The organism is Streptomyces sp. NPDC089915 (genome assembly GCF_040684675.1).
GTDB lineage: Bacteria > Actinomycetota > Actinomycetes > Streptomycetales > Streptomycetaceae > Streptomyces.
On the sequence record NZ_JBFBGN010000026.1, the window covers coordinates 1 to 54,958 of the forward strand.

56 protein-coding genes and 1 pseudogene (1 of these 57 cut by a window edge) are annotated in these 54,958 nt (G+C 74.7%); 35 read left to right on the forward strand and 22 right to left on the reverse strand.

Annotation, left to right across the window (positions count from 1 at the left end; translation table 11 throughout):
* Positions 1–191 precede the first annotated feature (191 nt).
* From AB0O29_RS11085 to hypE, 14 genes are all read left to right on the forward strand, one after another.
* Entirely contained in the window at positions 192–1,937 is a 1,746-nt protein-coding gene (locus AB0O29_RS11085) for an enoyl-CoA hydratase-related protein (protein ID WP_365149481.1), read from the forward strand.
* A 70-nt stretch (positions 1,938–2,007) separates the two neighbouring features.
* On the forward strand, positions 2,008–3,063 hold the full coding sequence (locus AB0O29_RS11090) for a hydrogenase expression protein HypE (RefSeq protein WP_365149484.1): 1,056 nt from the start codon (positions 2,008–2,010) through the stop codon (positions 3,061–3,063).
* A gap of 66 nt (positions 3,064–3,129) precedes the next feature.
* Positions 3,130–4,914, forward strand: coding sequence for a nickel-dependent hydrogenase large subunit (locus AB0O29_RS11095; protein ID WP_365149487.1), 1,785 nt, complete (start codon positions 3,130–3,132; stop codon positions 4,912–4,914).
* Positions 4,911–5,438 (forward strand): hypothetical protein, encoded by a 528-nt coding sequence (locus tag AB0O29_RS11100; RefSeq protein ID WP_365149490.1) that lies wholly within the window; start codon positions 4,911–4,913, stop codon positions 5,436–5,438. Before AB0O29_RS11095 ends, AB0O29_RS11100 begins: the two co-directional genes overlap by 4 nt.
* A complete protein-coding gene (locus tag AB0O29_RS11105; protein ID WP_365149493.1) occupies positions 5,435–6,070 on the forward strand; it encodes a DUF5947 family protein in 636 nt (211 codons plus the stop codon). Before AB0O29_RS11100 ends, AB0O29_RS11105 begins: the two co-directional genes overlap by 4 nt.
* On the forward strand, positions 6,067–6,762 hold the full coding sequence (locus AB0O29_RS11110; protein ID WP_365149496.1) for a DUF6084 family protein: 696 nt from the start codon (positions 6,067–6,069) through the stop codon (positions 6,760–6,762). The genes AB0O29_RS11105 and AB0O29_RS11110 overlap by 4 nt, the downstream gene beginning before the upstream one ends.
* A complete protein-coding gene (locus AB0O29_RS11115; protein WP_365149499.1) occupies positions 6,759–8,177 on the forward strand; it encodes a hypothetical protein in 1,419 nt (472 codons plus the stop codon). Before AB0O29_RS11110 ends, AB0O29_RS11115 begins: the two co-directional genes overlap by 4 nt.
* Positions 8,174–8,704, forward strand: coding sequence for a hydrogenase maturation protease (locus AB0O29_RS11120; protein ID WP_365149502.1), 531 nt, complete (start codon positions 8,174–8,176; stop codon positions 8,702–8,704). The genes AB0O29_RS11115 and AB0O29_RS11120 overlap by 4 nt, the downstream gene beginning before the upstream one ends.
* A gap of 217 nt (positions 8,705–8,921) precedes the next feature.
* A complete protein-coding gene (locus AB0O29_RS11125; protein WP_365149505.1) occupies positions 8,922–9,299 on the forward strand; it encodes a hydrogenase maturation nickel metallochaperone HypA in 378 nt (125 codons plus the stop codon).
* Positions 9,300–9,301: 2 nt separating this feature from the next.
* Positions 9,302–10,165 (forward strand): hydrogenase nickel incorporation protein HypB, encoded by an 864-nt coding sequence (hypB, locus tag AB0O29_RS11130; protein ID WP_365149508.1) that lies wholly within the window; start codon positions 9,302–9,304, stop codon positions 10,163–10,165.
* Positions 10,165–12,540 (forward strand): carbamoyltransferase HypF, encoded by a 2,376-nt coding sequence (gene hypF, locus AB0O29_RS11135; RefSeq protein ID WP_365149511.1) that lies wholly within the window; start codon positions 10,165–10,167, stop codon positions 12,538–12,540. The genes hypB and hypF overlap by 1 nt, the downstream gene beginning before the upstream one ends.
* Positions 12,509–12,802, forward strand: coding sequence for a HypC/HybG/HupF family hydrogenase formation chaperone (locus tag AB0O29_RS11140; RefSeq protein WP_365149514.1), 294 nt, complete (start codon positions 12,509–12,511; stop codon positions 12,800–12,802). The genes hypF and AB0O29_RS11140 overlap by 32 nt, the downstream gene beginning before the upstream one ends.
* Complete coding sequence (gene hypD, locus AB0O29_RS11145; protein WP_365149517.1) at positions 12,799–13,971, forward strand: hydrogenase formation protein HypD; 1,173 nt, start codon at positions 12,799–12,801, stop codon at positions 13,969–13,971. Before AB0O29_RS11140 ends, hypD begins: the two co-directional genes overlap by 4 nt.
* Complete coding sequence (gene hypE / locus AB0O29_RS11150; RefSeq protein ID WP_365149520.1) at positions 13,964–15,025, forward strand: hydrogenase expression/formation protein HypE; 1,062 nt, start codon at positions 13,964–13,966, stop codon at positions 15,023–15,025. The genes hypD and hypE overlap by 8 nt, the downstream gene beginning before the upstream one ends.
* Before the next feature lie 162 nt (positions 15,026–15,187).
* On the opposite strand, the gene AB0O29_RS11155 is transcribed toward hypE, so the two are convergent.
* Complete coding sequence (locus AB0O29_RS11155; RefSeq protein ID WP_365149523.1) at positions 15,188–15,778, reverse strand: RICIN domain-containing protein; 591 nt, start codon at positions 15,776–15,778, stop codon at positions 15,188–15,190.
* A 146-nt stretch (positions 15,779–15,924) separates the two neighbouring features.
* Between AB0O29_RS11155 and AB0O29_RS11160 the strand changes: the two genes are divergently transcribed.
* On the forward strand, positions 15,925–17,040 hold the full coding sequence (locus tag AB0O29_RS11160) for an ATP-binding protein (RefSeq protein WP_365149526.1): 1,116 nt from the start codon (positions 15,925–15,927) through the stop codon (positions 17,038–17,040).
* Positions 17,037–17,678: a response regulator gene (locus tag AB0O29_RS11165; protein ID WP_365149529.1), complete on the forward strand. Its 642-nt coding sequence runs from the start codon at positions 17,037–17,039 to the stop codon at positions 17,676–17,678. Before AB0O29_RS11160 ends, AB0O29_RS11165 begins: the two co-directional genes overlap by 4 nt.
* Before the next feature lie 2 nt (positions 17,679–17,680).
* Here AB0O29_RS11165 and AB0O29_RS11170 read toward each other — a convergent pair whose 3' ends face one another.
* From AB0O29_RS11170 to AB0O29_RS11180, 3 genes are all read right to left on the reverse strand, one after another.
* Entirely contained in the window at positions 17,681–18,463 is a 783-nt protein-coding gene (locus AB0O29_RS11170; RefSeq protein WP_365149532.1) for a 3-hydroxybutyrate dehydrogenase, read from the reverse strand.
* A gap of 96 nt (positions 18,464–18,559) precedes the next feature.
* Positions 18,560–18,727: a hypothetical protein gene (locus AB0O29_RS11175; protein ID WP_362067758.1), complete on the reverse strand. Its 168-nt coding sequence runs from the start codon at positions 18,725–18,727 to the stop codon at positions 18,560–18,562.
* A 131-nt stretch (positions 18,728–18,858) separates the two neighbouring features.
* A complete protein-coding gene (locus tag AB0O29_RS11180; protein WP_365149535.1) occupies positions 18,859–20,442 on the reverse strand; it encodes an alpha/beta hydrolase in 1,584 nt (527 codons plus the stop codon).
* A gap of 163 nt (positions 20,443–20,605) precedes the next feature.
* Here AB0O29_RS11180 and AB0O29_RS11185 point away from each other — a divergent pair, with 163 nt between their 5' ends.
* Both AB0O29_RS11185 and AB0O29_RS11190 read left to right on the forward strand, forming a co-directional pair.
* Entirely contained in the window at positions 20,606–21,130 is a 525-nt protein-coding gene (locus tag AB0O29_RS11185) for a GNAT family N-acetyltransferase (RefSeq protein ID WP_365149538.1), read from the forward strand.
* A 101-nt stretch (positions 21,131–21,231) separates the two neighbouring features.
* Entirely contained in the window at positions 21,232–21,924 is a 693-nt protein-coding gene (locus AB0O29_RS11190) for a phosphatase PAP2 family protein (RefSeq protein ID WP_365149541.1), read from the forward strand.
* A 22-nt stretch (positions 21,925–21,946) separates the two neighbouring features.
* Here AB0O29_RS11190 and AB0O29_RS11195 read toward each other — a convergent pair whose 3' ends face one another.
* Entirely contained in the window at positions 21,947–23,215 is a 1,269-nt protein-coding gene (locus AB0O29_RS11195) for a serine hydrolase domain-containing protein (RefSeq protein ID WP_365149544.1), read from the reverse strand.
* A gap of 430 nt (positions 23,216–23,645) precedes the next feature.
* On the opposite strand from AB0O29_RS11195, the pseudogene AB0O29_RS11200 reads away from it, so the two are divergent.
* Both AB0O29_RS11200 and AB0O29_RS11205 read left to right on the forward strand, forming a co-directional pair.
* Positions 23,646–24,401: pseudogene (locus AB0O29_RS11200) on the forward strand (PP2C family protein-serine/threonine phosphatase); the annotation flags it as partial.
* A gap of 346 nt (positions 24,402–24,747) precedes the next feature.
* Entirely contained in the window at positions 24,748–25,719 is a 972-nt protein-coding gene (locus tag AB0O29_RS11205; protein WP_365149547.1) for an MASE1 domain-containing protein, read from the forward strand.
* Here AB0O29_RS11205 and AB0O29_RS11210 read toward each other — a convergent pair.
* Positions 25,716–26,015, reverse strand: coding sequence for a hypothetical protein (locus AB0O29_RS11210; protein ID WP_365149550.1), 300 nt, complete (start codon positions 26,013–26,015; stop codon positions 25,716–25,718). The two genes, AB0O29_RS11205 and AB0O29_RS11210, sit on opposite strands and share 4 nt — an antisense overlap.
* A 129-nt stretch (positions 26,016–26,144) precedes the next feature.
* Between AB0O29_RS11210 and AB0O29_RS11215 the strand changes: the two genes are divergently transcribed.
* Positions 26,145–26,603, forward strand: a complete 459-nt coding sequence (locus AB0O29_RS11215) for a MarR family winged helix-turn-helix transcriptional regulator (protein WP_365149553.1) — start codon at positions 26,145–26,147, stop codon at positions 26,601–26,603.
* A 39-nt stretch (positions 26,604–26,642) separates the two neighbouring features.
* Here AB0O29_RS11215 and AB0O29_RS11220 read toward each other — a convergent pair whose 3' ends face one another.
* Entirely contained in the window at positions 26,643–27,641 is a 999-nt protein-coding gene (locus AB0O29_RS11220; RefSeq protein ID WP_365149556.1) for a zinc-dependent alcohol dehydrogenase family protein, read from the reverse strand.
* A gap of 141 nt (positions 27,642–27,782) precedes the next feature.
* On the opposite strand from AB0O29_RS11220, the gene AB0O29_RS11225 reads away from it, so the two are divergent.
* From AB0O29_RS11225 to AB0O29_RS11235, 3 genes are all read left to right on the forward strand, one after another.
* A complete protein-coding gene (locus AB0O29_RS11225) occupies positions 27,783–28,127 on the forward strand; it encodes a helix-turn-helix domain-containing protein (protein WP_365149559.1) in 345 nt (114 codons plus the stop codon).
* Between the two features lie 144 nt (positions 28,128–28,271).
* Positions 28,272–28,673, forward strand: a complete 402-nt coding sequence (locus tag AB0O29_RS11230) for a ribonuclease domain-containing protein (protein WP_365149562.1) — start codon at positions 28,272–28,274, stop codon at positions 28,671–28,673.
* Between the two features lie 156 nt (positions 28,674–28,829).
* Positions 28,830–30,038: a cytochrome P450 gene (locus AB0O29_RS11235; RefSeq protein WP_365149564.1), complete on the forward strand. Its 1,209-nt coding sequence runs from the start codon at positions 28,830–28,832 to the stop codon at positions 30,036–30,038.
* 40 nt (positions 30,039–30,078) lie between these two features.
* On the opposite strand, the gene AB0O29_RS11240 is transcribed toward AB0O29_RS11235, so the two are convergent.
* The 3 genes from AB0O29_RS11240 to AB0O29_RS11250 all read right to left on the reverse strand — a co-directional run bounded on the left by AB0O29_RS11240 (position 30,079) and on the right by AB0O29_RS11250 (position 32,233).
* The gene (locus tag AB0O29_RS11240; RefSeq protein ID WP_365149567.1) at positions 30,079–30,504 is read right to left on the reverse strand and encodes a DUF5133 domain-containing protein; all 426 of its coding nucleotides are present in this window, start codon (positions 30,502–30,504) and stop codon (positions 30,079–30,081) included.
* A 242-nt stretch (positions 30,505–30,746) separates the two neighbouring features.
* Positions 30,747–31,520: a maleylpyruvate isomerase family mycothiol-dependent enzyme gene (locus AB0O29_RS11245; RefSeq protein WP_365149570.1), complete on the reverse strand. Its 774-nt coding sequence runs from the start codon at positions 31,518–31,520 to the stop codon at positions 30,747–30,749.
* 47 nt (positions 31,521–31,567) lie between these two features.
* Positions 31,568–32,233, reverse strand: coding sequence for a TetR/AcrR family transcriptional regulator (locus AB0O29_RS11250; protein WP_365149572.1), 666 nt, complete (start codon positions 32,231–32,233; stop codon positions 31,568–31,570).
* Between the two features lie 138 nt (positions 32,234–32,371).
* Here AB0O29_RS11250 and AB0O29_RS11255 point away from each other — a divergent pair, with 138 nt between their 5' ends.
* Positions 32,372–33,787, forward strand: coding sequence for an amidase (locus tag AB0O29_RS11255; protein ID WP_365149575.1), 1,416 nt, complete (start codon positions 32,372–32,374; stop codon positions 33,785–33,787).
* Here the strand turns inward: AB0O29_RS11255 and AB0O29_RS11260 are convergent.
* Positions 33,784–35,082, reverse strand: coding sequence for a cytochrome P450 (locus AB0O29_RS11260; RefSeq protein ID WP_365149578.1), 1,299 nt, complete (start codon positions 35,080–35,082; stop codon positions 33,784–33,786). The two genes, AB0O29_RS11255 and AB0O29_RS11260, sit on opposite strands and share 4 nt — an antisense overlap.
* A gap of 198 nt (positions 35,083–35,280) precedes the next feature.
* Positions 35,281–36,243, reverse strand: coding sequence for an SMP-30/gluconolactonase/LRE family protein (locus tag AB0O29_RS11265; RefSeq protein WP_365149581.1), 963 nt, complete (start codon positions 36,241–36,243; stop codon positions 35,281–35,283).
* A 202-nt stretch (positions 36,244–36,445) separates the two neighbouring features.
* On the opposite strand from AB0O29_RS11265, the gene AB0O29_RS11270 reads away from it, so the two are divergent.
* Entirely contained in the window at positions 36,446–37,153 is a 708-nt protein-coding gene (locus AB0O29_RS11270) for a hypothetical protein (RefSeq protein WP_365149584.1), read from the forward strand.
* A gap of 10 nt (positions 37,154–37,163) precedes the next feature.
* Here AB0O29_RS11270 and AB0O29_RS11275 read toward each other — a convergent pair whose 3' ends face one another.
* On the reverse strand, positions 37,164–37,955 hold the full coding sequence (locus AB0O29_RS11275) for a DUF4232 domain-containing protein (protein WP_365149587.1): 792 nt from the start codon (positions 37,953–37,955) through the stop codon (positions 37,164–37,166).
* Between the two features lie 179 nt (positions 37,956–38,134).
* Positions 38,135–38,593: a response regulator transcription factor gene (locus AB0O29_RS11280; protein WP_365149590.1), complete on the reverse strand. Its 459-nt coding sequence runs from the start codon at positions 38,591–38,593 to the stop codon at positions 38,135–38,137.
* A gap of 386 nt (positions 38,594–38,979) precedes the next feature.
* Here AB0O29_RS11280 and AB0O29_RS11285 point away from each other — a divergent pair, with 386 nt between their 5' ends.
* Both AB0O29_RS11285 and AB0O29_RS11290 read left to right on the forward strand, forming a co-directional pair.
* Positions 38,980–39,690: a tRNA-dependent cyclodipeptide synthase gene (locus tag AB0O29_RS11285; protein WP_365149593.1), complete on the forward strand. Its 711-nt coding sequence runs from the start codon at positions 38,980–38,982 to the stop codon at positions 39,688–39,690.
* On the forward strand, positions 39,687–40,868 hold the full coding sequence (locus AB0O29_RS11290) for a cytochrome P450 (RefSeq protein WP_365149595.1): 1,182 nt from the start codon (positions 39,687–39,689) through the stop codon (positions 40,866–40,868). Before AB0O29_RS11285 ends, AB0O29_RS11290 begins: the two co-directional genes overlap by 4 nt.
* 71 nt (positions 40,869–40,939) lie before the next feature.
* Here the strand turns inward: AB0O29_RS11290 and AB0O29_RS11295 are convergent, their stop codons facing one another.
* Positions 40,940–41,353: a rodlin gene (locus AB0O29_RS11295; RefSeq protein ID WP_365149598.1), complete on the reverse strand. Its 414-nt coding sequence runs from the start codon at positions 41,351–41,353 to the stop codon at positions 40,940–40,942.
* Between the two features lie 182 nt (positions 41,354–41,535).
* On the opposite strand from AB0O29_RS11295, the gene AB0O29_RS11300 reads away from it, so the two are divergent.
* Together AB0O29_RS11300 and AB0O29_RS11305 are read left to right on the forward strand one after the other, a co-directional pair.
* Entirely contained in the window at positions 41,536–42,528 is a 993-nt protein-coding gene (locus AB0O29_RS11300; RefSeq protein WP_365149601.1) for a helix-turn-helix domain-containing protein, read from the forward strand.
* Positions 42,529–42,636: 108 nt separating this feature from the next.
* Positions 42,637–43,284 carry a cysteine hydrolase family protein gene (locus AB0O29_RS11305; protein ID WP_365149604.1) on the forward strand — a complete coding sequence of 216 codons (648 nt, stop codon included), beginning with the start codon at positions 42,637–42,639 and terminating at the stop codon, positions 43,282–43,284.
* A gap of 80 nt (positions 43,285–43,364) precedes the next feature.
* On the opposite strand, the gene AB0O29_RS11310 is transcribed toward AB0O29_RS11305, so the two are convergent.
* Positions 43,365–44,699 carry an MFS transporter gene (locus tag AB0O29_RS11310; RefSeq protein WP_365149606.1) on the reverse strand — a complete coding sequence of 445 codons (1,335 nt, stop codon included), beginning with the start codon at positions 44,697–44,699 and terminating at the stop codon, positions 43,365–43,367.
* A gap of 294 nt (positions 44,700–44,993) precedes the next feature.
* Here AB0O29_RS11310 and AB0O29_RS11315 point away from each other — a divergent pair, with 294 nt between their 5' ends.
* Complete coding sequence (locus AB0O29_RS11315) at positions 44,994–45,596, forward strand: CAP domain-containing protein (protein WP_365149609.1); 603 nt, start codon at positions 44,994–44,996, stop codon at positions 45,594–45,596.
* A gap of 108 nt (positions 45,597–45,704) precedes the next feature.
* Complete coding sequence (locus tag AB0O29_RS11320) at positions 45,705–46,181, forward strand: hypothetical protein (protein ID WP_365149612.1); 477 nt, start codon at positions 45,705–45,707, stop codon at positions 46,179–46,181.
* 15 nt (positions 46,182–46,196) lie between these two features.
* On the opposite strand, the gene AB0O29_RS11325 is transcribed toward AB0O29_RS11320, so the two are convergent.
* The 3 genes from AB0O29_RS11325 to AB0O29_RS11335 form a co-directional block, all read right to left on the reverse strand.
* A complete protein-coding gene (locus AB0O29_RS11325; RefSeq protein ID WP_365149615.1) occupies positions 46,197–47,036 on the reverse strand; it encodes a dienelactone hydrolase family protein in 840 nt (279 codons plus the stop codon).
* Between the two features lie 80 nt (positions 47,037–47,116).
* Complete coding sequence (locus AB0O29_RS11330; protein WP_365149618.1) at positions 47,117–48,523, reverse strand: hypothetical protein; 1,407 nt, start codon at positions 48,521–48,523, stop codon at positions 47,117–47,119.
* A gap of 166 nt (positions 48,524–48,689) precedes the next feature.
* Complete coding sequence (locus tag AB0O29_RS11335) at positions 48,690–49,355, reverse strand: intradiol ring-cleavage dioxygenase (RefSeq protein WP_365149621.1); 666 nt, start codon at positions 49,353–49,355, stop codon at positions 48,690–48,692.
* A gap of 185 nt (positions 49,356–49,540) precedes the next feature.
* On the opposite strand from AB0O29_RS11335, the gene AB0O29_RS11340 reads away from it, so the two are divergent.
* Together AB0O29_RS11340 and AB0O29_RS11345 are read left to right on the forward strand one after the other, a co-directional pair.
* The gene (locus AB0O29_RS11340; RefSeq protein ID WP_365149624.1) at positions 49,541–50,182 is read left to right on the forward strand and encodes a TetR/AcrR family transcriptional regulator; all 642 of its coding nucleotides are present in this window, start codon (positions 49,541–49,543) and stop codon (positions 50,180–50,182) included.
* On the forward strand, positions 50,179–51,561 hold the full coding sequence (locus tag AB0O29_RS11345; RefSeq protein ID WP_365149627.1) for a carotenoid oxygenase family protein: 1,383 nt from the start codon (positions 50,179–50,181) through the stop codon (positions 51,559–51,561). The genes AB0O29_RS11340 and AB0O29_RS11345 overlap by 4 nt, the downstream gene beginning before the upstream one ends.
* An 11-nt stretch (positions 51,562–51,572) precedes the next feature.
* On the opposite strand, the gene AB0O29_RS11350 is transcribed toward AB0O29_RS11345, so the two are convergent.
* Complete coding sequence (locus tag AB0O29_RS11350) at positions 51,573–52,004, reverse strand: nucleoside deaminase (RefSeq protein ID WP_365149630.1); 432 nt, start codon at positions 52,002–52,004, stop codon at positions 51,573–51,575.
* On the reverse strand, positions 52,001–52,867 hold the full coding sequence (locus tag AB0O29_RS11355; RefSeq protein ID WP_365149633.1) for an LLM class flavin-dependent oxidoreductase: 867 nt from the start codon (positions 52,865–52,867) through the stop codon (positions 52,001–52,003). The genes AB0O29_RS11350 and AB0O29_RS11355 overlap by 4 nt, the downstream gene beginning before the upstream one ends.
* A gap of 94 nt (positions 52,868–52,961) precedes the next feature.
* Between AB0O29_RS11355 and AB0O29_RS11360 the strand changes: the two genes are divergently transcribed.
* Positions 52,962–53,441 (forward strand): Lrp/AsnC family transcriptional regulator, encoded by a 480-nt coding sequence (locus AB0O29_RS11360; RefSeq protein ID WP_365149636.1) that lies wholly within the window; start codon positions 52,962–52,964, stop codon positions 53,439–53,441.
* A gap of 70 nt (positions 53,442–53,511) precedes the next feature.
* Here AB0O29_RS11360 and AB0O29_RS11365 read toward each other — a convergent pair whose 3' ends face one another.
* A protein-coding gene (locus AB0O29_RS11365) for a tetratricopeptide repeat protein (RefSeq protein WP_365149639.1) crosses the window boundary here: on the reverse strand, positions 53,512–54,958 show its 3' portion. Its footprint extends 1,601 nt past the window's final position; 1,447 of the gene's 3,048 nt are visible here — the last part of the coding sequence; its start codon lies off the right edge, out of view; the stop codon is at positions 53,512–53,514.

Genomic DNA, 54,958 nt, shown 5'->3' on the forward strand with positions numbered 1-54,958 from the left:
GCGCCCGGGGGCCACGCGGCCGAGTGGCCCCCGGGCGCGGCCGCTTTCGGGTGACTCCGCCGCCCGCCTGCGCCGCCGGTCCCGGCCGTCCGCGCCACGATCTCAGGCGGCCGGTCATGACCCGGTCACGAGCCAGCCGATCGGACCGGGCGCCGCCGCGCCCCGGCCCCGGGAACCCCGGGAGATCCCACGTGCACGTCCTCCTCCTCGCGAGCGCGTTCAACAGCCTCACCCAGCGGGTCCACGCCGAGCTGCGCGACCACGGCCACAGCGTGGCCGTCGAACTCGCCCTCCCGCACCGCCCCCTCGCCGAGACCGTGCGCCGCCACGCGCCCGACCTCGTCCTCGCGCCGATGCTGCGCACCGCGATCCCCGAAGAGGTCTGGTCCGCCCACCCCTGTCTGATCGTCCACCCGGGCCCGGTCGGCGACCGGGGGCCCGCCTCCCTCGACCGGGCCGTCCAGGAGGGCCGCGCCCGCTGGGGTGTGACCGTCCTCCAGGCCGAGGCCGAGATGGACGCCGGCCCCGTCTGGGCCACCGCCGGGTGCGCCGTCCCCGCCGTCGGCAAGAGCGACCTCTACCGGGGCGAGATCGCCGACGCCGCCCTGGAGGCCGTCCTGCTGGCCGTGGCCCGCTTCGCCTCCGGGACGTACGCCCCGCAGCGCCAGCACACCGGCCACGCCCGGCCGGCCCTGCGCCAGGAGGACCGCCGCATCGACTGGGAGACCGACCCCACCGAACGGGTCCTGCGGCTGCTGCGCGCCGCCGACAGCCGGCCCGGCGTACGCGACGTGCTGCTCGGCGCGGACTGGTACCTGCACGGCGGCCACCCCGAGGACCGGCTCCGCGGCCGCCCCGGCGACCTGCTGGCGACCCGCTCCGGCGCCGTCTGCCGCGCCACCCGCGACGGGGCCGTCTGGATCCCGGAACTGCGGGCCCGCCACGAGCCCGGCAGCCCGCCCGCCCCCCGCCTCCCGGCCGTTCTCGCCCTCGGCGACCGGCTGCCCCCGCTGCCCGAACACCCCGCGCCCCTCCACACCGCCTCCCCCCACCGCACCTGGTCCGACATCGCCTACCGGGAGGAGGGGCAGGCCGGGTTCCTCTCGTTCTCCTTCCCCGGCGGGGCGATGGACACCGACCGCTGCCGGCGCCTGCTCACGGCCTACCGGGCCGCCCTCACCCGCCCGACCTCGGTCCTCGTCCTCGGCGGCGGCCGCGACTTCTTCTCCAACGGCATCCACCTCGGCGTCATCGAGGCCGCCGCCGACCCGGCCGCCGAGTCCTGGGCCAACATCAACGCCATGGACGACCTGGTCGAGGCCGTCCTGACCACCACCGACCGGCTCACCGTCGCCGCCCTCGGCGGGAACGCCGCCGCCGGCGGGGCCATGCTCGCCCTCGCCGCCGACGAGGTCTGGTGCCGCTCCGGCGCGGTCCTCAACCCCCACTACCGCCTGATGGGCCTGTACGGCTCCGAGTACTGGACGTACACCCTGCCCGGCCGTGTCGGCGAGGCGGCCGCCGCCCGGCTCACCGGGGACGCCCTGCCGCTGAGCGCCGCCGCGGCCCTGGGCCTTGGCCTGTCCGACCGGACGGTCGCCTGCCCGCCCGACGCCTTCGCCGACGAGACGGCCCGCCTCGCGGCCCGGCTGGCCGCCCTGCCCGCCACCCCCGCGCGGATCGCCGCGAAGAAGGCCCGCCGCGAACGGGACGAGGCGCTGCGCCCGCTGGCCTCCTACCGGGAGGCCGAGCTGGAGCGGATGAAGCGCACCTTCGACGACCCGCGGGCCCCCTACCACGCCCTGCGCCGGGCCTTCGTCCGCAAGGAGCCCGCCCGGGAGACCCCGCCCCACCTCACCCGCCGCACCGGCCCGGCCGCCGCCGGCGTCACTGGACCGGCCGTACAGGACAGCGCACGCCCGCCGGGCCCCTGCTAGCAAGGAAGAGGTGCGGTCCGCCCGCCCCCTCCCCACCTCCCCCCAGCATCCCCTCCCGAGGAGGCCCCGCATGGATGCAGCAACGCCGGACCCGGCCGAGGAACCGACGGTCCACATCCTCTGGATCAACGCCGGACTGAGCTGTGACGGCGACTCGGTCTCCCTCACCGCGGCGATGCAGCCGAGCATCGAGGAGATCGTCACGGGCGTCCTGCCCGGCCTGCCCAAGGTCGCCGTGCACTGGCCCCTGATCGACTTCGAATGCGGCCCCGTCGGCGGCGCCGACACCTTCGTCGAATGGTTCTTCAAGGGCGAGCGCGGCGAGATCGACCCCTTCGTGCTCGTCGTCGAGGGATCCATCCCCAACGAGTCGATCAAGCCCGAGGGCTACTGGTGCGGGTTCGGCGACGACCCCCGCACCGGCCAGCCGATCACCACCAGCGAGTGGATCGACCGCCTCGCCCCCAAGGCGCTCGCCGTGGTCGCCATCGGCACCTGCGCCACGTACGGCGGCATCCACGCCATGGAGGGCAACCCGACCGGCGCCATGGGCGTGCCCGACTACCTCGGCTGGGACTGGACATCGAAGGCCGGCATCCCCATCGTCTGCGTCCCGGGCTGCCCCATCCAGCCCGACAACTTCTCCGAGACCCTGACCTACCTGCTCTACCAGGCGGCGGGCTCGGCCCCGATGATCCCCCTGGACGACAAGCTGCGCCCCACCTGGCTGTTCGGGAACACCGTCCACGAGGGCTGCGACCGCGCCGGGTACTACGAGCAGGGCCAGTTCGCCCAGACCTACGACTCCCCGCAGTGCCTGGTCCGGCTCGGCTGCTGGGGCCCCGTCGTCAAGTGCAACGTTCCCAAGCGCGGCTGGATCAACGGCGTCGGCGGCTGCCCCAACGTCGGCGGCATCTGCATCGCCTGCACCATGCCGGGCTTCCCCGACAAGTTCATGCCGTTCATGGACGCGCCCCCCGGCTCCCACGTGTCGGCGAAGACCAGCGGGGCGTACGGGGCCGTGATCCGGCGGCTGCGCGCGGTCACCCTGCACACCGTCGACCAGGAGCCCAAGTGGCGGCACGCCGGCGGGAAGCTCACCACGGGCTACCGACCGCCCTGGTGAGCGGACCCGTCATCCCGACCGATCCCACCCCCACCCCGTAGCGAACGAAGGGTCACGGCACAGACGATGGCACCGAAGACGAACGCGGCCGGAGACGGCAGCGGCCTGGTCGAGATGGCCTGGGATCCGATCACCCGGATCGTGGGCAGCCTCGGCATCCACACGAAGATCGACTTCAAGCAGAAGCGCGTCGCCGAGTGCTACAGCACCTCGTCGGTCTTCCGCGGCTACAGCGTCTTCATGCGCGGCAAGGACCCCCGCGACGCGCACTTCATCACCAGCCGCATCTGCGGCATCTGCGGGGACAACCACGCCACCTGCTCCGTCTACGCGCAGAACATGGCCTACGGGGTGAAGCCGCCCCACCTCGCCGAGTGGATCATCAACCTCGGCGAGTCGGCGGAGTACATGTTCGACCACAACATCTTCCAGGAGAACCTGGTCGGGGTCGACTACTGCGAGAAGATGGTCCGCGAGACCAACCCCGGAGTCCTCGAACTCGCCGAGCGCACCGAGGCCCCGCACGCCGGCGACCACGGCTACCGCACCATCGCCGACATCATGCGCTCCCTCAACCCCATCGAGGGCGAGTTCTACCGCGAGGCCCTCCAGGTCAGCCGGTACACGCGCGAGATGTTCTGCCTGATGGAGGGCCGCCACGTGCACCCCTCCACCCTCTACCCGGGCGGCGTCGGCACCATCGCCTCCGTCCAGCTCTTCACCGACTACATGAGCCGCCTCATGCGGTACTGCGAGTTCATGAAGAAGGTCGTCCCGCTCCACGACGACCTGTTCGACTTCTTCTACGAGGCCCTCCCCGGCTACGAGGAGGTCGGCCGCCGGCGCGTGCTGCTGGGCTGCTGGGGAGCCCTCAACGACCCCGAGCACTGCGACTTCACGTACGCCAACATGACCGACTGGGGACGGAAGATGTTCGTCACCCCGGGCGTCGTCGTCGACGGCAAACTGGTCACCAACGACCTCACCGAGATCAACCTCGGCATCCGCATCCTCCTCGGCAGCTCCTACTACGACGACTGGGAGGGCCGCGAGCAGTTCGTCACCCACGACCCGCTCGGCAACCCCGTCGACCCCCGCCACCCCTGGAACCAGCACACCATCCCCGCCCCGCAGAAGCGGAACTTCGACGACAAGTACAGCTGGGTGATGTCCCCCCGCTGGTTCGACGGCAAGGACCACCTGCCGCTCGACACCGGCGGCGGCCCCATCGCCCGCCTGTGGTCCACCGCCCTGTCCGGGCTCGTCGACGTCGGCTACGTCAAGGCCACCGGCCACAGCGTGGTCATCACCCTGCCGCGCACCATGACCAAGCCGGAGACCACCTTCGAGTGGCGGATCCCGAAGTGGTCCAACGCGCTGGAGCGCAACCGCGCCCGCACCTACTTCCAGGCGTACGCGGCCGGCATCGCCCTGCACTGCGCCGAGAAGGGCCTGGCCGAGGTCCGCGCCGGACGCACCCAGACCTGGGAGAAGTTCGAGGTCCCCGACGAGTCCATCGGCTGCGGCTTCACCGAGGCCGTCCGCGGCGTCCTCTCCCACCACATGGTGATCCGCGACGGGAAGATCGCCAACTACCACCCGTACCCGCCCACCCCGTGGAACGCCAGCACCCGCGACACCTTCGGCACGCCCGGGCCGTACGAGGACGCCGTGCAGAACACCCCGATCTTCGAGGAGAACACCCCGGAGAACTTCAAGGGCATCGACATCATGCGCGCCGTGCGCAGCTTCGACCCCTGCCTGCCCTGCGGGGTCCACATGTACGTCGGCGGCGGCAAGACCGTGAAGACCCTGCACGTGCCCACCGGCCTGAGCGGACTCGGCGGATGAGCGCCGCCGCCGACGCCCGGCGGGCGGGCGCGCGCGTCGAGGAGGTCCTCGACCGGCTGGCCGGCTCCGGCGACCGCGCCGCCTGCGCCGCCGCCGAGGAACTCGTCCGCGTCCTCATGGAGTTCTACGGAGCCGGCCTCGCCCGGATCACCGAGCGCCTCGGCGCCGGGGCGGTCGCACCGCTCCTGGACGACGACCTCGTGGCGAGCCTGCTCACCCTGCACGGCCTGCACCCCGAAGACCTCCCCACGCGCATCGGACGGGCCCTGCGCGCCGCGGACGTCCCCGTGGAGCGCCTCGGCTTCGACGAGTCCACCGGCCTCCTGCGGCTGCGCGCCCTGCCCGCCGAGGCCGCCGGCTGCGGCTGCGGAACCGGCTCCGCCGACGCCGCCCGCGCGGCCCTGGAGGACGCCCTGGCCTGCTTCGCCCCGGAGGTGACCGGCGTCGACCTGGAGACGGCCGCGCCCCCGGCGCCCCTGCTCCAGATCGGCACCCGCCCCCACACCCCGGCCCGGGTGCCGTGACGGGCCCCCGCCCGCAGGGGCTGCGCCGGTTCACCGGCCCCCGCCCGCCCCGCCCCGAACACTGCGAACTGTGCGGGACGCCCGTCCCCCCGGACGGCCACCGCCACCTCGTGGAGACCGAGAAGCGGGCCCTGGTGTGCGCCTGCACCGCCTGCGCCCTGCTGTTCGACGGGCCGGCCGCCCGCACGGGCCGCTACCGCGCCGTCCCCGACCGCTACCTCAGCGACCCCGCCCACCGGCTCGACGCCGCCGCCTGGGAGCGGCTGCGCATCCCCGTCGGCGTGGCCTTCCTCTTCCGCAACGCCGCCCTCGGCCGGCTGGTCGCCCTCTACCCCAGCCCGGCCGGCGCCACCGAGAGCGAACTCGACCCGGACACCTGGCAGTCCGTACTCGGCGCCGGACGGCTCGCGGCACTCCTCGAACCCGACGTGGAGGCCCTCCTGCTGCACCACACGCCCGGCCGCACCACCTGCCACCTCGTCCCCATCGACCTCTGCTACGAACTGGTCGGACGGATGCGGCTGCTGTGGCGCGGCTTCGACGGCGGCGCCGAGGCCCGGGCCGCCCTCGACGCCCTCTTCGCGCACGTCGAGGCCCGCGCCAAGATCCTCGCGGAGGCCGGCCCCTCATGACGGACCTCACCTTCACCTGCACCGGGGTGCGCGCCGACCCCTACGCCGCCGGACCCACCCTGGTCCTGCGGCTGCGGATCACCGCCCCGCCCGGCACCCGGGTCCACGCCCTCGCCCTGCGCTGCCAGATCCGCATCGAACCGGCCGCCCGGCGCGGCTACGGCCCCGACGAGGCCGAGGCCCTCGCCGACCTGTTCGGCGACCGCTCCCGCTGGGGGAGCACCCTGCGGCCGGTGCAGTTCGCCCACGTCGGCCTGACGGTGCCCGGGTTCACCGGCGAGACCGAGACCGACCTCGTCATCCCCTGCACCTACGACATGGACGTCGCCTCCACCCGTTACTTCAACGCCCTGCGCGACGGCGAGGTCCCACTGCTGCTGCTCTTCTCCGGCACCGCCTTCACCGGAGCCGGCGGCTTCCACGTCGAACCCGTGCCCTGGGACCGCGAGGCCACCTGCCGGATGCCGGTCGCCGTCTGGCACGAGATGGTCGAACAGCACTTCCCCGGCTGCGGATGGCTGCGGCTGCCCCGCGACACCATGGCCGAACTGCTCGCCTTCCGTTCCCGCCACGCCCTCGCCTCCTGGGAGACCACCCTGCGCGCCCTGCTGGACGCCGCCGAACCCGCGCCGCCCCCGCTCCCGCTGCCGGGGGCCCCGGCGCCCCGCGTCACCGAGAGGGCGGCCCCGTGACCACGACCGCCCCCGCCGCCGCCGGCGCCGACCGCGCCGGACGGCGCTTCGCCGCCGCCCGCCAGGTGGCGGACGCCGTCCTCTTCGAGGGCTACGTCCTCTACCCCTACCGGGCCTCCGCAGCCAAGAACCGGATGCGCTGGCAGTTCGGCGTCCTCGTCCCGCCCGCCTGGGCCCCCGCCCAGGGCGAACACAGCCTCCAGCGCACCGAGATCCTGATGGAACCGCGCGGCGCCGCGACCCTCTCCCTCGAACTGCGCTTCCTGCACGCCCAGCGGCGCACCGTCCAACAGGCCCGCGAAGACGGCACGTTCGCCGAGGTCGCCGAACTCCACCTGCCCGACCGGGTCCTGGTCCCCTGGGACGAGGGCACCGAGGAACGGGTCGAACTGCGCGTCGCCGTACCCGAACTGACGCACAAGGAGATCGTCCTCCCCTTCCGCCGCCCCGCCCGCGAGGAGACCGAACCGGTCCTCGACGAGCAGGGCCGGACCATCGGCCGCCTGCTGCGGCGCACCGAGGAGGTCGAAGGAATCGTACGGCTGCACGCCGAGGAACCGGACGGCCCCTACCGGGTCCTGAAACTCACCGCCGTCGTCGAGAACACCAGCCCCTGGACCCCGCAGGCCTCCGGCGCCGCCCGAGAGGAGGCCCTGCCCCGCTCCCTCGTCGCCGCCCACCTCCTGCTGGGACTCAGCCCCGGCTCCTTCCTGTCCATGACCGACCCGCCCGAATGGGCCCGGCCCGCCGTCGCCGGCTGCGCCAACCTCCACACCTGGCCGGTCCTGGCCGGCGAGGACGGCCGCGCCGACGTGGTCCTCTCCTCCCCGATCATCCTGGAGGACCACCCCGCCATCGCCCCCGAGAGCGCCGGGGCCATGTACGACGCCACCGAGATCGACGAGATCCTCGCCCTGCGCACCGCCGCCCTGACCGACGCGGAGAAGCGCGAGGCGCGCGGAACGGACCCGCGCGCGGCCGCCGTCGTCGACCTCGCCGACACCCTGCCGCCCGAGGTGCTGGAACGGCTGCACGGAGCGGTGCGCTCCCTGCGCGCGGCCACCGCCGGGGACACCCCCGAAGAGCCCCCGCCGGACACCCTGTTCACCCCCGGGGAGCCGTGGTGGGACCCGGCCTCGGCGGCGCTGCCCGGGCCCGTGAGCGTCCTCGTCGACGGCACGCCCGTCGGCCCCGGCAGCCGGGTGCTGCTGCGCCCGGGGCTGCGCCGCACCGACGCCCAGGACCTCTTCCTCCAGGGCCGCGCCGCCCGCGTCGAGGAGGTCCTGCACGACGTCGACGGGGGAGTCCACCTCGCCGTCACCGTGGAGGGCGACCCGGGCGCCGACATCCGCCGCGAACAGGGCCGGTTCCTGTACTTCCAGCCCGACGAGGTCACCGCCCTGGAGGAGGCGTGAGCGGCCGCGTGCTGGTCGCCGGCATCGGCAACGTCTTCCTCGGCGACGACGGCTTCGGAGTCGAGGCGGTACGGGCCCTGTCCGCGCACCCCCTGCCCGGCCACGTGGAGGCCGCCGACTTCGGCGTGCGCGGGGTCCACCTCGCCTACCAGCTCCTCGACGGCTACGACACCCTCGTCCTGGTCGACGCCACCGAACGCGGCGGCGCCCCCGGCACCCTGTACCTGATCGAGGCCACCGGCGCCGCCCCGGCGGGCGGCGGCCGCCCCGTACTCGACGGCCACCACATGTCCCCCGACGCGGTCCTCGGACTGCTGGGCACCCTGTGCGCCGGCACCGGCTCCACCCCGCCCCGGCACATCTACGTCGTCGGGTGCGAACCGGCCTGCGTGGAGGAGGGCCTCGGGCTGAGCGCCCCCGTCGCGGCCGCCGTGCCCGAAGCCGTGCTGATGCTCCTTGACCTCCTGCGGGCCGGGGCGGCGGAGCCCGGAACGGACGCAGGCGACCGGTGCGAACTCGCGAACTGAGGAGAACCCCATGAAGAAGGCCCTCGTCTGCGGAGCCGCGGCCCTGGCCCTGGCCGCCGTACTCGCGCAGGCCCTCCCCGACATCAAGCGCTACCTGCGGATCCGCCGTATGTGACCCGCGCGTCCGAACGGAGTACGGGGCGGGCGGCGCGTCGGCGCGCCCGCCTCCGCCGTCCCCGCCCGGCCGCTGTAATGAGGCCCGGCAGGACGGAGTCCGATGCACGAGATGTCGATCGCCATGGCCGTCGTGGACCAGGTGACGGAGGCGGCGCAGGCCGGAGCGGCACGCTCCGTCAGCCGCGTGGAGCTGGAGATCGGGGAACTGGCCGGCGTCGTCCCCGACGCGCTGGCGTTCTCCTTCGAACTCGCCCGCACCGCGACCCCCCTCGACGGCGCCGAGCTCGTCACCCACAGCGTGGCGGCCCGCGCCCGCTGCGGGTCCTGCGCGGGGGAGTGGGCCGTCGGCATGCCCCCCGACCTGTGCTGTCCCGGCTGCGGGCAGGCGACCGCCGTGGAGCTCCTGTCGGGGCGCGAGCTGCGGATCCTCCGCGTGGTCTGGGACGACGCCCTCGAACCGATCCCCGAGGAGGCCTGACCGTGTGCCGAGAGGTCGAACTGCGCCAAGCGGTGCTCGCCAAGAACGACGGGGCCGCTCAGGCCCTGCGCAGCGAACTCGCCGCCCGGGGAACGGCGGTGGTCAACCTGCTCTCCAGCCCCGGCAGCGGCAAGACGGCCCTGCTGGAACGCGAACTGACGCTCGCCCGCGCGCGCGGCGTGTCCGTCGCCGCCCTCACCGCCGACCTGGCGACGGAGAACGACGCGACCCGGCTGGCCCGTTCGGGCGCCCCGGTCAAGCAGGTCCTCACCGACGGACTGTGCCACCTCGAAGCCGGCATGCTGGGACGCCACCTGGACGGCTGGCTCCCGCCCGACACCCGCATCCTGTTCGTCGAGAACGTCGGCAACCTGGTCTGCCCGGCCTCCTACGACCTCGGCGAGTCCCTGCGCGTGGTCCTGGCCTCGGTGACCGAGGGCGAGGACAAGCCCCTGAAGTACCCGACCGCCTTCGGGCTGGCCCAGCTGGTGGTCATCACCAAGACCGACATCGCGGAGGCCGTCGAGTTCGACGAGGAGACCTTCCGCGCCAACGTCCGCAGGGTCAACCCCGGGGTGCGGATCCTGCGCACCTCCTCCCGTTCGACCGAGGGGACGGGCCTCCTGCTCGACCACGCCATGGCCGTCGCCGGCGGCACCCGCGCCCACACCCCCGTGATGTCCCGGCAGCCCCGGGCCCCCCACACCCACGAGCACGAGCACGGTCACGACCACGCGCCCGCGGGGCCCCCGGCGGCGGTCGACGGCCCGGCGGCGGACGGCCCCGCCGGACCCCCGCCCCCGGCCCCGGTCCACCCGCACCGGCACCCCCACCCGGCCCCCGCCACCACGGCCGGGCCGCACTGATGGAGGCCGCGGAACGCCGCCGCGTCACCGTCCGGGGGGTGGTCCAGGGCGTCGGGTTCCGCCCGTACGTGTACACCCGCGCCACCAACCTCGGCCTCGCCGGCCACGTCACCAACACCCCCGAAGGCGTGGTCGCCGAGGTCGAGGGCCCCCCGTCGGCGGTGGCGGCGTTCTGCGAGCGGCTGGCGGCCGACGCCCCGCCGCTGGCCGTCGTCGACACCGTCGACCACCGCACGGTCCCCCTCGCGGGCGGCGCCGGCTTCACCATCGTCGCCTCCCGCACCGGCGGCCCGCCCCGCACCCTGGTCTCCCCGGACACCGCCACCTGCGCCGACTGCCTCGCCGAACTCGCGGACCCGGCCGACCGCCGCCACCGCCACCCCTTCATCACCTGCACCCACTGCGGACCCCGCTTCACCATCGTCACCGGGCTGCCCTACGACCGGGCCCACACCACCATGGCCCGCTTCCCGATGTGCCCCGACTGCGCCCGCGAGTACGCCGACCCGGCCGACCGCCGCTTCCACGCCCAGCCCGTCGCCTGCCCCGCCTGCGGCCCCCGGCTCCGGCTCCTCACCGGCGCCCCGCCCCGCGAGACGGCCTGCGCCGACCCCGTCGCGGAGGCCCGCGCGCTGCTGGCCGGCGGGGCCGTTCTCGCGGTGAAGGGGCTCGGCGGCTACCACCTCGCCTGCGACGCCGGCAACGCCCGCGCCGTGGCCGCGCTGCGCGCCCGCAAGGAACGCGGGGACAAGCCCTTCGCCCTGATGGCCCGCGACCTGGAGGACGTCGAACGCCTCGCCGTGCTCGGCCCCGAGGAGCGGGAGCTGCTCACCGGAGCGGTCCGCCCGGTGGTCCTGCTGCGCCGCCGCGCCGCCACCGCCCCCGGCCTCGCCGACGCCGTCGCCCCCGGCAGCCCCGACCTCGGCGTGATGCTCCCGTACACCCCCGTCCACCACCTGCTGCTCGGCCTGCCCGGCGACCCCCCGGGCCCCCGCCTGCTCGTCATGACCAGCGGGAACCTCTCCGGGGAGCCGATCGTCACCGACGACGCCGAGGCCCTGGAACGCCTCGCCGGCATCGCCGACGCCTGGCTCACCCACGACCGGCCCATCCACGTCCCCTGCGACGACTCCGTCGTACGGGTCTGCGACGGCCTGCCCCTGCTCCTGCGGCGCTCCCGCGGCTACGCCCCGCTGCCGATCGCCCTGCCCCTGCCGGTCCCCGCCGCCCTCGCCGCGGGGGGCGACCTCAAGAACGCCTTCTGCCTCGGCGAAGGCCACCGCGCCTGGCCGTCCGCGCACATCGGCGACATGGACGACCTCGCCACCCAGGAGGCCTTCGGCCACGCGCAGCGCCAGCTGTCGGCCCTCACCGGGGTCGCCCCCGCCCTGCTCGCCGCCGACCGCCACCCCGGCTACCGCTCCGGCCGCTGGGCCCGCGAGCACGCGGCGGGCCGCCCGCTGGTACCCGTACAGCACCACCACGCGCACATCGCCTCCGCGCTCGCCGAACACGGCCACGACGGGACCCGCCGGGTCATCGGCGTCGCCTTCGACGGCACCGGCTACGGGGACGACGGCGCGGTGTGGGGCGGGGAGGTCCTCCTCGCCGACTACGCCGGCTACACCCGCTTCGCCCACCTCGCCTACGTGCCGCTGCCCGGCGGGGACGCCGCCGTGCGCCGCCCGTACCGCATGGCCCTGTCCCACCTGCGCGCCGCGGGCCTCGCCCGGACCCCGGACCTGCCCTGCACCGCCGCCTGCCCGCCGGACGAACTGCGCGTCCTGGAGACCCAGCTGGAACGCGGGCTGAACTGCGTCCCCACCTCCAGCATGGGCCGGCTCTTCGACGCCGTCTCCTCCCTGGCCGGGGTCCGCCAGCACGCCGGGTACGAGGCCCAGGCCGCCGTCGAACTGGAGGCCGCCGCCCTCCAGGCACCCCCGGACCACCGCGCGTACGCCTTCGGCCTGCGGACGCCCGCCGCCGGTGCCCCGGGCCCGGTCGTCGCCGACCCTGCGCCCCTGCTGGCCGCGGCGGTGGCCGACGTGCGCGCGGGCACCCCCCGCCCGCTGATCGCCGCCCGCTTCCACGCGGCCGTAGCCGCCCTGGTCGCCGACCTGTGCCTGCTCGCCCGCGCCGCCCACGGCCTGGACACCGTCGCCCTGACCGGCGGGGTCTTCTGCAACACCCTCCTCTCCTCCGCCTGCGCCCGGACGCTGCGCGCGCGGGGGTTCACCGTCCTGCGCCAGCACCGGGTACCGCCCAACGACGGCGGACTGGCGCTCGGCCAGCTCATGGTGGCGGCCGCCACCCCAACGGAACATCCATCACGAGGAGGGGCCCATGTGCCTGGCGGTACCCGGCAGAGTGCTTGAGATCGGGGAGAAGGACGGCACCCGCATGGCCACCGTCGACTTCGGCGGCGTCCGCAAGGAGGTGTGCCTGGAGTACCTCCCGGACCTCCGGGTGGGCGAGTACGCCATCGTGCACGTGGGCTTCGCCCTCCAGCGGCTCGACGAGGAGTCGGCCCGCAAGACCCTCGACCTCTTCGCCGAACTCGGCATGCTCCAGGAGGAGTTCGGCGACCCCTGGGAGCAGGCCGAGCGGTTCGGCGACGAGACGGAGGCGCGGCGGTGAAGTACATCGACGAGTTCCAGGACCCCGCGCTCGCCCGCAGGCTCCTCGACGACATCCACTCCACGGTGACCCGCCCCTGGGCGCTGATGGAGGTCTGCGGCGGCCAGACCCACACCATCATCCGGCACGGCATCGACCAACTCCTGCCCGAGCAGGTCGAGTTGATCCACGGCCCCGGCTGCCCGGTGTGCGTCACCCCGCTGGAGGTCATCGACAAGGCCCTGGAGATCGCCTCCCGGCCCGGCGTGATCTTCTGCTCCTTCGGCGACATGCTCCGCGTCCCGGGCACCGGCCGCGACCTCTTCCAGGTGCGCGGCGAGGGCGGCGACGTACGGGTGGTGTACTCGCCCCTGGACGCCCTGCGGATCGCCCGGCAGAACCCGGACCGCGAGGTGGTCTTCTTCGGCATCGGCTTCGAGACCACCGCCCCGCCCAACGCCATGACGGTCCACCAGGCCCGCAAGCTCGGCATCACCAACTTCAGCCTGCTCGTCTCCCACGTCCGCGTCCCCCCGGCCATCGAGGCGATCATGCGCTCGCCCAGCTGCCGGGTGCAGGGCTTCCTCGCCGCCGGGCACGTGTGCAGCGTCATGGGCACCGCCGAGTACCCGGAGCTGGCCGCCCGCCACCGGGTCCCCATCGTCGTGACCGGCTTCGAACCCCTGGACATCCTCGAAGGCGTACGACGGGCCGTACGGCAGCTGGAACGCGGCGAGCACACCGTGGAGAACGCCTACGCGCGCGCCGTCCGCCCCGAGGGCAACCCGGCCGCCCTCGCCATGCTCGCCGACGTCTTCGAGGTCACCGACCGGGCCTGGCGCGGCATCGGTGTCATCCCCGACAGCGGCTGGCGGCTCTCCGAGCGCTACCGGGAGTACGACGCCGAACACCGCTTCTCCGTCACCGGCATCACCACCCGCGAGCCGGCCGCCTGCCGCAGCGGGGAGGTGCTCCAGGGGCTGATCAAACCGAACGAGTGCGAGGCCTTCGGCACCCTGTGCACCCCGCGCAACCCGCTGGGCGCCACCATGGTCTCCAGCGAGGGCGCCTGCGCCGCGTACTACCTCTACCGGCGCCTGGAACTGAGGCCCGCGGACGCCCGGCCCGCCACCACCCCGGCCCAGCCCACCGACCCGACCGCCCCGCTGGAGGCGAGCCCCGTTGCCTGAGACCGCACTCGACGTCACGGGCTGGACCTGCCCCGCCCCCCTGCGCGACCGGCCCCGCGTGGTCATGGGCCACGGCGGCGGCGGAGCCCTCTCCGCCGAGCTGGTCCAGCACCTGTTCGCCCCGGCGTTCGGCGGCGAGGCCCTCGCCCAGCTCGGCGACTCCGCCGCCCTGCGCCTCGGCGGGGTCCGGCTGGCCTTCTCCACCGACTCCTACGTGGTGCGGCCGCTGTTCTTCCCGGGCGGCAGCATCGGCACCCTGGCGGTCAACGGCACGGTCAACGACCTGGCCATGAGCGGCGCGGCCGCCGCCTACCTGTCCTGCGGGTTCATCCTCGAAGAGGGCGTCGAGATGGCCGCCGTCGCCCGGATCGCCGAGGACATGGGCGCCGCCGCGCGGGCCGCCGGCGTGGAGGTGGCCACCGGCGACACCAAGGTGGTCGAGGCCGGCCACGGGGACGGCGTCTACCTCAACACCGCCGGGATCGGGCTGATCCCGGACGGGGTCGACCTGCGCCCGCAGCGCGTGGTCCCCGGCGACGTCGTCATCGTCAGCGGGGAGATCGGCCTGCACGGGGTGGCCATCATGAGCGTCCGGGAGGGCCTGGAGTTCGGCGTGGACGTCGAGAGCGACTGCGCGGCCCTGGGCGGCCTCGTCCGGTCCATGCTCGCGGTCACCCCCGACCTGCACGTCCTGCGCGATCCCACCCGGGGCGGGCTCGCCGCCGCCCTGAACGAGATCGCGGCCGCCTCCGGGACCGGCGTCGTCCTGCACGAGGGACGCGTCCCGGTCCCGCCGGCCGTGGCCAACGCCTGCGCGATCCTGGGGCTGGACCCGCTCTACGTGGCCAACGAGGGCAAACTCGTCGCCTTCGTCCCCCGCGAGCACGCCGACGCCGTCCTCGACGCCATGCGCGCCCACCCGCTCGGCCGCGGCGCGGCGGTCATCGGCGAGGCCGTCGAGGCCCACCCGGGCCTGGTCGTGGCCCGCACCGGCCTCGGCGGCACCCGCGTGGTCGACCTGCCGCTGGGGGAGCAGCTGCCCCGCATCTGCTGACCGGCCCCGCCGCCCGCGAAGCCGGGACGGCGGCGGCGCGGCACGGCGGGGCCTGAACCCGCCGTGCCGCACCGCCGCCTCACGCGGCCCCCGCCGCGCCCGCCCGGTCCGCCGGAAGGCCCCCGTCGGGCCCCGGACCGGGCCGCTGCGACCGGACCGGTCTCAGCCGATCTGGTCGTAGTTGTAATAGCGGTCGAACTCCGGTGCCCAGACCTCCGGCCACGGCGTGGTCGTGCTGCCGCAGGCGCCGAGCACCACGGGGGAGCGCCGCCCGGTGTCCCGGATGCACTGCCCGGTGCTCGCCTCGACGAGCTCCCAGCGGTTCGGGTACTGCGGGGTGCCCCGGTAGTTCCAGGTGAAGGTGGAGCAGCCCCAGCCGTTCCGCAGGTTCAGCGGGGTTCCCGGAGCCGTGCTCCCGCCCTGCGTGCCCAGGCAGTAGACGCCGAAGGCGCCGACGGTGAAGTTGTCCCCGCCCACGCGCTGGAAGCTGAACAGCTGGTGCAGCGCGTCCTTGCAGTCGAAGGTCTGGATGACCTTGCCGTCCGAGGGCGCGCCGCCGCCCTGGATGTCCAGGCACTTCCAGCTGACGGCCGCGTGCAGCTTGTAGACGGCCGCGTTGCGGAAACTCGTGGTGTAGACGATGGAGGGGTTCTCCGCCGCCTGGGCCGAGGACACCGGTACCACCAGGGCGAGCAGTCCCACCAGGGCGGCCACGACTCCGTGCCTGCCGAGGCGGGTTGACTTTCGAGCCACGCGTTCTCTCCTGTCCGAGGACGGCCTTGACCCGACGAAGCTAGCGAGATCAACTGAGTACCCGGAACCCACCCGTTCAGGGGGGTGTGTTCACGGCGGAGGCAGTGGTGGGTGGGGGCTCGGGGCTTCAGCGCGCGCGGCGGTTCATGATGCTGGCCACGGGGCTGTACCGGGCGAGCCACCTCAGCGCCGGCCTCGTCTCCGTGGCCCGCCACACGCCCGGATCGGCCGCCGCCTGGGCCGTCCTCGCCACCGCCGCCGCCCTCAGCCTGCTGCTGTACGGGACCGCGCACGCCCGGGGCCGGATGGACCGCCGCTGGGTGTGGTCCGACGTCCTCGTGACGGGCTGCGTCCTGCCGTGGCTGGCGCTCCGGGCGATCGGCGCCCAGGCCGTGGAGCAGAGCGGCTGGCTGCTGTTGCTGGGCGGCTCGGCGAGCTCGGCCGCCGCCGTGGGGCTCGGCCTGCGCGGGGCCGGCGCCTGCGTCCTGCTGCTGCTCGCCACCTCGCTGGCGCTGCACCTGGCCGTGGCAGGCTCCCGCTCGGCGGAACTCCTCGGCCACGTCAACGCGGTGCTCTCCTCCGCCGCCATGGCCTGGGTGTTCTGGTGGTACCTGCGCCGCCAGGGCGCCCTGCTGGACGCCGCCCGCGAACAGGCCGTCGCCGCCGAGGCACGGCGGGTGCGCCAGGCCGAGCGGATGGCCCACCACGCCGCCCTGCACGACACCGTGCTGGCCACCCTGACCACCATCGCCGCCGGACGCGTGGACGCCAACGCCGCCCCCGTACGGGAGCGCTGCGCCCGCGAGGCCGCCTACCTGCGCCGCCTCATCCAGCGGGACGAGGCCCCGCACCCGGCGGACGGACCCGCCGCCGGAACGGCGGCCGCGGGCGCGGCGCTGGAGGCGGCCGTCCGCTCCGCCGAATGCCTGGGGCTCACGGTCACCGCCCAGTACCACCGGCTCCCGGCCGTGCCCCGGGACGTCGCCGACGCGCTGGCGGCCGCCGTCGGCGAGGCCCTGAACAACGTACGGGGCCACGCCGGAACCGGACGCGCCTTCCTCACCGCCGTCGGACGGGGCCGGGGCGTGGCGGTGACGGTCGTCGACCGGGGCGCGGGCTTCGACCCGGCGGCCGCGGCCCGCTCGGGCGGGACCGGCCTGCCGCGCTCGGTCCACGCGCGGATGACCCGGATCGGCGGGGCCGCCGTGGTGGAGAGCGCCCCCGGCGAGGGGACCCGGGTCGAACTGCGCTGGCCGGCGTGATCACCGTCGCCGCGGTCGACGACGACCGGATGCTGCTGGACGGGCTGCGCTCCTGGCTGGCCGGGGCCGAGGGGCTGCGCCTCGTCGCGGCCGTGCCGACGGTCGACGCGCTGCTGGCGCGGCCGGACCCCCTGGCGGCCGACGTGGTCCTGCTCGACCTGGTGCTGGGGGACGGCTCCGCCCCGGAGCGCAACGTCCGCCGCGTCCGCGCGTCCGGCAGCCGGGTCCTGGTGATCAGCACGGTGGCCGACCGCACCCGGATCCTGGCGGCGGTGGCCGCCGGAGCGGACGGCTACCTCACCAAGGACCACGATCTGGAGACCCTGGCGGCGGCCGTCGCGACCGTGGCCTCGGGCGCGACGGCGCACTCGCCCGAACTGGCCTTCGCCTGGGTCCACGACACCTGCCCGGACCGGCCCCGGCTGGCCCCCCGGGAGCGTCAGGTGCTGGTCGACTACGCGTCCGGGCTGACCCTCAAGGCGACCGCCCGGCGGGCCGGGATCAGCGCGCACACCGCCAAGTACTACCTGGACCGGGTCAAGGAGAAGTACCAGGAGGCCGGGCGGCCCGCGTACACCAAGACCGACCTGGCGCGCCGGGTCCGTGAGGACGCCCTCGACACCGGCCCGGACGCCTGAGGTCAGGCGGCGGTCCAGCCGCCGTCCATCGGCAGCGAGGCGCCGGTGACGTGCCCGGTGTGCGGGCCGCACAGCCACAGGGCGACCGCGGCGACCTCCTCGGGCTCGATCAGCCGCTTGATCGCCGAGCCGCGCAGCAGCACCTCCTCGACCACCCGCTCGGCGGGGATGCCGTGGGCCTCGGCCTGGGCGGCGATCTGCCGTTCCACCAGCGGGGTGCGGACGTAGCCGGGGTTCACGCAGTTGCTGGTCACCCCGTGCGGGGCGCCCTCCAGGGCGGTGACCTTGCTGAGGCCCTCCAGCGCGTGCTTGGCGGCCACGTACCCGGACTTGAAGGCGCTGGCCCGCAGCCCGTGCACGCTGGAGATGTTGACCACCCGCCCCCACCCGCGCCCGTACATGTGGGGCAGCGTCCGGCGCAGCAGCAGGAACGGGGCGTGCACCATCACCCGCTGGAGCAGCTCGAACCGCTCGGGCGGGAAGTCCTCGATGGCCGCGACGTGCTGCAGCCCCGCGCTGTTGACCAGGACGTCCACGGCGGACGGCAGGGAGTCGACGGCCGAGGGGTCGGCGAGGTCGGCGGTGTGGGCCCTGCCGCCGATCCGCGCGGCGACGGCCTCCGCCGCCTCCGCGTCCACGTCCACGACGTGGACGAAGGCCCCGGCACCGGCCAGGGCCTCGGCGCAGGCGCGCCCGATGCCGCTGCCGCCTCCGGTCACCAGGGCGACCCGGCCCGCGACGCCTGAAGGTCCGCCGGAAGGTCCGCTCGAAGATCCGCTCGTCATGGTCCGAACGTTAGGGACCGGCGCCGCCGCTGCCGATGTGTGCCGCCCCCACAGTCCGGTCTCCGCCGGTGGCGGGGACCGCCACCGGGCACCCCGCTACGAGGTGCGCCAGCCCGGCAGACCGCCGGACGGGGGACGGCCGGCCATCACCTGTGCCAGGTGGTGCAGGATCTCCTCCGCCTCGCGGCGGACCTGACCCGGGACATCGCCGCGCTCGCGTACGAGCCGGTCGTAGATCGGCGCTTCACTGCTGGTGCTGCTCACTTAGGACGTCGCTCCCCTGAAGCCGGCACCGGCGGCCGGGCGGCACAAGTGTAGGTGGCGGAATCCCGGCACCCGAACACAGGTCGGTACGGGTGCCGGGGCAAAGGCCCAAGCAGGGGGCAAAGCGGAATTCAGGAACAGGTGGTCCCGTCGGCGGGGGCGCTCCCGTCGAGGAGGAACCCGTCGACCGCCTTGGTCGCACAGGCGTTGCTCCCGTAGACCCCGTGCCCCTCGCCCTCGACCGTCAGGTTCACGCCGACGCCGCGCCCGAGCGCGTCGGCCATCCGCTTCGCGCCCTCGACCGGGGTCGCCGGGTCGCCGGTGTTGCCGACGACGAGGATCGGGGCCGCGCCCTCGGCGGCCACCTGCGGCTTGTCGGCCGTACCCCGTACGGGCCACTCGGTGCAGGCGAGCAGGCCCTTGGCCATGGACGGGCCGAAGACCGGGGAGGCCGCGAGGAAGGCGGGCTCCTGGGCGCGCATCTCCTCCACGGTGTAGCGGCGGTTGGTGTCGGCGCAGCCGATCGCGGTGTGGGCGGCGTCGGTGTTGTCGTAACGGCCGTCCTGGCCGCGCCCGCCGTAGGCGTCCGCGATGGCGAGCAGGTTGTTCCCGGTGCCGCGCAGGCGCAGCTCGGCGAGGCTCTGGACGAGGTAGTCCCAGGTCTCCTTGTCGTAGAGGGCGGCGGCGATGCCGGTGAGCGCCTGGTCGGAGCCGAGCTTGCGGCCGCTGCGGGTGGCGGCCGGCTCGGTCTCCAGCTTCTTCAGCAGCTCGGCGATCCTGCGGTCGCCCTCCTCGTCGCTCCCGCCGGTGGGGCAGTTCGCGGCGTACTTGTCGCGGCAGAACTCCATGGCGTGCTCCAGCGCCCGCTGGAAGCCCTTGGCCTGGCCGAGGCCGGCCTGGAGCTCGTCCGAGGTGGGGTCGACCACGGCGTCGAAGACGGTCCGGCCGACGTTCTTCGGGAACAGGTGGGCGTAGACGCCGCCCAGCTGGGTGCCGTAGGAGATGCCGAAGTAGTTCAGCTTCGGGTCGCCGAGCACCTGGCGCATCAGGTCCATGTCGCGCGCGGTGTCGGCCGTCGAGACGTGGGGGAGGACCTTGGCCGAGTTCTTCTCGCAGGCCCGGGTGTACGTGCGGACGGGCGCGAGGGGGTCGGCGCCGGAGGGGCCGGGCCCCTCGTCCAGCGCCTTGTCGTCCAGGCAGAGCACCGGGGAGGTGGCCCCCACGCCGCGCGGGTCGAAGCTGACCAGGTCGTAGGAGGCGCCCAGCTTCTCGTAGTCCTTCGCCGCGTGCGGGAGCGTCCGGACCCCGGAGGCCCCCGGGCCGCCGAAGTTGTACACCAGCGAGCCGAGGCGCTTGCCCGCGTCGGTGGCCTTCCGGCGGATCAGCGCCACGTCCAGGGTCTCGCCGTCGGGCTTGGCGTAGTCCAGCGGCGCCTTCATCGTCGCGCACTCCCAGGCCCCGCCGGGGGCCTTCCCGCCGCCCTGCGCCGCCGAGGGCGCGGGGCAGGGGGCCCAGTCCGGCTTCTGCCCGGTCAGGGCGGCGGGCAGTGCGGCGGGCGGGGCCGGGGCGGGCGCGGCGGGGGCGCTCGCCGGGGCCGGGGACTTCAGCGCCGCCGGAGCCCCGCCGCCGTCACAGGCCGCCAGGACGGGGACCGCCAGCAGGGTGGCGGCGGCGAGGACCGCCGTCCGCGCGGGGCGGCGTACGGGGTGGGGCATGGCGGAGCTCCTGGTGGCGCGGGCGGCATCGTGCCGTCGGGTAAACGGATGGCAAACTATCCGATCGCTCTCCGGCCGGTTCCGCCGGGGTGGGCGGAGAGGGCCGCGGGGGCGGCGCGCGTGGAGCTGAATACTCCGATGATCGGACTGTTACGGTCGGGGTATGCCCGCACTGATCACCCCCTCCCCGCACCTGCACGCCTCCTGGCTCGACGCACAGGCGGAATGGGGGGCCGACGCCCACATGGACGGCGCCGGACTGGGCGCCGACGACGACGTGGAGACCCCCGAGGGCTTCGCCGCCTGGACCGAGCGCCTGCGCCGCCAGGCCGACCGCACGGCCCCGGTCGAACAGGGCCGCGTCCACGCCACCTACTGGTGGATCGCCGAGGGCGACACCTACCTGGGCGCCATCGACCTGCGGCACTACCTCAACGCCTTCCTCCTCGACGCCGGCGGCCACATCGGCTACAGCGTCCGCCCCTCGGCGCGCCGGCGCGGCCTGGCCGGCTGGGCGCTGGGCGAGGTCCTGCACGAGGCCCGGCTGCTGGGCATGGACCGGGTCCTGCTGACCTGCGACCCCGGCAACGAGGCCTCGGAGCGCACGATCGAGCGGGCCGGGGGCGTGCTGGAGGACGTACGGGAGACCCTGATCGGCCCCAAGCGCCGCTACTGGATCGGCCTCTGACGGGGGCTCGCCCCCCTCGGCCCCACCCGTCACGGCTACAGTGCGGGGAACCCCGTACCCCGGGGAGGCCCAGCCCCGCCCGGACCGTGAGAGGCAGTCGTATGGCCGCACCCGTCTCCGACCGGCTGCGGCCGGAGCGCCGGCGGCGCTCCGGCCCCGCCGCCCGGGTGGCCCTGGCCGCCGCGGCCGGGTTCGCGCTGCTGGCGCTGTGGACGGTCCTGGCGCCGACCGGGCCGCTGCCCTTCGACACCGGCCCGCTCGCCTGGTCCGTCGGACACCGGCCCGCCGCCGCGCTGACCGTGGCCCGGGCGGTCACCGACACCGGCACGGGGGTCCCGCCGTACGCCCTGGTCGTCCTCGCGGGCCTGTACGCCGGCCGCACGGCCCGGGAGCGGCTCACGACCGCCGCCGGGCTCGCGCTGTGCCTCGGCGCCGGTCAGCTGGTGCGGCGCGGGCTGATGTACTCCTTCGCCCGGCCCCGGCCCCCGGCCGCCGACTGGGCGCTCCACGCCGACAACTGGTCCTTCCCGTCCGGCCACGCCACCACGGGGGCCCTGACCGCCGGACTGCTGCTCACGGCCCTCGCCCTGCGCCATGCGGGGCGCCCGCCCCGGACCGCCGCCGCGTTGGTCCTCGGCTGGGGCGCGGCGGTGGGCCTGAGCCGTGTCTACCTCGGCGTGCACTGGCTCTCCGACGTGTTCGCCGGCTGGCTCCTGGCGACGGCCTGGCTGGCCCTCGCCGTCCTCACGGCCCGCCGGTACCTCGGCCGGTACCTGCGCCGGGGACCGGCCTAGACCGGCCCCCGGCGCAGGGACGTCAGCGGACGTCGCGCTCGGGCAGGTCCACCTCGGCCGGGGCCGGGGCGAAGCCGCGGGCCTTGGCGGCGGCGGCCGGCTTCTTGCCGCAGAACGCGCCCTCGAGGGTCGCGCCGAGGGCCGTGTTCGCGGCGCCCCGGTTCGAGGTGTTCGCCATGGCCGTCATGCTGCGCTTGCCGTCGCGGGTGGTGAACGCGTACGTGTAGAAGCCCTGGACCGTACCCGTGTGCCCGTACACCGAGGTGCCGCAGGACAGGTCGTAGCGGCGCAGGCCCAGGCCGTAGAAGCGGGTCTTGGCGGCGTCGGTCGGGGTCATGACCAGCATCTCGTCCAGCAGCTTGGGCGCGACCAGCTTGCCCCCCACCAGCGCGGACATGAAGGTGCTGAGGTCCGCCGGGCTGGAGATCATCGCACCGGCCGACTGCGCCCAGGACACCGTCTGCTCGGTGGAGTCGACCAGCGGGGCGCCGTCCTCGTCCGGGGTGAGGTAGCCGTGCGTGTGGAGCCCGGCGATCTGCGTGCCGGGGTGCACGTACGAGGTGTCGCGCAGCTTCAGCGGCTTGATGATGCGGCGGTCGTACTCCTTGGCCACCGGGTTCCCGGTGGCCTTCTCGATCAGCATGCCGACGACCACGAAGTTGGTGTTCGAGTACTGGTAGGAGACCCCGGGCTCGGTCGTCCTCGGCTCGGCGAGCGAGAGGTTCACCAGCTCCTGGTAGCTGAACACCTTGTTGCGGACGGCCTCGAAGCCGGGGACGGTCTTGTCGAACATGGCGTTCGTGTAGTCCGACAGGCCGCTGCGGTGGGTCAGCAGGTGGCGCACCGTGATCCGGTCGTCGGGCAGCAGACCCGGCAGGTAGCGGTTGACCGGGACGTCCAGCTCGATCTTCTTCTCGTTGACCAGCTGGAGCAGCACGACGGTCGAGAACGTCTTGGTGACGCTGCCGATCCGGAACCGGGCCCGGGTGTCGATGGCCGCGCCCGTGACCTTGTCGCCCACGCCCTCGGTCGCGCTCAGCGCGCGGCCGCCCTCGGTGATCCGGGCCAGCGCGCCCGGGGCGCCGGCGGCGAGGGTGTTGCGGAGCGCCTGGTCGACGGCCTCCATGTCCGGCGCCGGCAGCGCGGGACCCGCGGTGCGCAGGGACTCGGCGGTCGGGGCGGTCGCGGCCTGGGCGGCGGTGGCGGGCGCCACGCCGGCGACCACGGCGAGCAGGGCGGCGCTCACGGCCAGACGGCGGTTCAGGGGGCGGCGGTTCGCGGACAGGGGCACGTTGCTCCTCGGCAGGGTGGGTGCGGTTCCCGGGGACCCCGGGCGTGGAGCCGGGGTGATCACGACCCTACCCACGCCGCCGCGGCCGCCTGAGGTTCCGTCACGGCCCGGATGGCTGAAAGTCGTTGTCCCATCGCACGAGGGCCTCGGTATGGAATGCACCGTTCCGGGCGGAGTGTCCGGCGGGTGCGCGAGGGACGTCCGCCGGGGCCGGGGCCCGGGCCCCGGCTCGGTCCTCGGCTCGGGCCCCGCGCAGGACCGGGCGGCCGGGCCGGGTGCCGGTCGCGCCGGGCGGCCCGAGCCCAGCCGAAATATGATGTGCCCGGGTCTTTCGCACGGCGGGAGCAGAGAGGCAGATGAACGCACCCCGGAGTGGTCGGTGACCCCGCGCCGGCGGCCCCCTCGGCCGGACAGCGCCGATCTGCTGACCATGCTGGGGCGGCTCACCGCCCAGGCGCGGGAGGGCGCCCAGCTGCACCACGCCAGGGTGGAGCTGGCCGAGGCCCTCCAGCGCGAGATGCTGCCCGCCGCCCTCCCCGTCCTGCCGGGACTGCGGACCGCGGCCCGCTACGCCCCCGCCCAGCACGGCCTGGACATCGGCGGCGACTGGTACGACGGCTTCCCGCTGCCCGAGGGCGCCCTCGCCTTCTCCATCGGCGACGTCCAGGGGCACGACGTCGCGGCCGCCGCCTTCATGGGACAGGTCCGGGTCTGCCTGCGCGCCGTCGCGGCCGTGGTCTCGGACCCGGGGGAGGTGCTGGGCCGGGCGAACGACGTACTGCTCTCCCTGGACAGCGAGCTGTTCGCGACGTGCACGCTGCTGCGCTTCGACCCGTACACCGGCGAGCTCCAGGGCGCCCGGGCCGGCCACGTCCCGTCCGTCTGGGCCACCGTCGACGGCCGCCACGGGATCGCCGAGGACGCCGGAGGCCCCCCGCTGGGCCTGGTCCCCGGGGCGGGGTACGCGGTCACCCGGCGGCGGCTGACGGCGGCGGGCTCGATCGTGCTGCTGACCGACGGGGTGGTGGAGGGGCCGTCGTTCCCGATCGAGGCGGGGCTGGAGCGGGTGTCCCGGATCGTCCGCGAGTCGGCGGGCGGGGACCCGGACGAACTGGCCGCCGAGGTGATGAAGGTGGCCGACTCGACCGGCCACGCGGACGACGCGGCGGTCCTGGTCCTCAGCCACGACGGCCCCGGCGGCGGCCCGCCCCCTGCGGGGGCCGATGGTGAGCCCGGCCCTGACGGCCCCGGGGGCGACGGTGGGCCCGGCCCCGCCGGCCCCGCGACCCGCCTTGGCCCTGACGGCCCCGGCGGCGACCCCGGCCCCGAGGGCGCGGACGCCCGCGGTCCCGAGGCCACCGGCGCCGGCGGCGCGCCGCCGGACTGACCGGCGGCCCGGCGCCGCGCCCCCGCTTCGCGCGGCCCGGTCCTGCGCGTCCTGGCGCCGGGTTCCGGCCCCGCGTCAGGGCGGCCGGACCTCGTGCTCGGGCGTGTCACGGGCGGCCGGGGCGGCCGGCCTGTTGTCTGATGCTGTGGTGCGCACCCTGGAATGGCGCCGTTCGTGCGCAGCGCTCCTGCCCGTCCTCGGCGTGGCCGCCGTCTACTACGCGACCGGCCGGCTCGGCCTGCTGCGTCAGGTGGTGGTCGCCGGCGCGGTCGTCACGCCCCTGTGGCCGCCCACCGGGATCGCCGTCGCCGCCCTCCTCTGGTTCGGCCTGCGCGTCTGGCCGGGAATCGCCCTCGGCACCTACCTCGCGATCGAGGGGATCTCCGCGTTCCGCCCCGCCGACCTGGGCATCGTGGCCGGCAACGTGCTGGCGCCGGTGTGCGCCCTGCTGCTCCTGCGCGCGGCCGGATTCCGCCCCGAGCTGGACCGGCTCCGCGACGGGCTGGCGCTGGTCTTCCTCGGCGGGCTGGTCCCGATGCTGATCAGCGCGACCGCCGGGGCCTGGACGCTGGTGCTCACGGGGAACCTGCCGATGGAGAGCTTCTGGCCGACCTGGTCGGCCTGGTGGGCCGGGGACGCCATGGGGGTACTGCTGGTGACCCCGCTGCTGCTGGCGCTGCGCGGCGCCGGGCTGCCCCGCGACCCGTACCGGATGGCCGAGGCGGCGGCCATGATGGCAGCGACCGCCGCCGCCACCGTCCTCGCCACGCACAGCACCCTGTCCCTGCTGTTCCTGGTCTTCCCGCTGATCATCTGGGCCGCGGTGCGCTTCCAGCTGGCCGGGGCGGCGCCGTGCGCCCTGCTGGTGTCCGTGCTGTCGATCTGGGCGGCGACCGACCACGTCGGCCCCTTCACCGGCCGCAGCCTGCTGGAGCTCATGGTGAACCTCCAGGCCCTCAACGGCGCGGCGGCGCTGACGGGCCTCCTGCTGGCGGCCCTGGTCACCGAGCAGAACAACGTCCGCCTGAAGATCGAGGAGGCCTGCGAGGAACTCGCCGAGGTGGTGGCCCAGCTCTCCCCGGGCGGCCACGGCGAGAGCCCGCGCGGGCGGTTCTAGCCGGTCCGGCCGACAGGGCGGCGCCGCCGGGGCGCCCGGTGGGTGCGGGCCTGGCAGACCCACCAGGTGACGGTGCCCGCCAGCCCGCAGAGCCACCAGACGAGGACGGCCGGGGCCGCCGCGTAGGAGGGCCACAGCAGCCATCCGAGGGCCCAGCCGGTGCCGATCACCACCAGCGGCGGGGCGAGCGCGTACGCCCACCCCGGCGCGCGGCGCACCATCCGTACGGCCAGCCGCCCGAAGGCGAAGGCGGCCAGCGCGAAGGCGTTCAGCAGGAGCAGCGGCAGGAGCCCCATGGCGTCGCCTCCGGTTCGGGAACGGGACGAACATACGCGACCGCCCCCGGCCCGCACGGACAGGGGTACTGCACAGCTCCTTGACTACTCAAGCTTTTCCCATATCCTTGAGGAGTCAAGGAGGTAACAATGAGTAATGCGCTGGACGTGTCCCTGCGCCTGGTGAAGGCCCAGACCGCCCTGGTGCGGAAGTTCGACTCCCGTCTGGGTTCCCTGTTCGGGGTGAGCCTGGCCGATTTCCTGGTGCTGCTGCACCTGGGGCGGGCCGAGGGCGGCCGGATGCGGCGGGTGGACCTCGCCGGGGCGCTCGGGCTCACGGCCTCGGGCGTGACCCGGGGGCTGGCGCCGCTGGAGCGGATCGGCCTCATCGTCCGCGAGGCCGACGCCCGTGACGCCCGCGTGGCGTACGCGGCCCTCACGGACACCGGCCGCGAGCGCCTGGCCGACATCCTCAAGGCCGCCGAACAGGTCGCGGCCGACGTCTTCGCGGCCCCGGAATGGGCCGGCGACGACATCGAGGACCTGGCCGCCCTGCTCACCCGCCTGGGCGGCACGGGCCTCCCGGAAGACCCCGCCGCCACCCCCTGACCCCGGCGGGGCCGCCCGGACGGGGCGGCCCCGCCGGGCTCAGTGGCGTACGGCGACGACGATCTTCCCCACCCGGGTGCCCGCCTCCATGTAGCGGTGCGCGTCGGCGATCTCGTCGAGGCCGAAGACCCGGTCCACGGCCGGCTCGAACGAACCGTCGCGCAGCCCCGAGGTGATGAACGCCTCCGCGCGGCGCAGCCGCCCGGGATCGGTGGTGATCTCCTGGGCGGTGAAGGTCCGCATGTTCAGGGCCGGCATGCCGAGCTCGAACCCCGGGTACGGAGTCGGCTCGCCGCTCAGCGCCCCGTACATCAGCAGCGTGCCGCCCGGGGCGACCGCCCCGGCCAGGTCCAGGACACCGGGCCCGGCGACCGCGTCGAAGACGAACTCCGCGCCCCTGCCCCCGGTGAGGGTGAGCACCCGCTCGCGCACGCCCTCCTCGCCGGTGACGACCACCTCGGCCGCCCCCGCGGCCCGCAGGCGCTCCGCCTTGGCGCGGGTGCGGGTGGCGGCGATCGGGGTCGCCCCGACGCGGCGGGCGACCCGGATCGCCGCCAGGCCCACGCTGCTGGAGGCGGCGGTCAGCACGACGGTGTCCCCGGCGCGCATCCCGCCGACCTCCACGAGCGCCCCGTACGCCGTCAGGTACGGCATCCACACCGCCGCGCCCCGGACGGCGTCCAGGCCGTCGGGGCGGTGCAGCACCGCCGTGGCGGGGACGATCGCGCGCTCGGCGTAGACGCCGTAGTCGTTCATCGAGAACCCGGGCAACACGCTCACGGCCCGGCCCGGCTCGAACCCCGTGACCCCCGGCCCGACGGCCTCCACCACGCCGGAGGCCTCGGCGCCGAGCGTGGCGGGGAACCGCCTCGGCGCCTCTATGTAGTCGCCGCCGCGGAAGAGGGCCTCGGCGCGGTTGACGCCGATCGCGTCCACGCGGATCAGCAGTTCGCCCGGTCCGGGCGGGCCGACCGGCACCTCCTCCAGCCGCAGCACCTCGGGACCCCCGAGCTCGTGGAACCGCACTGTCCTGGCCATCACGCATCGTCCCCTCGGTCCGGGGCGGCCGCCTTCCCCGCGCCGCCGGCCCCACTCAAACCGAAGGTTCGACAGATGTCAAACTTCGATGGGCGTCATACTTTGACGCCTGTCGTACGATGAGGGCAGGAGGTGGCGGTCATGGCGGCGGCGACGGCGAAGCAGGGCGGACGCGATCGCGTCCCGCCCCACCCGGAGGTGCGGGACGTGACGCTCCAGCAGGTCCTGGACGCGCTCGTCGATCCGGTGCGCCGCCTCATCGTGCGCGAACTGCACGCCGCCGGCCGGGACCTCAGCTGCGGGACGATCGAGCTCCCCGTCAGCAAGTCCACCGCCACCCACCACTTCCACGTGCTGCGCGACGCGGGCCTCATCCGCCAGTACTACGTCGGCACCTCCCGGATGAACGCCCTGCGCCGGGAGGAGATGGACGAGGTCTTCCCCGGGCTCCTGCGCGCCCTCACGGACGCCCCCGAGGGGCGCTGACCGGCCCGCCCGCAAGCGGAATGGCACCTTCAGGGGAACCCCGCCTTAAGGAGCGGGGGAGTCCGTGCCGGTGCGGTGAACAGGCGGGAAACACATACGAGTTGGCGTTGACGGTCCCCGGTCTACGCGCGTTGTGTGGTGCGCATGAGGATTCCCCCACGCTTCGCGGCCGCCGTCGCCGCGGCCGCCGTCGCCGCCACCCTGTTCACCGGTACGGCCGCCACGGCCGCCCCCGCCCCCGCACCCGCCGCCGTGGCCTCGGTCGGCAGCATCTGTTACTCCGCGCTGCCCGACGAGGCGTACGACACCCTCGAACTCATAGACCAGGGAGGCCCGTTCCCCTACTCCCAGGACGGCGTCGTCTTCCAGAACCGCGAGCGCGTACTGCCCGCCCAGACCACCGGCTACTACCACGAGTACACGGTGATCACCCCGGGCGCGCCGACGCGCGGTGCCCGTCGGATCATCACCGGCCGACAGTACCGCGAGGACTACTACACGGCCGACCACTACGCCACCTTCCGGCGCGTCAACTTCAGCTGCTGACAAGCGACTCGGACACCCCCTGAGGCCCTTCCCCGCAGCCCGCCCGGCCGCGGGGGAGGGCCCGGTCCTGCGCCCCCGTCACTTCGTGACTACTGTGGGGTACACACACATCTGTGTGTGACGTGCAAGGCAACACATGCATTCAGGGGGATTGCAATGGCGCTTGGGACCGAGATAGTCGACCTGCTGGAGCTGAGTCCGGACTTCGTCCGCGACCCGTACCCGGTCTACGCGCAGCTGCGCGAACGCGGCCCCGTCCACCACGTCCGGACGCCCGACGGCGAGGAGCTGTGGCTGATCGTCGGCTACGACGCCTGCCGTACGGCCTTCAACGACCCGCGGCTGAGCCGCGACTGGCTCCGCTCCGGAGACATCAGCCAGATCATCAACGTCGAGCAGGACAACCCGGCGCTCGCCCACATGCTGATGGCCGACCCGCCGCACCACACCCGGCTGCGCCGTCTGGTGGCCCGGGCGTTCACCCCGCGCCGCATCGAGGAGCTGGCGCCGCGGATCCAGCAGATCACCGACGAACTGCTCGACGCCATGGAGGCGAACGAGGAGCGCCGGGGCGATCTGTTGGAGGCCCTGGCCTTCCCGCTGCCGATGACCGTCATCTGTGAGCTGCTCGGCGTGCCCGGCCTGGACCGGGACGCCTTCCGGGCCTGGTCCAACGAGGCGGTCGCCCGCACCAGCCCGGAGGCCGAGGCCGCCGCGTACGAGGGCATGATCGCGTACCTGAGCGGGCTCATCGACGCCAAGCGCGCCGAACCCGGCGAGGACCTGCTCAGCGCGATGATCCACGCCGTGGACGAGGGCGGGGACCGCCTCTCGCCGTCCGAGCTGATCGGCATGTGCGTCCTGCTGCTCATCGCCGGGCACGAGACCACCGTCAACATGATCGGCAACGGGATGCGCGCCCTGTTCGCCCACCCCGAGCAGCTCGCCGACCTGCGCGCGGACTTCGGTCTGCTCGACGGTGCGATCGAGGAGATGCTCCGCTACGACGGACCGGTCGAGACCTGCACCGAGCGCCTCGCGCTGGAGGATGTGGAGATGGCCGGCGTGGTCATCCCGAAGCGCTCCACCGTCCTGATCACCATGGCCGACGCCGACCGCGACCCGGCTCGTTTCGAGGACCCGGACCGCTTCGACATCCGGCGTGACGCCCGAGGCCACATCGCCTTCGGGCACGGGCTGCACTACTGTCTCGGCGCCCCGCTCGCCCGCCTGGAGGGCCGGATCGCCCTGCGTTCGCTGCTGGAGCGCTTCCCGGAGCTGACCGGTGACGCCGACGAGGCGAAGCTGCCCTGGATCCCCGGCATGCTGATCCGCGGTGTGAAGCAGCTGCCCGTCAGCTGGTGACCCGCCTCCCGGGGCCCCGCGCGGGGCCCCGGGACCGGTTCTATTCGGCGGCGGCCGACAGGTGCCGTTCCGCCGCCAGGACCGCCTGGTGGGTGCTCGGGCGGCCCATCAGGACGCACAGGGTGTAGGCCACGTCGTCCATCGCCCGAACGGTGCCCGGGTCCGTGGGCGCGGCCGCCAGGCGGGCCTGGCAGCCGCGCAGCCGGGAGAGGACCTCCTCGGTGCGCAGCCGGCTCGGCAGGAGGCCGACCGACCGGGCCGTGCCCGGGTGCCTCGGGGTGCGGGCCGCCTCAAGGGAGCGGCGCAGGGCCCGTTCGATCCGTACGGGCATCGGCATCCCCAGGGTGCCCGCGACCATCGCCGCCGCCACCTCCACCGCCGTGACGCGGGCCAGTTCGGCCGCGGCGAGGAGGATCTGCTTCGCCTCGCGCACCGAGCAGGGCGCCGCCGCCATCAGCAGGCCCACCGCCCAGGTATGGGTCGGGCTCTCCCCGGGCGGCCCTCCGCGCGCGGGGGCGACCTCGGCCGTGAGGGCAGGGGACGGCGGATCACCAGGAGACGCCACGAGAGGATCCCTTCAGCCCGAGGCCGCGCACCGCGACGACGACAAGCACGTCAGGCCGGCCCGCCCCTCGCGGGACGTGTCCGCTCCCACGCTGTCACACCCCGTGGCGATCCGCATGGCGGGTCCGGCCCGGCGTGGCGGCCTCAGAACTCCGAGTTGGCGAACCAGAGGTCCAGCAGCCCCTCGTCCCCGCCCGTCTCGACCGTCGTCGCCGAGCGGTCCAGGCGGCCGTAGAGCAGCAGGAGCAGGTCGGCCGCCGGGGCGCGGACCACGGCGTCGGCGGGGGCCTCGTCGCCGGCGCCGTCCGGGACCACGCCGAAGCCGTCGGGGCGCAGCCGGACCAGCCACGAGCCCTCGGTGTCCGTGCACGCGAAGCGGATGCTCCGGTCCGCTCCGCGCAGGTGCGCCACCTTGGGCGCGAAGAGGGCTGCGAACGGCAGGTTCACGAGGAATTCGTCCACGCCGTCCCGGGCCAGCGCGAGGTCCACGGCGGACGGCAGCCCCAGGGCCCGCTCCGCGTCGGTCCGGTGGACCAGGGTCTCGAAGGCCATGCGGCGCACCCAGAAGCGGGCGTGGCCGTCGGCCCCCCAGACCCACATGGGCGCGTCCAGGTCGGTGGCGGCGAACACCTCCGCGGCCTCGGCGGCGCCCTCGGCCAGCCAGTCGGCGTACCCGTCGGCCCGCTCCGGCAGGCGCAGGTCCACGTCACGGCTGGTCGGCGGCGCCTGGATGCGCCCGCGCAGCAGCACCGAGAACCAGCGGTGCACGCTTCCGGCGTGCCGGACCAGATCGGTCAGGTCCCAGCCGGGACAGGTGGGTACGGGGGCGGCCATGTCGGCGCCCCGGACCAGGTCCGCGAACCGGGCGGCCTCCGCCGCCACGGCCGCCCTGTGGTCGATCTGGTCGGCTGTGTTCATGCTGGGGTGCCCTTCTGGCCTGTCGGATGGATGCCCCGGGCACTCTTTCACAGCCCGGACGACGCCTCCCCACCGGCTCCATCGGCTCCGCCAGTCGAACCGGTCCCGTCGGACCCCTCGCGGTCCCAGAGCCGGGCCAGCTGTGCGTGGAGCACCTCCCCGGCCTGGCGCGCGGTCAGGTGGCCGATGAGCACGTGCGTGGTGAGGCCGTCGGCGAGGGCCAGCAGGGTGCGGGCCTCCCGGCGCGGGTCCAGGGGCGCGGGCAGCGGGCGGGACGCGGCGGCCTCCGCGAGGAGCCGCTCGAACATCGCCTCCAGCTCCGCGTAGTTCGCCCGCAGCGTCTCGGCCAGCGGCGCGCTGACGGCCGCCTGCGCGACGAAGGCCAGCCAGACCCGGGCCTCCGGGCGGTGCTCCTCGCGCAGCAGGGCGACCTCCGTGACCGCGTGGCCCACGGCGGACTCGGCCGATTGGGCCGGGCCGCGCACCAGCCGGTCCCTCACCCGTTCGCCGATCCGCTCGCCGATCTGCCCGAGGGTGAACAGGAGCATCTCCTCCTTGGTGCGGAAGCACCGCTGGACGGCGCCCATCGACACCTCGGCCCGCTCCGCGACGTCCCGCAGGGTCACCCCCTCCAGCCCGCTCTCGTCCGCGAGCCGGCACACCGCCTCGGCGATCCGCCGCCTGCGCCCCTCGTGGTCCACCTGCCTGGGCATGTGCCCCGCCTCCCTCCGCGCCGCGTGCCCCGCAGTTTATTCGATGCGAGCGCATCGGTTCCTGTCGTAGGGTTCCCAGGTATCCGATGCAACCGCATCGGAACGGGCAGTGAACAGACGAGGACGGGAGAACGGGACATGCGGGAAGCACCGTGGCGGATGACGGCCGCCGCGCAGGCGCGGGCCGTGCGGGGCGGCGAGGTGTCCGCCGCCGAGCTGGTCGAGAGCCACCTGGAACGCATCGCCGAGGTCAATCCCCGGGTGAACGCCGTCACCCAGCTGATGGCCGGACGGGCCCGCGCGGACGCCGCGCTGACGGACCGCCGGCGCGCCGCCGGAGAGGAGCTCGGCCCCCTCGCGGGCGTCCCCTTCACGGTGAAGGAGACCACCCCCGTCGAGGGGGTCCCGACCACCTTCGGCGTCCCCCGCTTCCGCGACCTCGTCGCCCGGGCCGACGCGCCGCCCGTGGCCCGGCTGCGCGCCGCCGGGGCCATCCCCATCGGCCATGCCAACGTCCCCACCCTGATCCTCGCCGGGATGCACACCCGCAGCGAGCTCTTCGGCGACACCGCCAACCCCTGGGACCCCGCCCGCACCCCCGGCGGAAGCAGCGGCGGCGACGCCGTGGCCGTCGCCACCGGCATGGCCGCCCTCGGCCTCGGCAACGACTCCGGCGGCTCGATCCGCGTACCGGCCCAGTTCTGCGGGGTCGCCGGGCTGAAGCCGACCACCGGACGCTTCCCCGCCGACCACCGCGTCCTCGGCCCCGACGACCCCGGCCCGGCCTCCCAGGCGCTCGTCACCGACGGCCCGCTCGCCCGCAGCGTGGCCGACCTGCGCCTGGCCTACGAGGTACTGGCCGGCACCGACCCCCGCGACCCGCGCGCCGTCCCCGTACCCGCCTACGGGCCCCCGCTGCCCGGCCCCGTCGAGGTCGCCGTCGTGACGGACCCCGGCGGGCACGGGGTCCACCCGGCGGTCCGCGCCGCCGTCGCCGACGCGGCCGCCGCCCTCGCCGACGCCGGATACCGGGTGCGCGAAGTGGCCGACGTCCCGCGCCTGGACGAGACCCTCGACGCGTACGACCGCATCACCCTCACCGAGTTCGCCCCGAACTGGCCTGCGGTGCGCACCCTCCTCGGCGAAGGGGGCGACCGCTACCTGCAGTTCGCCATGGACCGCACGCCCCCCGCCACCGCCGCCGAACTGGTGAGGCTGACGGGAACCTGGCTGAACCTCCGCCGCTCCTGGGCCGAGTTCCTCGACGCCCACCCGCTGGTCCTCGGCCCCTCGTTCACCGAGCCGCCGGTCGAGCCGGGGCTGGAGTCCCGCGACCGGGCCGGCCGGGACCGGGTCGCCGCCGGGATGCGCCTGTGCACGGCGACCAGCTTCATCGGCGTGCCCGCCGTGGCCGTCCCCACCGGACTGCGCGACGGGCTCCCCGCCGGGGTGCAGATCATCGGACGGGCCTTCCGCGAGGACCTGTGCCTCGACGCCGCCCAGGCGGTCGAGGACCGGCTGGGGGTCCTCACCCCGGTCGACCCCAGGACCTAACGGCCACGGCCGCGGCCCGGTGCGAGCGTGGCCGGTGCCGGACCGTCCGGGCGGACCGTGATGCCGTACGCGGCCCCGCGCGGGACCGAGGCGAAGACCGGGACGTACGAGGGCAGCAGGGCCTCCAGCAGCACCGCCGACTCCCGCAGCGCGAACCGCGTGCCCAGGCAGGCCCGGGGCCCGACCCCGAAGGGCAGATAGGCGCCCGTCCCGCCGGGGCGGGCACCCCCGGCCCTGAACCGCCGGGGGTCGAACCGCTCCGGATCCGGCCACAGCCCCGCATCGCGGTGCGTCAGGTACGGGCAGACCAGGACCTCGCTGTCCGCCTCCACCGCGTACCCGGCCACGGTGTCGGCCTCCGCCGTGTACCGGGGCAGGATCCAGGCGGACGGGTACAGCCGCAGCGTCTCGCTGACGAGGGCCTGCACCGCGTCCGCGCGCTCCGGCGAACCCCCGTCCCCGGCGGCCAGCGCCTCCTCACGGGCCTGCGGGTACCGGTCGAGCAGCAGGTACAGCCAGGTCAGGGTGGTGGCGGTGGTCTCGTGCCCGGCCACCAGCAGGGTCACCAGCTCGTCGCGGACCAGCCGGTCGGTGTACTCGGGGCGCTCCCGCGACGCGTCGACCAGCACCTGGAGCAGCCCCGGCCCGTCGGGCCCCGGCTCCCCGCGCCGCGCGGCGGCCACCGCCTCCCCGGCCACCGCGTCGATCCGGGCCAGCTCCTCCGCCACCAGCCCCCGGGCCTCCACGGCGTCGGCGGGCAGCTGGGGCAGCGCCGCCGTCAGGGTCGCGACGGAGGCCAGTTCGCGCGCGGTCACCGGGTCCAGCGGATGCCCGGTCAGCGAGCGCCAGATGGTGTCCAGCGCGAAGTGCCGCATCTCCTCACCGACGTCGAAGACCTCACCGGTGCGCGCGTACCCCTCCCACCGCCCGGCCGCGGCCCGCGCCGCACCGGCGATCCGCCGCTCGTACCGGCGCATCCCGGTCCCCGTGAACTGCGCCTGGAGCACCCGCCGTTGCCGCTTCCAGGCCTCACCCGTCGCGGCCAGCACCCCGTCGCCGATCAGCAGGCGGGCGCGGTGGGAGCGCTTGACGTACCGGTCGGGCCGCAGGGCGAGGACGTGCTGCACGGCCTCCGGCCCGGTGACCAGGACGGTGGGCCGGGGCCCAAGCCGAACGGCGACGACCCCGCCGTGCCGCTCCTGCGCCCGCGCCAGCAGATCGACCAGCTCCCCGCCCTCCGCCCGCCACCGCTCCACCTCGACGGGATCCAGTTCGGGCAAGGCGACTGCGGCCACGGGGCTTCTCCTGTCCGGCCGTCGGCCCGGCCGTCGCGAGGTGCGGGACAGCACGGACTGTACGCGGACGGACCCGCCCGCACCCGCCGTACGGATCTTCTGGACCGCCGACGCGCTCGGCGGATCCCGCCTGCGGCTCAGTGTGGACGCCCCGCCCGCGGCCGTCGCGCGCGCCCACCTCGTTCCGGAACCCGGGGATCAGCCGGCGGCCGGCACCTCGTAGATCCTTCCGTCGACGCCCGCCCGGTACAGGCGCCCCGCCGCGAAACCCTGATCCCCCCGGCCGTACACCAGTTGGGTGGACAGCCGCAGCGCCGGGTCCGCGGCGACGGCGCACAGGGTTCCGTCCTCCACGCGCCACACCTCGCCCGCCGCGTGCGTGGCGATCAGCGGGCGGCCGCGGCCGTCGAGGGTGAGGCCGTCCGGGAGGGCCAGGGCGTCGGTGCCCGTGGTGGACACCCAGCGCCGGGGGCGCCCCGGGTCCCCCACGGGGATCCGGTACACCCCGGGGGCGAGGGTCGTCTGGACCACGTACACCTCGGACCCGTCGGGGGACACGGCGATCCCGTTGGGCTGCGGCACCCGCGCCCACGCGGGGTCCACCCGGCCGTCCGGGGTGACGCGTCCGATGCCCGAACCGCCCAGGGTCGTCGTGTACACGGTCCCGTCGGGCGCGAGTGCCACCCCGTCGATTCCGCCGAGGCCCGACGCGTACACCGAGGCGGCCCCGCTCTCCGGATCCACCTCCAGCAGCTTCGACACCGGCAGCAGGTCCCCGGTCAGCGAGTGCGCGAGGTCGTTGCCCGTACCGACGAGCAGCCGGCCGTCCCCGCGCACGACGATCCCGCCGTCGGCGCCGATGTTCCCGGTGAGCGCCACCGGAGCCGCGCCCGGCGCGTCGATGCGGTACACGCGGCCGCTGAAGTACGCGGTGGCGAACATCCGGCCCCGCCGGTCCACCGCGATCGACTCGACCCAGTCCGGGACGTACCCCACCTGTACCGGCCCGCCCGCTCCGGCGGATCCGCACCGCCGAGCCGCCCACGAAGGCCCCGCGGGTGCCAGAACCCCCGCACCCAGTGCCCCCAGTACGGCCAGCACCGCCAGTCCGCGCCCGCGCCGGCGCCCGGCGGTGCGCCGTGCCGTCCTGTTCGACCCCATCGGTTCCCCTCCATGGCCGCTCCGGTCCGCCCCGTGCAGTATCGGCCCGCGGGCCCCACCCGGCGACCGCCTTCTCGGCCCAACTCCCCTCGGGGAAAGGCCGGAACCGCACCCCGTCCGCCCCCGCGCACCGGGTGCCTGCCGAGGCCATGGGGACGCATGTGACGATGACCCCGGCACATCCGCACCACATGGGGGGACCATGCGCACCCGTACCACCACCGCCGGCCTGGCCGCCACCCTCGCAGCGCTGCTCGCCCTCACCGGGTGCACCTCCTCGGACGGCGCTGCGCACCCGGCCGCGAGCGCCCCGGCGGCCGCGCCCGCCCCCGCGCCGGGCGGCGCCTCCGGGTACGAGGGCCCCCGCCCCCAGGACCAGAACCTGCTGGCCTGGACCGGGGACCCCAACGACGCGGGACACGTCACCGCCCAGTCGGCCGCCGGGGTCGGCGGACGGATCACCCTGGTCCGGATCGGCCTGCGCGAGCAGATCACCTGGTCCAACATCTGGCTCGGCCTGGCCGGCGTGGACGCGGGCGCCCAGCTCTCCAACTGCTACCTCGGCGTGTACGACGCCACCGGCAGGCTGGTCGCCTCCACCGCCGACGTCTCGCCCCAGCTGATGACCGACGCGGTGGCCAAGCCGCTGCCCCTCACCAAGCCGTTCACCGCGGCCAACGGCACCTACTTCATCGCCCTCCTGCTGAACGGCAACTGGGCCACCAACGCCCTCACCCTGAAGGCCACGGGCGCCGGCATCTCCGTCAACGCGGGCCTGACCCCGCCGGCCCTGCGCTACAGCACGGTCCTGACGGGCCAGACCTCGCTGCCGCCCACCCTCAACCTCGCGGAGCAGTCCACCAGCACGATCAACACCGGCTGGGGCAGCCAGTGGTACGGGATCTCCTGACCCGTCCGGATCAGGAGGGCTTCGTCAGCGAGAAGGGCGTGACGGTGACCTTGTTGTCGCACTCGGCGAACTGCCCGTCGTCCATGGCGATCTGGTGCGAGCCCGCGCCCGGGACCCGGATGACCAGGGTGGGGAACACGACGGGCGTGGAGCCGGACACGCAGTAGCCGTCCGCCTCGCCCTGGACGTTGACGAAGGTCAGCTTCGTCCAGGCGCGGGCGCCCGGGGTCAGGGCCACCGGGGCGGCCGTACCGCTGTTGACGGTGGCCAGCGGGACGTTCTTGTCGGGTGAGCCGTTGCCCGCCCCGGCGACCTGGGGGAAGCCGAGCAGGGTGCAGACCGACCGGCTCTTGACCGAGACGACCACGGCGCCGGTACCGGTACCGGTCGGGCGGTTGTCGGCCTGGTGGGCCGGCGAGACCTCGAGGTCCTCGATGGCGCAGGCCTTGGGCTTCCCGCCGCCGCCCGGCGCGGACGGCGTCGGCTTGGCGGTCCCGCCGCCCGTGCCGCCCGTTCCACCCGTGCTGCCCGTTCCGCCCGTGCTGCCCGTTCCGCCCGTGCTGCCCGTTCCGCCCGTGCCGGAGGTTCCCGCGGTCCCGCCCGACCCGCCCGTGCCCGCCGAGCCGCCCGAACCGCCCGTCGAGGCCCCGGCGGGCGTCGCCGCCGGTCCCGAGGCCGTCGGCGAGGAGGGGCCGGCCGCGCCGGTGTCCCCGGTCGGGCCGCAGCCCGTCATCAGGGCGGTGGCCGCGGCGGCCGCCGCGAGTGCCGTGGCGGTGCGTCGAAGACCTGCTGTGTACTGCATGGGGTGCTCCCGTGGTTCACGACCGGTCACGCGCCGGCACTCGCGTCGTCGGACACGCGCCATGCCCCGCCCGGGTTCCGGGGACGGGGCCCTGTGGCGGTTTCGTGACATGGCCAGGACATACGTGGCGCCCGGCGGTCCGCCGCCCCCCCCGGCACGGCGGTCGCGGGGCCCGGGAGTCACGGCGGGTCCTCCGCCCGGACCGGCGCCCCGCCGTCCGCGCAGCCCGCCCCCCCGGCGGCCCCGAGACCGGCGCCCCCGGCCGCCACCGTGCGCACCGCGTGCAGGACCTCCTCGCGCCCGGCGCCCTTGACCAGGTAGCCGCGGGCTCCCGCGCGCAGGGCGGCGAGGAGGGTGGCGTCGTCGTCGGCCATGGTCAGCACCAGCACCCTCAGTTCCGGGTGCTGCTCGCCGAGCAGCCGGGTGGCCTCGATGCCCGAGCCGTCGGGCAGGGTCACGTCCATCACGACGACCTGCGGCCGGCCCGCCGCCACGGCGCCGGACAGCTCCGAGAGGGTCCGGGCCTCGCCCGTGACGTGGAGGTCGCCGGCGCTCTCCAGCGCCGGCCTCAGCCCCTCGCGAAACAGCGGGTGGTCCTCGACGATCACCACGCGTACCCGCGTCTTCCCGGACTGCATGGGCCCACTATGGGCGATCGCGGCGCCCGAACCCGGTCAGGCCTGCCCGGGACCGCCGTGCGCCTCCGGAGGAACGCTCCCGGAAGAGGGACTCTTTCCGGCCCTCCCGATCCGGCCACTCGGTACATGTGACCCATCCGGCGATCTTGTAGGGGAAAGGTGTTAATGAGCCAAAGAACCTGTCTGATCGTCACCTTGGTGGGCAGAACAACAACCCCACAGGTCACAGCTGTTGACTCGGGCAACATCTCAGTCCATAAGCCGAGACGAACTGTGCGGTAATCCAACCGGAGCCGTGCTTTGCGGATAGGTTCTGAGCGTCGCCGCCGCACCCGGGACACGGGGTCCGATCGGGGAATCGCGGCGACAGGGACGTGACCACTCCCATGACCACAGCAATTCGGACCAGCGCCTTCCGCGTTGACCCGTACACCCCGCACTGCCAGGTCATCGCTGGTGAAGGCGACCACGCCGTCATCGGCATCTCGCCCGGCAATTCCTACTTCTCCGCCCAGCGCGTCCACGCCCTCGCCGAATGGGCCCTGGACAACTTCCGGCAGGCCGACCTCATTTATACGGATCTTCACGTGGCTGAAATGTATGTGGCCACGGGCTATCCGGAAGATGAGGCCCGTCGGAAATCCGTCAAAAACCTTCGCGGCGTACGCGCCAAAGTGACCAACGCGGTGGCCGACATCGACCCGTCGGGGACCCGCCTGCGCGGGAGGCCCATGTCCTCCCTCCAGGGCATCCCCGCGTACGACCGCATGCACGCGGACCTGCTGGAACGGCTCGGCTCCGATCCGGCGTTCGCCCAGACCGCCAACGAACTCGTGGACATCTTCCTGTCCTCCAAGGTGCTCGGCGGCCAGCAGGCCACCGAACACCAGCGGAAGGTCTGCCTCGACTACGTGTGCGCCGAGGCACCCCTGTTCCTCGACACCCCCGCGATCCTCGGGGTCCCCTCGTCGCTGAACTGCTACCACCAGGCGCTGCCCATGGCGGACCTGCTCTACTCGCGCGGCGCCGGACTGCGGGCCTCCCGCAACCAGGGCCACGCCGTCGTCACCCCCGCCACCGAAGGAGACCAGCTGTGACCACCCACGCGGAGCCGATCCTCGACTTCCCGTTCACGTGGGACGGCACCCACCTGCCCGCCCAGATCGACGAACTCGCCCCGGTGGTGAAGGTCCGCACCATCGCCGGAGCCGAGGCCTGGCTGGTCTCCTCGTACGAGCTCGTCAAGCAGGTGCTCGAAGACGACCGGTTCAGCCTCAAGAACACCTCCGACCCGGGTGTGCCCCGCCAGTACGCGCTGACGATCCCCCCCGAGGTCGTCAACAACATGGGCAACATCACCGGCGCCGGCCTGCGCAAGGCCGTCATGAAGGCCATCAACCCCAAGGCCCCCGGCCTCCAGGAGTGGATGGAGGGGCACGCCGCCGAGCTCGTCGAGCGGATGCTCAGGCACGGCGCCCCCGTCGACATCCGGACCATGTTCACCGACCCCTTCTCGGAGGCGATGCACTGCCAGATCCTCGGCATACCGCAGGAGGCGGCCCCGCTGCTGTCCGAGTCGCTGCCGATCGCGTTCATGAACAGCCCCCGCGAGATCCCCGCGGCCCGGCTGAACTGGGACCGCGACATCGCGTACATGACGGCCCGGCTCGACGACACCGAGCAGGGTCTGGTCGGCGACCTCGCGAAGCTGCGCGGCACCGAGGGCTACGAGCACGTCAGCGACGAGATGTTCGCGACCGTCGGCGTCACCCTCTTCGGCGCCGGCGTCATCTCCACCGCGGGCTTCCTCGCCATGGCCCTGGTCACCCTGCTCACCCACCCGGAGGAGGCCGACCACCTCGCCGACCACCCGGAGCTGATGCCCCAGGCCGTGGACGAGCTGCTGCGGATCAACCTGTCCATCGGTGACGGCCTGCCCCGCCTGGCCATGGAGGACATGACCCTCGGCGACGTCGAGGTGAAGAAGGGCGAGCTGGTCCTCGTGCTGCCCGAGGGCGCCAACTTCGACCCCTCCGTCTTCCCGGACCCGCACCGCCTCGACTTCACGCGGGCCAACTCCTCCGCCCACTTCTCCTTCGGCGGCGGTTCCCACTACTGCCCCGCCACCGCCCTCGGCAAGAAGCACGCCGAGATCGGCCTGCGCGCCGTCCTCGCGGCGATGCCCCGGCTGCGGCTGGCCGTCCCCGTCGAACAGCTCGTGTGGCGCACCGGCTTCATGAAGCGGCTGCCCGAGCGCCTGCCGGTGATGTGGTAGCCCCCCACCGGTCCCGCTGACGGCACGACGATGCCCCCCACCCCGGACGCGGGGTGGGGGGCATCGGCCGTTCAGCTGCCGGCGGAGGCGTTGCCGGAGAGGACCGGGATGTTGTCCAGGATGTGCGAGAGCGGCTCGTCGCCCTTGGCCTGGGTGGAGTTCTCGGTGCACTGCTGGTTCTGCGGGTTGGACAGGACGTTGACGTCCTGGACGCCGACGTTGGCGAGGATGGCCACGAGCGACTGGGCGTTGACCTTCACCGGCAGGCCGATGCAGGGCTTGTTCGCGGAGCCCTGGATCAGAGAGGCCTGCGGGCTCATGTCGCCCGCGGTCTTCTGGTTGCCGTAGATCTGCTGGGCACCGTTGCCGTTGACGGTGTTGATCCCGTTGTCGTTGCCGATGGCCATGGCCGGGGCGGCAGCGGCAGCGCCCGCGCCGATCGCGGCGGCGGTGGCTACGGCGGTGACCATCATCTTCTTCAGCATGCTCGAAACGTTCCTTGTCCTGGCGGAGGACCTGCCCCGGCCGGGGAGGTCGTCCTGGTAACGGCGGACGGCCCGCGGAGGTGGCGCCGTGTCACCCGAATGCCGGGCAGGCCATCCGCGTGTCCGAATGTGACGGGGAAGCGTCATTGCGGACGTGCGGCGGCCGCGGCGAGGATGGACACATGTCCACCGCACACCGTGTCGTCATCGCGGTCTTCCCCGACGTCGACCTCCTCGACGTCACCGGCCCCGCAGAGGTCTTCGCGCTGGCCAACCGCGAGACCGCGGGCCGGGCCGGGTACGAGGTCCGCCTCGCCGGGCCCGCCGCCGGGGCCGTACGCACCTCGGCGGGCGTCCGGCTGCTGACCGACGTCACGTTCGCCGAGGTCGGCGCCGAGGTGGACACCCTGCTCGTGCCGGGCGCGGTCGACATGGCCGGGGGCGGCCCCGTCGCCCGGGTCGACGAGGAGGTCGTGGCCTGGGTGCGGGAGACCGCCCCGCACGCCCGGCGCGTCGCCTCGGTCTGCGTCGGCGCCCACCTGCTGGCCGCCGCCGGGCTGCTGGACGGGAGGACGGCCACCACCCACTGGTCGACCGCCGCCCAGCTCGCCGCCGACCACCCGGACATCACCGTCGACCCGGACCCGATCTTCGTACGGACCGACCGGGGACGGCTGTGGACCGGGGCCGGCATCAGCGCCTGCCTGGACCTGGCGCTGGCCCTGGTGGCCGAGGACCTCGGCGAGCAGACAGCGCTCGCCGTGGCCCGGCAGCTGGTGATGTACCTCAAGCGGCAGGGCGGCCAGAGCCAGTTCTCCGTCCCGCTCAGCCGCCCGCCCGCCGGGCGGCGGGAGATCGACGAACTGCGGCTGTGGATCGCCGACCACCCCGACGCGGACCTGTCCGCACCGGCCCTGGCCGCCCGGATGTGCCTGAGCGAACGGCACTTCGCCCGCGTCTTCAAACAGGAGACGGGCACCAGCCCCGCCGCCTACGTCGAAGCGGTCCGCGTCGAACTGGCCCGGCGCCTGCTGGAGACCACCGACTGCCCGCTCGACCAGGTCGCGGCCACCTCCGGACTCGGCTCTGCGGAGACCCTGCACCGGGCCTTCCGGCGCCAGCTCGCCACCACCCCGGCGGCCTACCGGCGCCGCTTCCGCACCCAGCCGGCCTGACCCGCCCGCACCCCACCCCACCCACCGGCGCGATGCCGGCGGGGCGCCGGGCCCTGCCCGTTCGCCCCGCCCGTCCGCGCCACCACACGTCCCGATGAGAGGCATCCCATGAGCACCACGACCACCACGACCACCTCCGCCACGACCGCGTCCGCCACCCTGCGCGTGCTGAGCGGACTGGACAACGAGCCGCCCCGGCTGGCCGACTCCGTCCTGGTTCTGATCGACTTCCAGAACACCTACCGCACCGGCGTGATGGCCCTGGAGGGCGCCGAGGAGGCCGTCGCGGCGGGCGCCCGCCTGCTGGAGCGGGCCCGCGCCGCCGGCACGCCCGTGGTCCACGTCGTCCACGACGGCGGCGAGGGCAGCCCGTACGACGTCCGCGAGCACATCGGCGCCCTCAGCGACGAGGTCGCCCCGGCCGAGGGCGAGCCGGTCGTGGTCAAGAACTTCCCCAACGCCTTCCACGCCACCGAGCTGGAGAAGACCCTGGAGGGCCTGGGCTTCGGCGCCGGCAGCGGCAAGGACCTCGTCCTGGCCGGGTTCATGACGCACATGTGCATCACCTTCACCGCCCAGCAGGCCTTCAACCTCGGCTACCGGCCCACCGTCGTCGCCGAGGCCACCGCCACCCGCGCCCTGACCGCCCCGGACGGCACCGTCGTGCCCGCCGCCGCCCTCCAGGCGGCCGCCCTGACGACGATCACCGACATGTTCGGCGTGGTCGTCCCCACGGCGGACGCCCTGCGCGCGTGACCGGGGACCGGCCCGCCGCCGTGACCGCGCCGGACCCGGCACGGGCACGGCGGCGGGCCGGTCACCACCGTCGCGGCGTCCTACCGCCGCGCCGCCTCCTCCTCGGCCCGGCTGAGCGCCGCGTTCCGCGTGTCCGGCATCAGCAGGTACGTCACCAGCGAGACCAGGGCGCACCCGGACACGTACCAGAAGAACGCCTTCTCGTGCCCGCCGTTCTTGAACCACAGCGCCACGTACTCGGCCGTGCCGCCGAAGAGGGCGTTGGCGATCGCGTACGGCAGCGCCACCCCCAGCGCCCGCACCCGGGTGGGGAACAGCTCGGCCTTCACCGCCGCGTTGATGGAGGTGTAGCCGGTGACGATCACCAGCGCCAGCAGGGACAGGCCCAGCGCCTGCCAGTACGAGGACGCCGAGCCGAGCGCCGTCATGATCGGGTAGGTGCCGACGGTGCAGCCCACCGCGAAGGTGATCAGCAGGGGGCGGCGCCCGATCCGGTCGGAGAGCATCCCGGCGAAGGGCTGGAGCACGGCGAAGAGCGCCAGGGCGGTGAAACTCACCAGCGTGGCCGTGTTCTTGGCCATGCCCGCGCTGCCGACCAGGTACTTGGTGAGGTAGGTGGTGTACGTGTAGTACGCGACGGTACCGCCGAGGGTCAGCGCCATGACCAGCCCCGCCTGCCGCCGGTGCTCCCACAGCGCCTTGAGGGAGCCGCGCGCGCCCTCGTCGTGGGCGCCGCCCTCCTTGAAGGCGTCCGTCTCCTGGAGCCGGCGCCGCAGCCAGAACACGACGAGCGCGAACACCGCCCCGAGCGCGAACGGGATCCGCCAGCCCCAGCTGCCCAGCTGCTCCTTGGTCAGCGTGTGCTGCATCGTGATCAGGATGCCCAGGCCGAGCAGCTGACCGCAGGTCATCGACACGTACTGGAACGAGGACCCCAGCCCGCGCCGGCCCTGCGCCGAGGCCTCGGTGAGGTAGGTGGCGCTGGCCGCGTACTCCCCGCCGATGCTCATCCCCTGGAGCAGCCGCGCCAGCAGCAGCACGACGGCGCCGAAGTAGCCGGCCTGGCCGTAGGTCGGGGCGACGGCGATCAGCAGGGCCGCCACCGACATCATGGTGACGGTGAGGGTGAGCGCGCTCTTGCGCCCGTGCCGGTCGGCGGCCCGTCCCAGGATCCACCCGCCGACGGGACGCATCAGGAACCCGACGGCGAAGATCCCGGCCGTGTTCATCAGCTGGGTGGTCGGATTGTCGCCGGGGAAGAAGGAGTCGGCGAAGTAGATGGCGAAGCTCGCGTAGACGAACCAGTCGTACCACTCCACGAGGTTGCCGAGCGATCCGCCGATGAGGGCGAGACGGCGCCTGCGGCGCTCGTCCCCCGGCGACGGGGGAGCGAGCGTGACGGCGGACGAGGACATGGCGGCTCCAGACGGAAGTCCCTGATGGGGAGGGGTGGTTCCCCGGATGCGGGGGAGTGCCCAGCCTGGATCGGCCACCGCACCCGGACAACCCCCGTCACCCAGAACTGACGCTCCGCTAAGAAAACCGCACACGCCCCGCCGCCGTCCCGGGAACCGGCGGGTTCCCCGGCCGTCGCGCCGGCGCCCCGGCCGGAGCGCGGTTCTCGGCCGCGTGGCGGGCGGAGGGGCGCGATGGCAGGCTGGCCTCATTCCTGATTCCGGATTCCTCCGTGTCCGCAGGAGGTGGGACCCGTGAGAAGACCCGTTTCCCCGGCCCGTATCGCGTTGAGCCTGGCGACCGCCGGATGCCTCGCGGCCGCGCTCGTACCGGTGGCGGCCGCCCCCGCGTCGGCCGCCTGGTGCGACCCCGCCGCCTCCGCCCGCGCGCCGGGCACCGCCGCCGAAGCGGCGCGGCTCGCCGTCGCCTGCCTGGTCAACGCCGAGCGGACGCAGCGCGGACTCCAGCCCCTGACGAGCAACCCGTCCCTCACGGCCGCGGCCCGGCAGCACACCGCCGCCGCCGTGGCGCTGAAGTGGTGGGGGCCGGGGAAGGACGCGCACCGCGACCCGCAGACCGGCTCCACCCCGGAGAGCCGGATCAAGGCCGCCGGCTACTGCCCGAACCCCCGGTCCTGGGCCGTCGCCGAGATCGCGTACACCGGCTGGGGCGGATCCGGCAGCCCGAAGGCCGCCGTCACCTGGTGGATGAACAGCCCGCCCCACCGCAAGATCATCCTGGACGGCTCGCTGCGCGAGTACGGCAGCTGGGCCCAGGACGGCGCGGCCGACCGGGCCGGGGCCGGGGCGAGCGGAGCGGGTACGTACGTGGTGACCTTCGGCCGCTGTCAGCAGTGACGGACCGGCCCGCCGCACGCCCAGCGGGTGCGCGGCCCGCCCTGATGGGCAAAGCTGGACCTGGCGGCGGCAGCGCCGGCAGCGGAGCCTACTGGCGAGGAGGGGCTCGTGGACGCTTCAGGAGACGCGCGGCGGCCCCGCGCGGCCCGGCCGTGGGCGCGGAAGGCCGGCCCGGCGTGCGCGGCGGCCGCCCTGGCACTGGCGATGGCCGCCGCCCCCGCGGCCGCGCACGCCCCCGCGGACCCCTACCCGGTCGTGGTCGTGGACTGCTTCTCCGCGGCGCAGGTGCAGCCCGAGGAGTACATCCTCGCCTGCGGCGACGGCAACAACCGCCTCGTCGGTCTGCACTGGCGGACCTGGGGGACGAGCACGGCGACCGCCACCGGCACCGACATGGTCAACGAATGCCGTCCGGACTGCGCGGCGGGCCGCTTCCGGCCCTACCCCGTGACGGTCACCCTGAGCGCGCCGCGCCCCTGGCCCACCCATCCCGGGGTCCAGCGCTTCACCGTGATCCGGCTGCTGTACACGGACACCGCGCCGGAGCCCGTGGACAAGGACGTCACGTACAAGCTGGTGTGGTGACCCGGGCGCCGCCGCTCACGCGGCGGTGCCGGGGACCTTCCCGAGGAGCTTCTCGCGGAACAGGTCGAGGACCGTGTCCAGCGCCTGCCGGGTGGGCTGGCCGGGCTCGTCGACGAGGTGTTCCGTCAGCACGGAGTGCGGGGGCATCGGGCTCCGCGGGTTCGCCGCGCCGTCCTCCAGCTCGACGGCAACGAACGCGTCACCCAGCTCACGGCGCAGGAACGCGAACCGGCCCCCGGGCGACAGGCGGTCCCCCTCGAACCGCAGCCCCAGGACCCGGAGCCCCTCGCGCTCGCAGCGCCCGCGGACCACCGCCAGTTCGTCCGGGGCGATGTCGATGGTGGCCGCCCGGCCCGGAGTCCAGGGCAGCGGGAGGGAGGGCTGCGCCAGCACCGGGGCGAGCAGCCGCTCGTCCGTGGCCATGGCGAGGGCGAAACCGCCGGTCAGGCACATGCCGACGGCGCCGACCCCGGGTCCGCCGCAGCGCTCGTGCTCGGCGGCCGCCAGCGCGCGCAGCCACCGCACCACCCGCGAGCTGCGCCCCGTCGCCAGGAGCGTGAACTCCCGGCTCACGCACACCTGCCACATGGTCGAGGCGACGGTGCGGGCGGTGCCCGGCCAGCCGGCCGTGGCGGGGTTCGCGTCCCGGCCGGGCGTGCCGAAGAGCACCGGGAGGACGGCCGTGCAGCCGGCGTCCGCGACGTGCTCCGCGAACTCGAGGACCTTGGGGGTGACCCCGGGGACCTCGGCCATGATGATCACCGCCGGCCCCGTTCCCCGGCGCAGGATCCGCCGGGTGGCGCCGTCGTGGGTGAACGTGCTCTTGCCGAAGCCGGTCAGGTCGTGGTCCGCCACGGCCTCCCCTTCCGTCGAACCTCCTGGACGGCCTCAAGTTACCGGCCCGTAGGCGCGGTTGGTCAAGAGTTGGCGGGCGGCTAGCGCCCGGCGCCGCCGGAGGCGAGCGGCCACTCTCGGTGCAGGGAGCCGAGCGGGATGCGGCGTTCCAGGACGGGGGTGCCGAACAGGGAGAGCTGGAGGTGCAGTTGCCCGTTCAGGTCGATCCCGCCGTACAGGGCCCAGGCGCCGCCGCCCGAGGTCTTGCCGTCACCGGACGCGGAGGCCTTGGCGTCGGCCTCGCCGCGCAGGTAGGGGGCGAAGTCGGCGCCGACGCCGACGGCCCCGTACAGGCCGACGGAGGCCTCGGCGCCCAGGGCGCCCTTGACCCGTCCGGCGGCGGCGACGGTGGCCTTCACCGGGGTGCTGTGCACGGCCGAGGTGCTGACCGGGGTCCAGCCCTTGCCCGCGGCGTAGCTGCCGCCGACGCGGAAGTCGCCCTTGACGTCCTGCTGGACGTCGAGGGTGACCTGGCCGTCGGCCTCCACCTGGATGTAGGTGGTCAGGTCGAGGTTGACCACGACGGGGACCGGGCCCACCTGGATGACGGGGGTGCTGTGCAGCTTGGCGAACGGGATGCGCTTGGGCGCGCCGGTGCTCGCGGCCGCGCGGCCCTTGAGGGCCCACTGGGAGGACCAGTCGCCGCTCATCCCGAGGAAGGCGGCGCTCGGGGCGGAGCCGATCCTCGTGCCCGTGTAGGAGAACTCGACCTGCGGCGCGAGCTGCACGAACCCGGAGACCGAGGCGCCGGCCGAGGCCGGGGCGTCCTTGGCGGTGTCGATGGCGGCGTTCACGTCGAGCCGGAGGTTGCCCAGCGGCAGCTTCGCGCCCTCGGGGCCGAAGCGGGCGCCCTCGCCCTTGGCCCAGGAGAAGGTGACGCCCTTCATCAGGGGTTCGACGACCATCGAGGAGGGGTCGACCTTGACCTTTCCGTCGGCCCTGGCCTCGCCGAGGGCGGCGGAGAGGGTCGTGGGGGCGGTCTTCACCTCGGTGCCGCGGTCGGTCTTGCCGACGACCTCGGTGACCTTCGCGAGGAGGCCGTCGGGGGCGCCGGGCGCCGGGGCGCTGGCGATGACGTCGCCCACCGCGACCGGCTTGGCGGGGGAGGGGGAGGCGTCGGAGGGCGGGTTCTGGCCCCCCTTGGGGGGCTGGGGCTTCGGGGCCGGGGCGATGACGGCCCGCTGGGTGCCCTTGTCGTAGGAGGCGACCCGCAGCGAGGACTTCTCCGGCCGGCCCTCACCGGTGGCGGTGCGGGCCACGGGTATGGGGTCGGCCGGCCCCTGCGGGGCGGCGGCGACCTCCAGCCGCTGGTCACCGCCGGCGGCCGGGGCGCCGGGGGCGGCGCCCGGGGCGGCGGAGTCGGTGTGTGCCGGAGCGGAGCAGCCGGCGGTGGCGAGCGCCAACGTGGTCAGGCCGGGAAGCAGGAGGCGTTGGGCGAACGTGCGCACGTAGAGAGAACCATTCGGTAAATGGGGGGAATTGAACGCGTTACCGAGAAGTAACGTGAGGGTTGATCATGACATGGCCGGACGGGTCCGGTCATCTCGGGATCAGGCCAACTCCCCTGCCTCACCTGAAGGTTGAAACTTCAAAAGCACAAGGCGGCGGCGCCGCTCAGGCGATGCCCACGGTGTAGGCGGCGCGGTACCCGCCGGCGCCGTCCGCCACCGGCGCCAGCGTCATCGTCCCGGCGGCCGCCCGGAAGCGGTCGTCGTGCGCGTTGGGACTGCGCGGGGCCTTGCGCCGGGCGTACGGCTGACGGGCGTAGACCTGTCGCAGGAAGTCCTCGGGCAGGAAGAACTGCGAGGTCGTCTCGGTGCCCGCGCCCGGCCGCACCTTGAAGTGGATGTGCGGCGCCAGCCCCGCGTACCAGCCGGGCACGATCGTCCGGAACACGCACCGCCCGGCCGCGTCGGTCACCTGGACCCCGCGCAGATAGGTCTCCCGCCCCTCCGAGTACACCCCGGCGGCGTCCGCCTGCCAGATGTCCACGGCGGCACCCGCCAGCGGACGGCATCCGTTCGCGGCCCGCACCACCGTCAGCTCCAGCCGCAGCGCCGTGCCCTCCCGCCCGTCGGTCACGTCGGACCGGGTCCGCCCCGGGCCGGCGTAGTTCGGCCCCGCGCCCGCCTTCACGGCCAGCACGCAGTCCGGCGCGGCCCCGCCCGTCGGAGCGGCGGCGGGACGGCCGCAGCCGGCCGCCAGCGCGGCCACGGACGCCGATCCGGCCGCCAGCAGGAGGGCCCGCCGCCTGGTCGGGAAGGTGCCGTCGTCGCTCATGCGAACCTCTCACGCGGGTCCCGGGGCCGCCGACCCGGACGGCCGCCCACCGCAGCCCACCGTGCCGCACCCCGCCGGCGGGCCCCGTGACCGACACACGGCCGACCGGGCGGTGCCGCGTCCTGCGACGGTGGGTCACCACACCGGGGTGGTAACGGTGTTACCCATCAGATACGGTGTTTCTCATGACGGCAACGCTCTACCAGGACGCCCTGCGGGCCGGCCAGGAGGCCGCCCGCGCCGCGGTCCTCGACCGGGCCATCGGCCTGCTGGTCACCGAAGGCATACCCGCGCTGACGATCCGGCGGATCGCCGCCGAGATCGGCGCGTCGACGAAGGTGCTCTACACCGTGTTCGGGGGCAAGGAGGGCCTGATCGACGCGCTGTACCAGGAGGGGTTCGCGCGCTTGCGCCGTGCGCAGGAACAAGTCCCGCGCCACCCAGACCCGTTCGCCCACCTCCGCGACCTCGGGACCGCCTACCGCGCGCACGCGCTGGCCGAACCGGCCTACTACCGCGTGATGTTCGAGCAGGCCGTACCCGGCTACCGCCCCGCCGCGGAGTCCCTCGCCCTCGCCGAGGAGGCCTTCGGGGTCTCCGTCACCGCCGTCGGGGCCTGCGTCGAGGCGGGGGTCTTCCGCCCCGGTGACGCCCGCGAGATCTCCAAGCTCCTGTGGGCCGCCGCGCACGGGGCCGTGAGCCTGGAGCTCGGCGGCCACTTCCCGCCCGACACGGCGGCCCGCCGCTACGAGGCGCTGATGGCCGCCGTCGCCGGGGCCTTCCTCGCCGGACCCTCCCGCGCCACCGGCCAAGGACACCCCGCATGACCAACCCCGGAACACCCCCCAACCGCTACCTGTCGGGGAGCTTCGCCCCCGTCACCGAGGAGGTCACCGCCCACGACCTCCCCGTCACCGGCCGGATACCGGCCCACCTCAGCGGCCGCTACCTGCGCACGGGCCCCAATCCGCTGGGCACCCAGGACCCCGCCTCCCACCTGTGGACCCTGGGCGAGGGCATGGTGCACGGCGTCCGCATCCGCGACGGCCGCGCCGAGTGGTACCGCAACCGCTGGGTCCGCTCCGCCTCCGTCGCGGACCGGCTCGGCGAACCCCGGCGCGGGGCCCCCGTCGACGAGCGGACCGACTTCGCGCCGAACGTCCAGGTCGCAGGCCTGGCAGGGCGGACGTACGTCCTCATCGAAGGGGGATTACGGCCGTACGAGCTCAGCTACGACCTGGACACGATCGGCGCCTGCGACCTCGGCGCGACACCGGAGGGGTACAACGCCAACGCCCACTCCGTCTTCGACCCGCGCACCCGCGAACTGCACTCCCTCGCCTTCCGCTACGGCGCCGAGCACGTCCAGCACATCGTGATGGACGACACCGGGACCGTCCTGCGCACCACCACCATCGCGGCCCCCGGCGGCCCCTACATGCACGACTTCGCGCTCACCGAACACCACGTCGTCCTCTACGACGGCCCCGTCGTCTTCAGCCCGGCCCACCTCTCCACCGGGGTGCCGTTCGTCTGGGACCGCGCCCGTACGGCGCGCGTGGGCGTCATGCCCCGGGCCGGCGGCGAGGTGCGCTGGTTCGAGGTGGAACCGGGCCTGGCCGGCCACACCCTCAACGCCCACGAGACCGCTGCCGGCGTCGTCGTCGACCTCGTCCGCCACCCCGAGGGCTTCGACATCCGCGACTTCGGAGCCAGCCGCCCCACCCTGGACCGCTGGACCGTCGACCTGGCCGCCGGACGGGTCCGGGAGGAGCGCCTGGACGACCGGATCCAGGAGTTCCCGCGCCTCAACCCCGCCTTCACCGGCCGCCCGTACCGCTACGGCTACACCGCCGTGACCGAGCTGTACGCCCCGCGGACCGGCCCCGGGGACCCGCGCCCGGACGCGGGGTTCAGCAGCGCGCTCCTCAAACACGACCTGGTGCGCGGAACCACCGAGGTCCACGGGTTCGGCCGACACGCGGCGGTCGGCGAGGGCGTGTTCGTGCCGGCCGGACCGGCCGCCGCGGCCCCGGCGGACGAGGACGACGGCTACGTGATGGCCTACGCGCACGACCCGGAGCGCGGCGCGGCCGACCTGGTGATCCTCTCGGCCCAGGACTTCACCGGCCGCCCCCTGGCCCGTATCCACCTGCCCGTCCGCGTCCCGCTCGGCCTCCACGGCAACTGGGTCCCCGACCACTGACACCGGCGCCGTCAGCGGTAGTACCCGCGCACCACCGGCCCCACCTCGTCGAGCAGCGCCGGGCCGTCCCGGGGTACGGGCGGGCGGCCCGAGGGGGGCCGGATGTCCAGGAGCTGCGCGCCGGACAGGGCGAACACCACCCGCCGCAGGCCCGCCAGCCGGATCACCGGCTCGCACATTCCGCACGGTTCGCAGCTGGTGTACATCGTGGCGGCGGCCGCCGCGGCCGGGTCCAGCTCCCGCGCCGCCCACCGCGCCAGCTTCAGCTCCGGATGCGCGGTGATGTCGCGCTCGGTGAGGGTCGTGTTGCGCTCCTGCGCCAGCACCGTCCCGTCCGGGGCCGCCAGCAGCGACCCGAACGGCGGGTCGCCCGCCGCCCGGGCCTCGGCCGCGAGGGCGATCGCCCGGCGCAGGAGGGCGTGGTCCGCGGGCGTGGTGGTCACGGCTGCTCCGTTCGAGGGGTACGGGGGAGTCCGAGCCGCTCGGCCACGGCGGCCAGGGCCCGCCAGGCGGCCTGCGGCCGGTGCGTCTCGGCGGGGTCGCCGCCGTACGGGTCCAGGACGACGGACTCCGCGCCCAGCAGGCGCAGTTCGCGGAGGTCGTCCATGACCTGGTCGACCGTCCCCTCGCCCGCCGGGCGTTCGGGTCCCTCGACCGGTCGCCCGGTGATCCGCAGCGCGATCCGGGGGGCCAGCGCCGGTACGGGGACGCCCTGTTCGCCCGCGTACTCCTCCAGCCGGGACGCCGCCGCGCGCAGCCCCGGCAGGCCGACGCGCAGCGGATGCCAGGCGTCGCCGTACCGCACCGCGCGCCGCATCCCGGCCGCGCTGTTGCCGCCGACCCACACCGGGATCCGGCGCGGGCCGTAGCCGGCGGTGTCGGCCCAGGCGGCCCGGAGGCCGCACAGGTGCTCGTCCGTGAGGCGGCCCCGCCGTTCGAACGGGATCCCCAGCGCGGCGAACTCCTGCCGTGCCCATCCCACCCCCACCCCGAGGACCAGCCGGCCGCCGCTGAGCTCGTTCAGGTTGGCCGCCATCCGGGCCGTCAGCAGCGGATGCCGGTAGGGGGCGACGAGCACCGTCGTCCCGAGCCGGACCCGGGTGGTGACGCCGGCCAGCCAGGACAGGGTGGTGAACGGTTCGTAGAAGGGCGCCGGATAGCGTTCGGCGACATCGGGGGTGACGGCGACGTGGTCCGAGACCATCAGCAGGTCGAACCCCAGCCCCTCCACCGTGTGGGCCCAGTCGCGCAGGACGCCCGGGTCGGTGCCCGGGCCGAAATTGAGGACGTTGACTCCGATCTTCACGCCGCCGAGCCTAGCCAGCCGGTACGGGCTTCCAGAAGGGATTCCCGCCGGTCCAGGGGGCGTTCGCCCGTGGATCGCCCGGTAATCTGGCCCGATGACCGAGAGTCTTGATCCGACGGACTGGGCGATCCTGGAGGAGGTCCAGTGCGACGGCCGGATCCCCTTCACCGAACTGGCGCGGCGCGTCAGCCTCAGCGCGTCGGCGACCACCGAGCGGGTCCGCCGGCTGGAGGCCCTCGGGGTGATCACCGGCTACCGGGCCGAGGTCGACCTGGAGCGCACCGGCCACGGCGTGCTCGCCGTGGTCCGCCTGAAGTACCCGGGCACCCGGCACGAGCCGCTGCGCCGCCTGCTGGCCGAGCGCCCGGAGATCCTGGAGTGCCTGCGCACCACCGGGGACGACTGCTACGTCCTGCGCGTGGCGGCCACGTCGATGGGGCACCTGGAGGAGGTCGTCGACGCGCTCGCGCAGTTCGGGAGCACGACCACGAACCTCGTTTTCAGCCGGACCCTGCCGCTGCGCGGCCCGCGCGCGCCCCGTCCGGCCTCCCGGACACCGGACGGCACCCGCTGACCCGGGACGCGCCCGTGCCCGGCGTCCGGGGGTCCGGACGCCGGGCACGGGGCGGGGCGGGCGCGGGGGATCAGGCCTCGCGGGAGGCGGTGATCTCCTGGCGCAGGTCCTCCAGGACGCGGGCCGCCTCGGGCAGGCCGCGCTGCTCGCAGCGGGCCGCGCCGGCCGCGAGCCGGGCCACCGCCGCGGCGGTGCGGCCCAGGCCGTTGTGCTCGATCAGCGCAGCCACGCGCACGGCCTCCGCACGCGGCGTCTCGCCGTCCGCCCCGCCCCGTTCGTGCGCGGCCACCGACGCCTCGGCCTCGGCCAGGGCCTCGGTGAAGCGCTCGCCGTCCGCGAGGACCAGGGACCGCCGGTAGCGTATGCCGCCCTCCTCGAACCAGCGGGTGAACTCCTCGGTGTCCTCCACCTGCGCCGCGCACACCGCGTCGGCCTCCGCGAGGCGGGCGAGCGAGTCGTCCACCCCCTCCGCCCCCCGGGCAGACTGGTTCAGGCGGGCGAACTCCCGCATCATCTGCGTGATCACCGAGGGGTTCGGGGCCTGCGCGTGCGTGGCCACGGCCCGCGCGTACGCCGCCCGCGCGGCCTCCCAGCGGTCGCCCGAGGCGAGCGCGACCGCCGCCTCCGAGGCCACCGACGTGAGCACCGCCTGCCCCTCCCCGCCCCAGGCCGGGGCGGAGTCGGCCAGCCGCAGGAACTCCTCGGCCGCCGCGAGGTGTTCGCCGAGCTCCCGCAGCCCCCGGGCCAGGCTCAGCCGGCCCTGCGCGAGCAGCCGCGGATCGAGCGAGCCGGCGTTCGCGTCGGCGACCACCGACTCCAGCACCGCGACGGCCTCCGCCGCCCGGCCGGCGCCGCGCAGCAGGTCGGCGAGCTGGAGCCGGACATCGGCCGCCTGGTCGTGGTCGCCCGCCCGGTCGAAGCGGTCCGCGGCCTCGGAGAAGTGCCGCACGGCGCCCCCGTGGTCCCCGGCGTGCACGGCCGCGTGGCCGAGCATCGCGTAGGCGGGGGCCAGCGGGAAGGCCGAGTCGTCGTGCCGGACCGTGAGGGCGATCGCCTGGTGCAGCAGCTCGACGGCCTCCTCGTGCCGCCCCTGCGCCATCAGGACCTGGGCGAGCACCGCCCGGGGCCGGTTGCCCTTCCAGGGCCGTTCCGGCGCGCCCGAGGCCAGCTCCTCCAGCACCGCCCGCAGCCCCCGCTCGGCCAGGTCCGCCTCGCCGAGGCGCAGGGCGAGGTTCGCGTCGAACTCCAGCGCGTTGGCGGCCTGGTGGGCCACGCCGAGCCGCAGCGCCTCCGCGCGCAGGGCGTCGGCCGCCGCGTCGAACTCCGCGCGGGCGCTCCCGGACGCCTCCGGGGCCCGGGCCATCACCTCGTGGAAGGCGGCGTACGCCCGGGCGTACAGCACCGCCAGGTAGCGCCGGGAGGCGATGCTGTCCGGCCCGCTGCCGGACACGGCGCCGTCCGTCCCGGGGACGTCGTAGGCGGCGCCCGCGTCCGTGCCGGCGGCGGCGAGCTCCGCC

Excerpts from the sequence above, each read along its gene's own strand:
- AB0O29_RS11250 (WP_365149572.1), bottom strand. The coding sequence starts at position 32,233 with ATGCCCAGGCAGGTGGACCACGAGGGGCGCAGGCGGCGGATCGCCGAG.
- AB0O29_RS11345 (WP_365149627.1), top strand. The coding sequence starts at position 50,179 with ATGACCAACCCCGGAACACCCCCCAACCGCTACCTGTCGGGGAGCTTC.
- AB0O29_RS11180 (WP_365149535.1), bottom strand. The coding sequence starts at position 20,442 with ATGCCCCACCCCGTACGCCGCCCCGCGCGGACGGCGGTCCTCGCCGCC.
- AB0O29_RS11210 (WP_365149550.1), bottom strand. The coding sequence starts at position 26,015 with ATGGGGCTCCTGCCGCTGCTCCTGCTGAACGCCTTCGCGCTGGCCGCC.
- AB0O29_RS11140 (WP_365149514.1), top strand. The coding sequence starts at position 12,509 with ATGTGCCTGGCGGTACCCGGCAGAGTGCTTGAGATCGGGGAGAAGGAC.
- AB0O29_RS11310 (WP_365149606.1), bottom strand. The coding sequence starts at position 44,699 with ATGTCCTCGTCCGCCGTCACGCTCGCTCCCCCGTCGCCGGGGGACGAG.
- AB0O29_RS11225 (WP_365149559.1), top strand. The coding sequence starts at position 27,783 with ATGGCGGCGGCGACGGCGAAGCAGGGCGGACGCGATCGCGTCCCGCCC.
- AB0O29_RS11110 (WP_365149496.1), top strand. The coding sequence starts at position 6,067 with ATGACGGACCTCACCTTCACCTGCACCGGGGTGCGCGCCGACCCCTAC.
- AB0O29_RS11295 (WP_365149598.1), bottom strand. The coding sequence starts at position 41,353 with ATGCTGAAGAAGATGATGGTCACCGCCGTAGCCACCGCCGCCGCGATC.
- AB0O29_RS11245 (WP_365149570.1), bottom strand. The coding sequence starts at position 31,520 with ATGAACACAGCCGACCAGATCGACCACAGGGCGGCCGTGGCGGCGGAG.
- AB0O29_RS11125 (WP_365149505.1), top strand. The coding sequence starts at position 8,922 with ATGCACGAGATGTCGATCGCCATGGCCGTCGTGGACCAGGTGACGGAG.
- AB0O29_RS11235 (WP_365149564.1), top strand. The coding sequence starts at position 28,830 with ATGGCGCTTGGGACCGAGATAGTCGACCTGCTGGAGCTGAGTCCGGAC.
- AB0O29_RS11170 (WP_365149532.1), bottom strand. The coding sequence starts at position 18,463 with ATGACGAGCGGATCTTCGAGCGGACCTTCCGGCGGACCTTCAGGCGTC.
- AB0O29_RS11255 (WP_365149575.1), top strand. The coding sequence starts at position 32,372 with ATGCGGGAAGCACCGTGGCGGATGACGGCCGCCGCGCAGGCGCGGGCC.
- AB0O29_RS11340 (WP_365149624.1), top strand. The coding sequence starts at position 49,541 with ATGACGGCAACGCTCTACCAGGACGCCCTGCGGGCCGGCCAGGAGGCC.
- AB0O29_RS11190 (WP_365149541.1), top strand. The coding sequence starts at position 21,232 with ATGGCCGCACCCGTCTCCGACCGGCTGCGGCCGGAGCGCCGGCGGCGC.
- AB0O29_RS11220 (WP_365149556.1), bottom strand. The coding sequence starts at position 27,641 with ATGGCCAGGACAGTGCGGTTCCACGAGCTCGGGGGTCCCGAGGTGCTG.
- AB0O29_RS11335 (WP_365149621.1), bottom strand. The coding sequence starts at position 49,355 with ATGAGCGACGACGGCACCTTCCCGACCAGGCGGCGGGCCCTCCTGCTG.
- AB0O29_RS11215 (WP_365149553.1), top strand. The coding sequence starts at position 26,145 with ATGAGTAATGCGCTGGACGTGTCCCTGCGCCTGGTGAAGGCCCAGACC.
- AB0O29_RS11300 (WP_365149601.1), top strand. The coding sequence starts at position 41,536 with ATGTCCACCGCACACCGTGTCGTCATCGCGGTCTTCCCCGACGTCGAC.
- AB0O29_RS11265 (WP_365149581.1), bottom strand. The coding sequence starts at position 36,243 with ATGGGGTCGAACAGGACGGCACGGCGCACCGCCGGGCGCCGGCGCGGG.
- AB0O29_RS11160 (WP_365149526.1), top strand. The coding sequence starts at position 15,925 with ATGATGCTGGCCACGGGGCTGTACCGGGCGAGCCACCTCAGCGCCGGC.
- AB0O29_RS11095 (WP_365149487.1), top strand. The coding sequence starts at position 3,130 with ATGGCACCGAAGACGAACGCGGCCGGAGACGGCAGCGGCCTGGTCGAG.
- AB0O29_RS11230 (WP_365149562.1), top strand. The coding sequence starts at position 28,272 with ATGAGGATTCCCCCACGCTTCGCGGCCGCCGTCGCCGCGGCCGCCGTC.
- AB0O29_RS11280 (WP_365149590.1), bottom strand. The coding sequence starts at position 38,593 with ATGCAGTCCGGGAAGACGCGGGTACGCGTGGTGATCGTCGAGGACCAC.
- AB0O29_RS11285 (WP_365149593.1), top strand. The coding sequence starts at position 38,980 with ATGACCACAGCAATTCGGACCAGCGCCTTCCGCGTTGACCCGTACACC.
- hypF (WP_365149511.1), top strand. The coding sequence starts at position 10,165 with ATGGAGGCCGCGGAACGCCGCCGCGTCACCGTCCGGGGGGTGGTCCAG.
- AB0O29_RS11270 (WP_365149584.1), top strand. The coding sequence starts at position 36,446 with ATGCGCACCCGTACCACCACCGCCGGCCTGGCCGCCACCCTCGCAGCG.
- AB0O29_RS11305 (WP_365149604.1), top strand. The coding sequence starts at position 42,637 with ATGAGCACCACGACCACCACGACCACCTCCGCCACGACCGCGTCCGCC.
- AB0O29_RS11360 (WP_365149636.1), top strand. The coding sequence starts at position 52,962 with ATGACCGAGAGTCTTGATCCGACGGACTGGGCGATCCTGGAGGAGGTC.
- AB0O29_RS11275 (WP_365149587.1), bottom strand. The coding sequence starts at position 37,955 with ATGCAGTACACAGCAGGTCTTCGACGCACCGCCACGGCACTCGCGGCG.
- AB0O29_RS11100 (WP_365149490.1), top strand. The coding sequence starts at position 4,911 with ATGAGCGCCGCCGCCGACGCCCGGCGGGCGGGCGCGCGCGTCGAGGAG.
- AB0O29_RS11185 (WP_365149538.1), top strand. The coding sequence starts at position 20,606 with ATGCCCGCACTGATCACCCCCTCCCCGCACCTGCACGCCTCCTGGCTC.
- AB0O29_RS11090 (WP_365149484.1), top strand. The coding sequence starts at position 2,008 with ATGGATGCAGCAACGCCGGACCCGGCCGAGGAACCGACGGTCCACATC.